The organism is Phenylobacterium sp., from assembly GCF_036495085.1.
GTDB lineage: Bacteria > Pseudomonadota > Alphaproteobacteria > Caulobacterales > Caulobacteraceae > Phenylobacterium.
Genome location: NZ_DASXNL010000147.1, coordinates 1 through 56367, shown reverse-complemented (window position 1 = coordinate 56367; position 56367 = coordinate 1). Strand labels below are relative to the sequence as shown.

The 56367-nt window shown below is 66.2% G+C and carries 52 protein-coding genes and 1 other RNA gene (1 of these 53 only partly in view); 14 read left to right on the top strand and 39 right to left on the bottom strand.

The genetic code is table 11. The features are described 5' to 3' along the window. The 8 genes from VGI62_RS16875 to VGI62_RS16840 form a co-directional block, all read right to left on the bottom strand. A protein-coding gene (locus VGI62_RS16875) for a phosphatidylinositol-specific phospholipase C1-like protein (protein ID WP_331505692.1) crosses the window boundary here: on the bottom strand, positions 1-1019 show its 5' portion. The gene continues 82 nt to the left of window position 1, outside the view; only the first 1019 of its 1101 coding nucleotides appear in the window; the start codon lies at positions 1017-1019; its stop codon lies off the left edge, out of view. A gap of 55 nt (positions 1020-1074) precedes the next feature. Further along, positions 1075-2223 (bottom strand): amidohydrolase family protein, encoded by a 1149-nt coding sequence (locus VGI62_RS16870; RefSeq protein ID WP_331505691.1) that lies wholly within the window; start codon positions 2221-2223, stop codon positions 1075-1077. Positions 2224-2530: 307 nt separating this feature from the next. Continuing rightward, entirely contained in the window at positions 2531-4624 is a 2094-nt protein-coding gene (gene ligA, locus VGI62_RS16865) for an NAD-dependent DNA ligase LigA (RefSeq protein ID WP_331505690.1), read from the bottom strand. A 72-nt stretch (positions 4625-4696) separates the two neighbouring features. Further along, on the bottom strand, positions 4697-6394 hold the full coding sequence (gene recN, locus VGI62_RS16860; RefSeq protein ID WP_331505689.1) for a DNA repair protein RecN: 1698 nt from the start codon (positions 6392-6394) through the stop codon (positions 4697-4699). Between the two features lie 111 nt (positions 6395-6505). After that, positions 6506-7555: an outer membrane protein assembly factor BamD gene (locus tag VGI62_RS16855; protein ID WP_414695699.1), complete on the bottom strand. Its 1050-nt coding sequence runs from the start codon at positions 7553-7555 to the stop codon at positions 6506-6508. Between the two features lie 143 nt (positions 7556-7698). Further along, positions 7699-8607, bottom strand: a complete 909-nt coding sequence (gene lpxC / locus VGI62_RS16850; protein WP_331505687.1) for a UDP-3-O-acyl-N-acetylglucosamine deacetylase — start codon at positions 8605-8607, stop codon at positions 7699-7701. A 205-nt stretch (positions 8608-8812) separates the two neighbouring features. Further along, positions 8813-10285 (bottom strand): cell division protein FtsZ, encoded by a 1473-nt coding sequence (gene ftsZ, locus VGI62_RS16845; protein ID WP_331505686.1) that lies wholly within the window; start codon positions 10283-10285, stop codon positions 8813-8815. Between the two features lie 263 nt (positions 10286-10548). Continuing rightward, positions 10549-11421, bottom strand: coding sequence for an enoyl-CoA hydratase-related protein (locus tag VGI62_RS16840; protein ID WP_331505685.1), 873 nt, complete (start codon positions 11419-11421; stop codon positions 10549-10551). Between the two features lie 661 nt (positions 11422-12082). Between VGI62_RS16840 and VGI62_RS16835 the strand changes: the two genes are divergently transcribed. Beyond that, positions 12083-13189 carry a hypothetical protein gene (locus tag VGI62_RS16835; protein WP_331505684.1) on the top strand — a complete coding sequence of 369 codons (1107 nt, stop codon included), beginning with the start codon at positions 12083-12085 and terminating at the stop codon, positions 13187-13189. 86 nt (positions 13190-13275) lie between these two features. Here VGI62_RS16835 and ftsA read toward each other — a convergent pair whose 3' ends face one another. From ftsA to VGI62_RS16820, 3 genes are all read right to left on the bottom strand, one after another. After that, the gene (gene ftsA / locus VGI62_RS16830) at positions 13276-14724 is read right to left on the bottom strand and encodes a cell division protein FtsA (RefSeq protein WP_331505683.1); all 1449 of its coding nucleotides are present in this window, start codon (positions 14722-14724) and stop codon (positions 13276-13278) included. Positions 14725-14742: 18 nt separating this feature from the next. Continuing rightward, positions 14743-15501, bottom strand: a complete 759-nt coding sequence (locus tag VGI62_RS16825) for a cell division protein FtsQ/DivIB (protein ID WP_331505682.1) — start codon at positions 15499-15501, stop codon at positions 14743-14745. Positions 15502-15580: 79 nt separating this feature from the next. Further along, positions 15581-16528: a D-alanine--D-alanine ligase gene (locus VGI62_RS16820; RefSeq protein ID WP_331505681.1), complete on the bottom strand. Its 948-nt coding sequence runs from the start codon at positions 16526-16528 to the stop codon at positions 15581-15583. A gap of 132 nt (positions 16529-16660) precedes the next feature. Here VGI62_RS16820 and VGI62_RS16815 point away from each other — a divergent pair, with 132 nt between their 5' ends. Together VGI62_RS16815 and VGI62_RS16810 are read left to right on the top strand one after the other, a co-directional pair. Beyond that, on the top strand, positions 16661-17089 hold the full coding sequence (locus VGI62_RS16815) for a PaaI family thioesterase (protein ID WP_331505680.1): 429 nt from the start codon (positions 16661-16663) through the stop codon (positions 17087-17089). 178 nt (positions 17090-17267) lie between these two features. Beyond that, positions 17268-17645, top strand: coding sequence for a UrcA family protein (locus VGI62_RS16810; protein WP_331505679.1), 378 nt, complete (start codon positions 17268-17270; stop codon positions 17643-17645). A gap of 24 nt (positions 17646-17669) precedes the next feature. Here VGI62_RS16810 and murB read toward each other — a convergent pair whose 3' ends face one another. Further along, positions 17670-18590 (bottom strand): UDP-N-acetylmuramate dehydrogenase, encoded by a 921-nt coding sequence (gene murB, locus VGI62_RS16805; RefSeq protein ID WP_331505678.1) that lies wholly within the window; start codon positions 18588-18590, stop codon positions 17670-17672. Further along, the gene (gene murC / locus VGI62_RS16800) at positions 18587-20017 is read right to left on the bottom strand and encodes a UDP-N-acetylmuramate--L-alanine ligase (RefSeq protein ID WP_331505677.1); all 1431 of its coding nucleotides are present in this window, start codon (positions 20015-20017) and stop codon (positions 18587-18589) included. Before murC ends, murB begins: the two co-directional genes overlap by 4 nt. A gap of 146 nt (positions 20018-20163) precedes the next feature. Between murC and VGI62_RS16795 the strand changes: the two genes are divergently transcribed. Then, positions 20164-21048: a hypothetical protein gene (locus tag VGI62_RS16795; RefSeq protein WP_331505676.1), complete on the top strand. Its 885-nt coding sequence runs from the start codon at positions 20164-20166 to the stop codon at positions 21046-21048. 8 nt (positions 21049-21056) lie between these two features. Here the strand turns inward: VGI62_RS16795 and murG are convergent, their stop codons facing one another. From murG to VGI62_RS16720, 15 genes are all read right to left on the bottom strand, one after another. Further along, positions 21057-22163, bottom strand: coding sequence for an undecaprenyldiphospho-muramoylpentapeptide beta-N-acetylglucosaminyltransferase (gene murG / locus VGI62_RS16790; RefSeq protein ID WP_331505675.1), 1107 nt, complete (start codon positions 22161-22163; stop codon positions 21057-21059). A 12-nt stretch (positions 22164-22175) separates the two neighbouring features. Next, on the bottom strand, positions 22176-23357 hold the full coding sequence (gene ftsW / locus VGI62_RS16785; RefSeq protein WP_331505674.1) for a putative lipid II flippase FtsW: 1182 nt from the start codon (positions 23355-23357) through the stop codon (positions 22176-22178). After that, the gene (murD, locus tag VGI62_RS16780; RefSeq protein WP_331505673.1) at positions 23354-24763 is read right to left on the bottom strand and encodes a UDP-N-acetylmuramoyl-L-alanine--D-glutamate ligase; all 1410 of its coding nucleotides are present in this window, start codon (positions 24761-24763) and stop codon (positions 23354-23356) included. Before murD ends, ftsW begins: the two co-directional genes overlap by 4 nt. Positions 24764-24781: 18 nt before the next feature. Then, entirely contained in the window at positions 24782-25897 is a 1116-nt protein-coding gene (gene mraY, locus VGI62_RS16775) for a phospho-N-acetylmuramoyl-pentapeptide-transferase (protein WP_331505672.1), read from the bottom strand. Beyond that, positions 25897-27306, bottom strand: coding sequence for a UDP-N-acetylmuramoyl-tripeptide--D-alanyl-D-alanine ligase (locus VGI62_RS16770; RefSeq protein ID WP_331505671.1), 1410 nt, complete (start codon positions 27304-27306; stop codon positions 25897-25899). The genes mraY and VGI62_RS16770 overlap by 1 nt, the downstream gene beginning before the upstream one ends. Beyond that, a complete protein-coding gene (locus VGI62_RS16765) occupies positions 27299-28747 on the bottom strand; it encodes a UDP-N-acetylmuramoyl-L-alanyl-D-glutamate--2,6-diaminopimelate ligase (protein ID WP_331505670.1) in 1449 nt (482 codons plus the stop codon). The genes VGI62_RS16770 and VGI62_RS16765 overlap by 8 nt, the downstream gene beginning before the upstream one ends. After that, positions 28744-30492 carry a penicillin-binding protein 2 gene (locus VGI62_RS16760; RefSeq protein ID WP_331505669.1) on the bottom strand — a complete coding sequence of 583 codons (1749 nt, stop codon included), beginning with the start codon at positions 30490-30492 and terminating at the stop codon, positions 28744-28746. Before VGI62_RS16760 ends, VGI62_RS16765 begins: the two co-directional genes overlap by 4 nt. Then, entirely contained in the window at positions 30489-30914 is a 426-nt protein-coding gene (gene ftsL / locus VGI62_RS16755; RefSeq protein ID WP_331505668.1) for a cell division protein FtsL, read from the bottom strand. Before ftsL ends, VGI62_RS16760 begins: the two co-directional genes overlap by 4 nt. Further along, a complete protein-coding gene (gene rsmH / locus VGI62_RS16750; RefSeq protein WP_331505667.1) occupies positions 30911-31843 on the bottom strand; it encodes a 16S rRNA (cytosine(1402)-N(4))-methyltransferase RsmH in 933 nt (310 codons plus the stop codon). Before rsmH ends, ftsL begins: the two co-directional genes overlap by 4 nt. Further along, the gene (locus tag VGI62_RS16745) at positions 31840-32322 is read right to left on the bottom strand and encodes a division/cell wall cluster transcriptional repressor MraZ (RefSeq protein ID WP_331505666.1); all 483 of its coding nucleotides are present in this window, start codon (positions 32320-32322) and stop codon (positions 31840-31842) included. Before VGI62_RS16745 ends, rsmH begins: the two co-directional genes overlap by 4 nt. 252 nt (positions 32323-32574) lie before the next feature. Continuing rightward, positions 32575-32963, bottom strand: an RNA gene (rnpB, locus tag VGI62_RS16740) — RNase P RNA component class A. A 128-nt stretch (positions 32964-33091) separates the two neighbouring features. Then, on the bottom strand, positions 33092-33601 hold the full coding sequence (locus VGI62_RS16735) for a GNAT family N-acetyltransferase (RefSeq protein ID WP_331505665.1): 510 nt from the start codon (positions 33599-33601) through the stop codon (positions 33092-33094). Further along, entirely contained in the window at positions 33598-34197 is a 600-nt protein-coding gene (locus tag VGI62_RS16730; protein WP_331505664.1) for an FMN-binding negative transcriptional regulator, read from the bottom strand. The genes VGI62_RS16735 and VGI62_RS16730 overlap by 4 nt, the downstream gene beginning before the upstream one ends. After that, a complete protein-coding gene (locus VGI62_RS16725; RefSeq protein ID WP_331505663.1) occupies positions 34197-34916 on the bottom strand; it encodes an N-acetylmuramoyl-L-alanine amidase in 720 nt (239 codons plus the stop codon). The genes VGI62_RS16730 and VGI62_RS16725 overlap by 1 nt, the downstream gene beginning before the upstream one ends. After that, the gene (locus VGI62_RS16720; protein WP_331505662.1) at positions 34913-35806 is read right to left on the bottom strand and encodes a DMT family transporter; all 894 of its coding nucleotides are present in this window, start codon (positions 35804-35806) and stop codon (positions 34913-34915) included. The genes VGI62_RS16725 and VGI62_RS16720 overlap by 4 nt, the downstream gene beginning before the upstream one ends. Positions 35807-35976: 170 nt before the next feature. On the opposite strand from VGI62_RS16720, the gene VGI62_RS16715 reads away from it, so the two are divergent. Continuing rightward, positions 35977-36372: a DUF883 family protein gene (locus VGI62_RS16715; RefSeq protein ID WP_331505661.1), complete on the top strand. Its 396-nt coding sequence runs from the start codon at positions 35977-35979 to the stop codon at positions 36370-36372. A 96-nt stretch (positions 36373-36468) separates the two neighbouring features. On the opposite strand, the gene VGI62_RS16710 is transcribed toward VGI62_RS16715, so the two are convergent. The 3 genes from VGI62_RS16710 to VGI62_RS16700 form a co-directional block, all read right to left on the bottom strand. After that, on the bottom strand, positions 36469-37266 hold the full coding sequence (locus tag VGI62_RS16710) for a PEPxxWA-CTERM sorting domain-containing protein (RefSeq protein ID WP_331505660.1): 798 nt from the start codon (positions 37264-37266) through the stop codon (positions 36469-36471). A 142-nt stretch (positions 37267-37408) separates the two neighbouring features. After that, positions 37409-38551 (bottom strand): acyl-CoA dehydrogenase family protein, encoded by a 1143-nt coding sequence (locus VGI62_RS16705; RefSeq protein ID WP_331505659.1) that lies wholly within the window; start codon positions 38549-38551, stop codon positions 37409-37411. Positions 38552-38600: 49 nt separating this feature from the next. Next, complete coding sequence (locus VGI62_RS16700; RefSeq protein WP_331505658.1) at positions 38601-39803, bottom strand: acyl-CoA dehydrogenase family protein; 1203 nt, start codon at positions 39801-39803, stop codon at positions 38601-38603. 196 nt (positions 39804-39999) lie between these two features. On the opposite strand from VGI62_RS16700, the gene VGI62_RS16695 reads away from it, so the two are divergent. Beyond that, entirely contained in the window at positions 40000-40734 is a 735-nt protein-coding gene (locus VGI62_RS16695; RefSeq protein ID WP_331505657.1) for an endonuclease/exonuclease/phosphatase family protein, read from the top strand. On the opposite strand, the gene VGI62_RS16690 is transcribed toward VGI62_RS16695, so the two are convergent. Further along, entirely contained in the window at positions 40731-42215 is a 1485-nt protein-coding gene (locus VGI62_RS16690) for a phospholipase D-like domain-containing protein (RefSeq protein WP_331505655.1), read from the bottom strand. The genes VGI62_RS16695 and VGI62_RS16690 overlap by 4 nt on opposite strands. Before the next feature lie 173 nt (positions 42216-42388). Beyond that, on the bottom strand, positions 42389-42727 hold the full coding sequence (locus VGI62_RS16685; RefSeq protein WP_331505654.1) for a hypothetical protein: 339 nt from the start codon (positions 42725-42727) through the stop codon (positions 42389-42391). Between the two features lie 177 nt (positions 42728-42904). On the opposite strand from VGI62_RS16685, the gene VGI62_RS16680 reads away from it, so the two are divergent. The 3 genes from VGI62_RS16680 (at position 42905) to VGI62_RS16670 (ending at position 44178) form a co-directional block, all read left to right on the top strand. Then, positions 42905-43336 (top strand): PaaI family thioesterase, encoded by a 432-nt coding sequence (locus VGI62_RS16680; protein WP_331505653.1) that lies wholly within the window; start codon positions 42905-42907, stop codon positions 43334-43336. Continuing rightward, positions 43333-43563, top strand: coding sequence for a DUF1289 domain-containing protein (locus VGI62_RS16675; protein ID WP_331505652.1), 231 nt, complete (start codon positions 43333-43335; stop codon positions 43561-43563). The genes VGI62_RS16680 and VGI62_RS16675 overlap by 4 nt, the downstream gene beginning before the upstream one ends. A gap of 84 nt (positions 43564-43647) precedes the next feature. After that, on the top strand, positions 43648-44178 hold the full coding sequence (locus tag VGI62_RS16670; protein ID WP_331505651.1) for a TIGR02281 family clan AA aspartic protease: 531 nt from the start codon (positions 43648-43650) through the stop codon (positions 44176-44178). Here the strand turns inward: VGI62_RS16670 and dusA are convergent. Next, complete coding sequence (dusA, locus tag VGI62_RS16665; protein ID WP_331505650.1) at positions 44122-45138, bottom strand: tRNA dihydrouridine(20/20a) synthase DusA; 1017 nt, start codon at positions 45136-45138, stop codon at positions 44122-44124. The genes VGI62_RS16670 and dusA overlap by 57 nt on opposite strands. 157 nt (positions 45139-45295) lie before the next feature. Between dusA and VGI62_RS16660 the strand changes: the two genes are divergently transcribed. Next, the gene (locus tag VGI62_RS16660; protein WP_331505649.1) at positions 45296-45523 is read left to right on the top strand and encodes a hypothetical protein; all 228 of its coding nucleotides are present in this window, start codon (positions 45296-45298) and stop codon (positions 45521-45523) included. Between the two features lie 28 nt (positions 45524-45551). Then, positions 45552-45731 (top strand): RMD1 family protein, encoded by a 180-nt coding sequence (locus VGI62_RS22480; protein ID WP_414695698.1) that lies wholly within the window; start codon positions 45552-45554, stop codon positions 45729-45731. 22 nt (positions 45732-45753) lie between these two features. Here the strand turns inward: VGI62_RS22480 and VGI62_RS16655 are convergent, their stop codons facing one another. The 3 genes from VGI62_RS16655 to VGI62_RS16645 form a co-directional block, all read right to left on the bottom strand. Beyond that, on the bottom strand, positions 45754-47637 hold the full coding sequence (locus VGI62_RS16655) for a hypothetical protein (RefSeq protein WP_331505647.1): 1884 nt from the start codon (positions 47635-47637) through the stop codon (positions 45754-45756). 198 nt (positions 47638-47835) lie between these two features. Beyond that, a complete protein-coding gene (locus VGI62_RS16650) occupies positions 47836-50307 on the bottom strand; it encodes a TonB-dependent receptor (RefSeq protein WP_331505646.1) in 2472 nt (823 codons plus the stop codon). 118 nt (positions 50308-50425) lie between these two features. Continuing rightward, entirely contained in the window at positions 50426-50815 is a 390-nt protein-coding gene (locus tag VGI62_RS16645) for a UxaA family hydrolase (RefSeq protein ID WP_331505711.1), read from the bottom strand. Positions 50816-51126: 311 nt separating this feature from the next. Between VGI62_RS16645 and VGI62_RS16640 the strand changes: the two genes are divergently transcribed. Next, the gene (locus VGI62_RS16640) at positions 51127-52188 is read left to right on the top strand and encodes a LacI family DNA-binding transcriptional regulator (RefSeq protein ID WP_331505710.1); all 1062 of its coding nucleotides are present in this window, start codon (positions 51127-51129) and stop codon (positions 52186-52188) included. Here VGI62_RS16640 and VGI62_RS16635 read toward each other — a convergent pair. Together VGI62_RS16635 and VGI62_RS16630 are read right to left on the bottom strand one after the other, a co-directional pair. Continuing rightward, positions 52185-53483, bottom strand: a complete 1299-nt coding sequence (locus VGI62_RS16635; RefSeq protein WP_331505645.1) for an MFS transporter — start codon at positions 53481-53483, stop codon at positions 52185-52187. The two genes, VGI62_RS16640 and VGI62_RS16635, sit on opposite strands and share 4 nt — an antisense overlap. Next, positions 53480-54343 carry a 2-keto-4-pentenoate hydratase gene (locus tag VGI62_RS16630; RefSeq protein ID WP_331505644.1) on the bottom strand — a complete coding sequence of 288 codons (864 nt, stop codon included), beginning with the start codon at positions 54341-54343 and terminating at the stop codon, positions 53480-53482. Before VGI62_RS16630 ends, VGI62_RS16635 begins: the two co-directional genes overlap by 4 nt. Before the next feature lie 224 nt (positions 54344-54567). Here VGI62_RS16630 and kduI point away from each other — a divergent pair, with 224 nt between their 5' ends. Both kduI and kduD read left to right on the top strand, forming a co-directional pair. Beyond that, the gene (kduI, locus tag VGI62_RS16625) at positions 54568-55404 is read left to right on the top strand and encodes a 5-dehydro-4-deoxy-D-glucuronate isomerase (protein ID WP_331505643.1); all 837 of its coding nucleotides are present in this window, start codon (positions 54568-54570) and stop codon (positions 55402-55404) included. After that, entirely contained in the window at positions 55401-56147 is a 747-nt protein-coding gene (kduD, locus tag VGI62_RS16620; RefSeq protein WP_331505642.1) for a 2-dehydro-3-deoxy-D-gluconate 5-dehydrogenase KduD, read from the top strand. The genes kduI and kduD overlap by 4 nt, the downstream gene beginning before the upstream one ends. Positions 56148-56367: the final 220 nt, after the last annotated feature.

Here is a 56367-nt window from a genome sequence, read left to right as displayed (position 1 = left end):
GGATGCATGTAGTCGGTCGACACGTATTGGGCGCCCGAGGCGAAGGCCGCGCGCTGCGGCGCTGTGTCGTTCCTGCGGGCCTCCCAGGTGTCGGTGTCGGCGCGTGTGCGAACGATCAGCCCAGCTTTCACTGCCGCCTGGATGCGGGCGTTCTCCTTTATTGGTTCATTCAGCGTGATGTAGCCGGCGGCCGGTGAGGTCTCATCGATGTTCACGAACATCATCCGGCCTTCCAGGCTCTTGCGAGCGCCGCGGTAGACCGAAACCACATCAGGGCTCTCGTCCATCGCCAGCATGATTTTGCCGCGAGCCGCCTTCAGTGTCGGCCAGGCCCCGGCCATCACGGCCTCGCGCAGCGTCTTGTGCTTGCCCTGCACCTGATCCGGCGTGATCAGTTCACCCGGCTTGAAGACCGAGCGGATTTCGGCGTCCACGGCATCCATCGCCGCGGCGTCGAAGGGCAAGAGTTGCACCGCCCCCGGCACCTTCAGCTGGTCCTGCTTGAGATTGAAGATGATCAGGATCGGCACGTGGTCCGGGTGGGCGTTCGACCAGGCGCGCACCTCCTTGAAGCAGTCGACCAACAGCGGGCAGACCGAGCGATAGTCGATGTCGGGGACATGCAGGACCTTCATGCCCGGCTTGGCCATCGAGGTGAGGTCGTAGGGCGTGGTCGCCGGCGCCATCTTGCGCCCGAGAGGCGTCGAATAGCGGCCGCCCTGCGGGTCGTAGACGAAGTCGAGTTCGAGCTCTCGCGCGCCGTCGTTCAGTTGGTCGGTCAGCGGGATATGGCTGTAGTCAAGTGTGTCGGCGGCCTTGGGGTTGCGGGCGCGGACGTTGGCCATTTCCAGGGGCGCAATGGCCATCTTGTAACTGTTGTGAGTGCCCATGGCCTGCAGCTGGTTCATTTTCAGGGCGTCAACAGCCACGCGTGTGCAGCCCGGCTTGTCCGAGGGATGCTCAAGATCACAGCCGGGAGAAAGCGCCACAGCGGCAGCGGCGGCGAGAGCAGCGAACATTCAGCATCTCCGGCACAGGCAAGTGACGCCAGTGTGAAGCTTCGCAACGTCCCGTCTAGGTGGCTAAGAACATGTCTTCGAAATTCCGCCGGTAGAACCGGTCCTTCACGTCTTCGCTGAAGCCCTCGAAGCCTGATTCGAACCGTTGGATCGGATTCTTCGTGCCTTCCGGGTGCGGGAAGTCGGAAGAGAACAGGAAGAGTTCCTCGCCGCCCTCGCGGATGATGGTTCCGGCGTTCTCAGTGGCGAAGGGCGTAAAGCGCACCGCGCGCCGGATGAACTCCGAGGGTGGAACCGATAGCCCCGCGATCACCGGATCGGTCTTGCGCCAGCCTTTCCACGCGCCATCGAGGCGGCGGAGGAAGTCAGGCACCCAGCCCGCGCCCAGCTCGATCACGCCGCCACGCAGGTGCGGGAAGCGATCGAAGACTCCGTCGAGCGCGAGCGAGCAAAGGAAGTTCTGGGGCGCGAAGGAGAGCGCGAAGAAGTCCTTGGCGCGCAGGTTCTCTCCCCCGCCCAGCCAATCCTTCGGCCGGGGATGGCCGTTCTTGTGATAGGCTGGCTGCAGCGAGGGGGCGGAGGCGCCCACGTGCAGCATGAAGGGCGTGCCGCTCTCGGCGAGCCGACGCCACACGGGATCGAGGGCGGGGTGGCCGGGAGAGCGCTCACCCGCCGGCGCAGCCGGGACCCAGATCGCGCCACAGCCGGCTTTGATCGCTTCATCGACCTCGGCGAGCGCGCGATCCGGATCATCCAGCGGGACGACCCCCACGCCGATCAGCCGCCGATCGCCCGCGCAGAATTCGGCGATCCCGCGGTTCAGGGCCCGCGCGCCACCGTATTTCACCTCCATGTCCTCGGAGGGCATGAACTGGGAGCCTGCGAAGGTTGTGAACACCAGCTGCCGGGAAAACCCGAGGTCATCCAACGCCTTGGTCCGCTCGCTCGGGTTCATCGCCCCGAAAGCTGCCCAACCCTTGGGGCCTTCCACGACATTGACCGCAATCTCGGCGGTGGCCTGGGCGTCGTTCTGCCGCGCGAGCGCCTTTTCGATGGCCTTTGCGGCGCCGGCGCCGCCGGCCTCCAGCCGCATGCTGATCAGGCGATCGCGGATCGACGGGTCCGCGTAGGACGGCAACCAGTCGAGGCTCTCCATGATATGGCTGTCGGCGTCGTTGATCACGCGGTCCTGGGCGTACGCCATCCTTGAACCTCCCGGATGTTTGGCGGGAGTTTGCGCCCGGCAAATGCCACCGCCAAGAGTTTGATCCTTAGCCCCAGGGGATCGCGAGTGGCTCGGGCGGATGACGACCGGCGATCACGTCGGGCAGACGCTGCGCCAGTCCCGCCGGATAGACGGTGTCTTCGCAAGCCACGAGCTCGTGCAAGGACCACCAGCGCAGGTCGATGACCAGCTGGCGGACCGACCGCCAAGCCTATGACCCGCAAAAACACCCCGGCGCAAAACGCTTCATCACTGCCGGCGCCGAGGCTGGCTGACACAGGAAGTCTCACGCCCCCACCAGCGCCAGCCACTCGTCCTCGGTGAGGACCTGGATACCCAGTTCGGCGGCGGTCTTCAGCTTGGAGCCCGCGCCTGGCCCTGCGACCACAAGGTCGGTCTTCTTCGAGACGGAGCCCGAGACCTTGGCGCCCAGCCGCTCCGCCTGGGCCTTGGCTTCGTCGCGGGTCAGTTTCTCCAGCGCGCCGGTGAAGACCACGGTCTTGCCGGCCACCGCAGTGTCCTGCTTGGGCTGCTCGGCGTCCTGAACAGTCAGTTGGTCGTAGAGATCCTGCACGAGGCGACGATTGTGGTCCTCGGCGAAATAGGCCGCTGCGGCCTCGATCACCGCCTCACCGATTTGGTCCAGCGCGTCCAGTTCGTCGATGGCGGAAGGGTCTCGGTCGGCGACCTTGTCCATGGCCGAAAGGAACTCGCGCGCGGTTCCATACCCGCGAGCCATGACGGTGGCGGTGGTCTCGCCGATGTGTCGGATGCCCAAGCCGTAGATGAACCGGTCGAGCGGTATGGTCCGCCTGGCCTCGATGTTGTCGAGCAGATTGCCGACGCTCGTTTCGCCGAAGCGATCTGTCTCGAGCAACTCGCCGCGTTTGTCCTTCAGGCGGAAGATGTCCGCCGGCGTCGCGATCCAGCCGCGTTCGGTGAAGAGGGTGAGCTGCTTTTCGCCAAGACCCTCAATGTCGAAGGCGCGGCGCGAGACGAAGTGCCGAAGATGCGCGAGCTTCTGGAACGGACAGGCGAACTCCCCCGAGCAGCGGCGAACTACGGTTTCGGCGCCGGACGCGGTGGTCTCGCGCATGATCTCGGTGTGAAGCGGACACGGGCAGTGGGTGGGGAACGCGTAGTGCTCGGGCCCCCGCGTCTCGTCGGTGACCACACTGACGATCTGCGGGATCACGTCGCCGGCGCGCTGCAGGATCACGGTGTCGCCGATGCGTATGTCCAGGCGGGCGATCTCGTCGGCGTTGTGCAAAGTGGCGTTGACGACAACCACGCCGCCGACGGTGACAGGCTTCAGGCGTGCGACCGGCGTGATCGCGCCTGTGCGACCGACCTGGACGTCGATGGCCTCCAGGACAGTGCGCGCCTGCTCCGCCGGGAACTTGCGCGCGACCCCCCAGCGTGGGGCGCGGGAGACAAAACCCAATCGTTGCTGCCAGTCCAGGCGGTCGACCTTGTAGACCACCCCGTCGATGTCGAACGCGAGTTTCGGTCTCTCCGTCTCCATGGCGCTGTAGGCTTCCAACAGGCCCCCAAGGCCTTCCACTCGGCGCGACTGGGGGGTGGTCTTGAACCCCCACGCCTTCAGCGCCTGCAGGGCATCCCACTGGGTCTGGGCGAACGGTCCGCTAAGCAGGCCCCAGGCATAGGCGAAGAAGCGCAAGGGGCGCGCGGCGGTGATCCTCGGGTCGATCTGGCGGAGCGATCCTGCCGCAGCGTTGCGGGGGTTTGCGTAGGTGCGCTGCCCGGCGATCTCCGCCGCTGCATTCATGGCCGTGAACTCGTCGTGGCCGAGGTAGACTTCGCCGCGCACCTCGATGACATCGGGCCAGCCCGAGCCGCCCAGCCGCTTGGGGATCTCCGAGAGAGTGCGCAGGTTTTCGGTGACGTCCTCCCCGACCCGCCCATCTCCGCGCGTGGCGCCTTGGACCAGCACCCCCTTTTCGTAGCGGAGCGAGGCCGAGAGGCCGTCGATCTTGGGCTCGACGGTATAGGCCACCGGCTCCTCGCCCAGCCGCAGGAAGCGGCGGACGCGGGCGTCGAACTCGGCGGCGTCCTCGTCCGAGAAAGCATTATCGAGGCTGAGCATCGGCACGCCATGCTCGACGGGGGCGAACTGTTCCGCGCGCGCGGCGCCCACCCGCTGGCTCGGGGAATTTTCCCGGACCAGGTGAGGGAAGCGAGTTTCGAGCTCGCTGTTGCGACGCTTGAGGGCGTCGTACTCGGCGTCCGAAATCGTCGGCGCATCCTGCTGGTGATATCGGATGTCGTGCGCGGCGATCTCGTCGGCGAGCGTCGTCAGTTCCTGCAGCGCCTGGGCTTCAGTGAGGTCATCGACGGGCTTGGGAGACGTTTCAGCCATGTATGAAGCTGTATCTAGGCCCATGGCGCGAAGGAAGACCCGCGGTTCCCGCCCGCTTGAGGGGCAGGATGGTCAGGCCGAGATCAGCGCTCGCGCTGCGGCGCGGGCGGCGTCGGTGATCTCGGCGCCGGCGAGCATGCGGGCGATTTCTTCCTCGCGGTCTGAGGCGGAGAGATCTTCGACGGCGGTGCGTAGGCGCTCGCCCTCGCCGGCCTTGGCGATGCGCCAGTGGGCCTCGGCGCGAGCGGCGACCTGCGGGCTGTGAGTGACCACCAGCACCTGGGCCTCGGTCGCAAGGCGCTTCAGACGCAGGCCGACGGCGTCGGCCACGGCGCCGCCGACGCCCTGATCGACTTCGTCGAAGATCATCAGCGGTTGAGGCCCGGCTCCACGGCCGGCGAGGGCCGCCTTGAGGGCCAACGCGAAGCGCGCCAACTCGCCGCCCGAGGCGATGGCGCCCAAATCGCCGAACGGCGCGCCGGGGTTGGTGGCGATTTCGAAGGCGATGCGATCGAGACCGGTGGGGCCGGCCTTGTCTTCCGCAACGTTGGCGACCGACACGCGGAAGCGGGCCTTGTCGAGCTTAAGGGGGCCGAGTTCAGCCATCACCGCGGTCGCCAGACTCTCACCGGCCGCGGCGCGCGCGGCGCTCAGCCGGCCGGCCTCGGCCAGATAGGACTGGCGCGCCGCGACTTGAGCGGCTTCGGCGGCCCTCAGAGCATCCTCGGATCGCTCCACCGCCCTGAGCCTCTCGGCGAAGCGGGCCCGCAGGCCGGGAAGTTCTTCGACGCTCACCTGCAGCTTTCGGGCGAGGCCCCTTAGATCAAACAGCCGTTCCTCGGCCTTCTCCAGACGATCTGGCTCGAAATCGAAGGCCTCGGCCGCGGCGTCGACCGCGGCTTCCGCCTCGGCCGCCTCGATCAGCACCCGGTCAAGCGCCGCCGAGGCCTCTGTCAGCCGCTTCACCGCGGTTCCCGCTTCGGCAGCCCCGGCCAGCAGCGCCCGTTCACGAGCGCGGTCCAGCGCGCGCACAGCGCCGGCGACGCGCGGCGAGAGACCGTCGAACACTTCGCGGGCGCCTCCGATATCCGCCAGCGCCTTTTCCGAAGCGCCCAGGATGGCGCGTTCCTCGGCTAGCTCGGTTTCCTCGCCCTCGCGCGGATCCAGCCTATCCAGTTCGGCGAGGCGGAGCGTCAACTCCTCGGTCTCGGCATCAGCGCGCGCCACTTCGGCCCGCAAGGCCTCGACTGTTTCGCCGGCCTCGCGCAGGGCCCGCCAGCGTTCGGCTACCGCGCGTCCCTGATCGTGCAGCGCGCCAAAGGCGTCGAGCATGTGGCGATGAGTACGGGCGTCCAGCAGACCCACGGTCTCGTGCTGGCCATGGACTTCCAGCAGCGCCTCGCCCACTTCCTTGAGGACGCCCACGCCAGTCGCCTGGTCGTTGACGAACGCGCGGCTGCGGCCATCGGCCGAGAGCGTGCGACGCAAGACGAGGTCCTCGTCGCGGGCGTAGGAAAGGCCCTTCTCCTCGAGGAGGTCCCAGACGGGATGGGCCGGCGCCGGGGCGAACACCGCTGAGGCGGCGGCCTGAGCTGCACCTCGCCGCACGAGGCCCGCCTCGGCCCGCGCGCCAATCGCCAGGCCGAGCGCATCGAGGATGATCGACTTGCCGGCTCCGGTCTCTCCGGTCAGCACCGTAAGGCCAGGCCCGATGGACAGGTCCAGGGCCTCGATCAATACGACGTCGCGGATCCACAATCCGATGAGCATGGCGCCAATGATCGCCCGGAATCAGCGGCCGGGAAAAGCGCCGCCATGGCGCAGTTGATCACTTTTTGTTCTCCCGCGCCAGGGGGCGCCTTCCGGGAGAACCTTTTCGACTCAGTTGCTCTTCGAGGCGCCCGCGGTGTCTTCGGACTTATCCTTGGTGAAGGGGATGTGGAAGATGCTGCGCTTCTTCTTCGGCGGATCGTCGGACGTATCCGACTCGGCCTGCGGCTGCGCGGCAGGCGTCGCCGAGGATTGCGCCGTCGACAGGGCTGAAGCGGTGGTCTGGCCACCACCCGATGGTGGTGCGATCGTGTGGGCCTTGTCCTTGGTCATGGGCGCGTGGAACAGGCTGCGTTTGGTGCTGACGGCCGGGATCACTGCCGGGCGTAGCCCCTTGGACGTCAGGAGCTCGTAGGCGTCGACGTACCAAGCGTCGCCTGGATAGTTGTAGCCCAGCACCGCGCCGTTCTTCTTCGCCTCATCAAGCAGGCCCAGCGTCAGATAGGCCTCCACAAGGCGGTAGAGCGCCTCGGGGGTATGACTGGTGGTCTGAAAGCGGTCGACCACGGTCTTGAAGCGGCCGATGGCCGCCAGAGTGTCGTTCTGGCGCAGGTACCAGCGGCCGATGGTCATTTCCTTACCGGCCAGCTGGTCGTTGACCATGTCGATCTTCAGCCGGGCGTCGAGGGCGTATTCGGTGTGTGGGTAGCGGGTCGTGACCTCGCGCAGGTTATCGAGCGCCTGGCCGGTAGCGGCCTGATCGCGACCCACGTCGACGATCTGCTCGAAGTAGCAAACGGCCTTCAGGTAGTGCGCGTAGGCCGAGGCCTGGTTGCCCGGATAGAGCGAGATGAAGCGGTCGGCGTCGGCGATCGCCTCGGAGTAATTGTTGCCTTGGTAGTGGGCGAACGCTTGCATCAAGATCGCGCGCCTGGACCACTCCGAATAGGGGTGCTGGCGTTCGACTTCCTGGAAGTAGTCAACGGCCTGGCCCCACAGATGCTTGTCCATCCGATCCGCGCCGGTGGAATAGAGCAGCTCGACCGGACGCTCCTCGTAGGCGAGCTTGGTCTTGGGCTTCTTGTTGCCTGAGCACCCGGCGACAGCGAGCGCGCAAAAGACCGCGACGAGCGCCGGGCGAGACCACGAATTGCGAAGCAAGGTCACCATCACCTCAAAGGATCGGACGCGCGCCCCCACGCGAGAAAATCGCTTCTACACCAGGGGACAGCCGGCGCAACCGAATGCCGCTCGGCTGCGACCACACTACACCTGATCCTGTGGTCGAAATCAGGCGACCGGGATCAGACTGCGATCGCCATCTCGTCGGCGAAGGTGCGGATCCGCCAGGCGTCGGGCCTAGCGGCCAGCGCGCGAACCAGCTGGTTGTTGATTCCGTGGCCGGCCAATTCGCCCTCGAAGCGGCCAATGATCGGGGCCCCCAGAACATAGAGATCGCCGATAGCGTCCAGGGCCTTGTGGCGCACGAATTCATCGGGGCGGCGCAACCCCTCGGGGTTTAGGACCCGATCGCCCTCGATCACCACGGCGTTGTCCATAGAGCCGCCGCGGGCCAGGCCCATGGCCCGCAGGGCCTCGACCTCGTGCAGGAAGCCGAAGGTGCGGCAGTCGGCGAGCTCGCGGCGGAAGGCGGCCTCGCCCATCGGAAGGTCGATTTCCTGGCGCCCGATCACCGCGGTCGGGAACTCGATGGCGAAGGCGACCTCGAACTGCATGGCCGGTTTCAGCGCCGCGCGCTTGTCGCCGTCGACCACTTCGACGGTGTCGAGAATTTCGATGAACTTTCGGGCGGCGGCCTGGGGCCTGCGGCCGGCGCGATCGAGAATCTTCAGAAACGGCCAGGAGGAGCCATCCATGATCGGCATCTCCGGCCCGTCCAGTTCGACGATCGCATTGTCGATGCCAGACATGACCAGCGCAGCCATGAGATGCTCGATGGTGGCGACGGTGACGCCGGCGCTGTTGGTGATGACGGTGCCGAGCTGCGTCTTGCAGACCGACTCCGGTGTGGCTGGAACCTGGTTGTCGCGGTCAGTGACGTCGATACGCACGAACACGATCCCGGCGTCGGGCCCGGCTGGACGCACCGCGACCTTGGTATATTCGCCGGTATGGACGCCCACGCCGGCGAACAGCGTCGGAGCTCTGACGGTGTGCTGGAATGCTCCGCTCTGGAAACCGTCTGCCGCCACTCTGGCACCTTTCTAGGTTGGAGCGCCGGCCGAAGTGACCGAAGAGCGCCCACCTCTGCGGTAAGCAAGTTGGTGCGGCGCAGCAAAACAATCCCTGTTTCGCAATGTTTCGGTATCCGGAAGGTTAACACCCGCGCGCCATGGCATAGCGCCGCAGGGGTATTGCGAACCCCTGCGGCTATACTAGGAATGCTTTTGAAAACAGCTAGTTGGCGAGACGCCGCAGGAACGAGGGGATTTCCAGATCCTCGCCCTGATGGGCCTCTTCCTCCGGCGCGGCAGCCTCCACGGGAAGTGCGCCGCCGCGGCTGGGCGCGGGTCGCGGCTGAGCGGCCTGCGGAACCGGGGCGTCATAGCGCGGCCGGCTGCCGAAGATGCTCAGGAAGCCACCCCGCGGACGGCGCTCTTCGTAGGTCGGCTGCGCGAACAGTGGCTCGTCCCCCGGCTCGGCGACCGCAGGATCAACGATCCGGACGACCGGTTGGACCACCACGGGCCCACCCTGGCCGGCGACCGGCGCGGAATACAGATCGGGCTGTTCTTCTTCCGCAGTGTCCGCGGCGAACACGGGTTCAGGCCGCGGCATGGGCTCCGGCCTGATCTGGACCGGCGTTTCGGCTGGTTCGTCCGCCACAATGCGGGTTTCGGGCATGCGCAGCGGGGGAGCGGTCAGCGGCCGGCGCTCGAGCTTGGGCTCTATGGCGGCGATCGATGCGCCGTCCATGCCGGTCGCCACGACCGAGACCCGGATCATGCCGTCGAGCGAAGGATCGAAGGCCGCGCCGAAGATGATGTTCGCCTCCGGATCGACCTGCTCGGAAATGGCGTTGGCCGCCTCATCGACTTCCAGCAGCGTCATATCGAGTCCGCCGGTCACGTTGACCAGCACGGCCTTGGCGCCCTTCAGCGACACCTCGTCGAGCAGAGGGTTCTGAATAGCGTTCTGGGCGGCCATCAGGGCGCGGTCGTCGCCAGCGGCCTCGCCGGTACCCATCATGGCCTTGCCCATCTCGGTCATCACCGTGCGAACGTCGGCGAAGTCGAGGTTGATCAGACCTGGGAGCACCATCAGGTCGGTGATGGAACGCACGCCGGAGTGCAGCACCTGGTCGGCCATGCCGAAGGCTTCGGCGAAGGTGGTCCGCTCGTTGGCGACGCGGAACAGGTTCTGGTTCGGGATTACGATCAAGGTGTCGACGTAGCGCTGCAGCTCAGCGATGCCGGCGTCGGCCAGGCGCATCCGGTGGCGGCCCTCGAAATGGAAGGGCTTGGTGACCACGCCGACCGTCAGGATGCCGCGCTCGCGCGCGCACTTGGCGATGATCGGGGCCGCGCCCGTACCGGTGCCGCCGCCCATCCCGGCGGTGATGAACACCATGTGAGCCCCGTCGAGGTGCTCGCCGATCTCCGGGATCGACTCCTCGGCCGCGCTCATGCCGATTTCGGGATGGGCCCCGGCGCCCAAGCCCTGGGTGGCCAGCACGCCTAGTTGCACCCGCCGGTCGGTCTTGGCGAACGCCAGCTGCTGAGCGTCGGTGTTGGCCACCACGAACTCAACTCCCAGCAGGCCCGCCTCGATCATATTATTGACCGCGTTGCCGCCAGCCCCCCCGACGCCGAAGACGACGATCCGCGGCTTCAGTTCTGTCGCGCGCGGAGCTGAAAGTGCGATTGTCATGGGACCCCTGCGTCCTTCCCGAAATACGGCCCGAGACGCATAAGCAGACCCGCCGCCAAAGCGCCCTCGTAAGGAAGCGTTAAGTACGCGCCGACACCCTTAATCGAGGGTTAACCGCATACCGTGAGTCGCGAGTCGGTCGAGGCCGGGTTTGGTCGAAAAAACCCCTTGCGTCACAAGGCGTAAGACGAATCAGGCATGCCTTGGCGGCAAGCCGCCTCGCCCGACGCCTGTGGACGGCCGCCCAGGTGACTGGGGACGGTTCAGCGATCCCACCAGGGATAGCCCTCAGGCATGCCCGACGAGACCTTGCCCGGAAAGGCGGGCTGCCGTTTCTCGAGAAAGGCCGAAACACCTTCGCGGACGTCGCCGGTGGAGCCTAGGGCCATGGCGAGCGCGCCGTCGACCCTCAGCGTCGGCCAGGGTGACGACTCCGGCGACAGGCGCCACAGCATCTGGCGCGTGATGGCCACAGAGATCGGAGAGGTGTTGTCAGCGATCGAGCGGGCGATGGCGCGGGCGCGGGGCATCAACTCGTCGACGGCCACGACCTCGCTGACGAGCCCGCCCTTCAGCGCCTCGGCCGCGGAGAACAGCGCCCCGTCGAGACACCAGCGAAGCGCCTGCGGTAGGCCGACGAGACGCGGCAGAAACCAGGCGCTGCCGGCCTCCGGCACCAGGCCCCTGCGCGCGAACACGAAGCCGAACTTTGCTGCGTCGGCAGCGATGCGGATGTCCATAGGCAGGGTCAGCGTCAGGCCAACGCCGACCGCCGAGCCGTTGAAGGCGGCGATCGAGGGCTTCCGGCACTCGAAGATCGCGCCGACCATGCCGGAACCGCCCGCGCGGCCCTGCCGGGCATTCGAAACATCGCCGAAGGACACCGAGCCTTGCGTCGAGGTGGTGTCGAAGGCGTCCGCGCCGGCGGAGATGTCGGCGCCGGCGCAGAATCCGCGGCCCGCGCCGGTGACCAGCACCACCCGCACCGCGTCGTCGGTGTCGGCTGCGTCGAAGGCGCGAGCAAGCTCGGCGCCCATGGTGGCGGTGTAGGCGTTGAGTTTTTCAGGTCGGTTGAGGGTGATCTGCATGATCCCGTCCTCGACCATACAGAGGATGTGCTCGTAAGCGTCGGACACGACGAAACCTCCCGTTGATCCGCCGTCTCACCGCGGCGCCATAGGCCCACGGTAGGCGCTTTACGCCGCGTCGGGACAGGAGAGAGTGAGCGCGCGGAGAAACGGACACACGAGGGAGTTCCGCGCTTCGCTCCCTGTGACCTGCGTTACGCCCTTGGGACAAGCGCCAGGGCATATTTGCACCGGCTTTGAACGTGAGGATGTGATGAGCAGGGGCCAGGAACGAGTTTCGATCGCAATTGTGTCGCTGAGGGTGGCCGCCACCCTGGTGTTCGCCGGGCTTGTCGTCACCGCCAGCCGAGCGGCGACCCCACCGCACGCCGCCGCTCTAAGGCCGAGCCCCGTGATTGACTCACCGTCCAAGGCCGCGCCAAAGTTACAATCCCTAGTGTAGAGGGCGTAAATCGCTCGCTGCGGCGGCAAGACCTTCTCGCCAGACACGCGCTTGGTCCCGCGAACTCACACCGAGCGCGGTCGAGTCCGCACCGTGACCTGCGTCACGTCCCCTGGATCGGTGGTGACGCACAACTGGCGTGGGGTTCGAGGGAGCGCGACATGACCAAAGGACACGGTTCGATCGCCGTAGGGTCGCTGAGGGTGGCCGCCAGCCTTTTGGTGTTCGTCGTACTCGCCACGGCGAGCCACGCGGGAGTGCCCCCGCATGCCCCCGGCACGGTCTGTTACACGCCAAAGTTCTGGTGCTGGGCGCGCCCCGCTGGGCCTGCCGGAACTCCATGCCACTGCCCTCAGGCGGGCCAGCCCCCTGTGGGCGGCACTCGAGGCTAACGCCACCTGCGGAGCGGTAAAACGCGGTCATCCAGCCAAGTTCGGAACCAGGGAGAGATCAGACATGCCGGCGAACAGCTCTTTTGGCGCGTCGATCTCGAGCGCCGCCACACATCTATTCCGGGCTTTAGCCTCAGCAGTCTCAACCATTATCCCGTTCATATACGCCACTTGTCTTGTCTTCAGTCTCGCCTATTTCACTTATGTATATAAAACTGCCTCTCTTGTGTATGATGACCTAGCTTCCATTCAGAAGGAAGATTTGCCGTCGAAAGCAGAACATCTATACAACGACTGGATGCGACTTAAGTCCAGCGCTCCGCTGCCAGTTTCACCATCTACCGCCGACTCATCTGAATATTATCATGAATTGTCGGTTACTAGAGGAATTGCCTATAACGTTTTTAACGATCAAACTCGTGCGGCAGACGTTATTGACGCGGCAACTTTTAGAAAACCCGTATCCTTCATCCTAGATAAGTTGGGAATTGGATCCTCATTGCTATTCATTCGAGATAGTGATTCCAATTACAACAATGTAACTCCAGATCTTACCGATGAAGACGGTGATTTTTCAACATATCTAAGATTCATCGATCTAACCGGTCCGAATAATTTGGCAGTAGAGGACGTCAACAACAATTTAAATATCTATATGAGTTGGATGCAAAATATAATGACGATATATGGACTTTGGGTCCTTCCGGCTATTTACGCAATGTTTGGCGCTCTGATATTTCAATTTAGGGCGAGAATAAATCCGCTACTAAAGAACCCAAAGCATCCCGTGACCCGGGCAATTCTCGCCGCGATGGCCGGAGTCAGCATCTCGTGGCTGTTCAATTCTCTGAATTCGAAGACCTTTGGCGGAATAACGATCTTCGGACTGGCATTCCTGTTCGGATTCAGCATCGACGTGTTCTTTGCAACCCTGGACAGGCTCGTGACCTCCCTTTCCAAGCCCACGGCCGCCGAGACGTAGGTCCTCGGCGCTGAGGCCGCAGTCCGCGGCCTCAAATCCAGCAGGGATGACCGGCCTGCCGCGGGAACGTCAGCGGCGCGTCGGGCCTAGAGGTTCTCGCGCAGCCAGGACGCCGCTTTTGCGACCGGATTGGCGCGGGGATCAAGAGGTTCGCGGCGCAGTTTGGCCGAGGCCAACGCCTTGGCGGAGACGGCCTCGCGGGGACCGAACGCGGCACGGTGCAGGATACCGGCGGCGGCGGTGAAGGCCGGACCTGACGCGGCGTCGGCCAGGTGCGGCACGCGACGGGGGCGGCCAAGTCGCACCGGACGGTCGAACACCCGCACGGCAACTTCGCGAACTCCTGCGAGCTGGCTGGCGCCGCCGGTAAGCACCAGGCCCGCACCCGGCTCGACCGGTGCGCCGGACGCCTTCAGCCGGTCCCGGAGCAGCTCCAGGGTCTCTTCCACGCGTGGAGCGATGATCCCCTTCAGTAGGCTGCGCGGCGCGATGACGGGGCCCGCACCGGGATCGTCGCCACGCGGGGGCGCTTCGATCATCTCGCGGTCTTCGTTGGCGGATGCGATGGCTGAGCCGTGCAGCGTCTTTATCCGCTCGGCGCCCGCGATCGAGGTGGAGAGCCCGCGAGCGATGTCCTGGGTGACGTGCTGACCGCCAACCGGCACGGTTTCTACGTGAACCAGCGAGCCGGAGTTGAACACCGCCGCCGAGGTCGAACCGCCGCCCATATCGATGCAGACCGATCCAAGGTCCATCTCGTCCTCCTCCAGCGCGGCGAGCGCGGAGACGAAGGGCGCGGCGACCACGCCTTCAAACTGCAGGTGCGCGCGCTCGACACAGGCGCCCAGCGTCTGGAACACGGTTTCCGAAACCGACACCACCAGAAGCTCGACACCTAACGTGCGCCCGAACATGGCGCGCGGGTCGCGCACGCCGCCCTGCCCGTCCACCGACCAGGCGATCGGCAGGATGTGCGCGGCCCGGCGTCCAGGCAGCTTGATCTGGGCCAGCGCGTGGCTGATGGCGCGGATCAGGTCGTTGTCGGAGATCGGGCGCGCGCCGATCGAGACCCGACCGGCCACGCGATGGGAGGTGAGCTGACCGCCGGCGGTCGCCACCGTAACGTGCTGGACATTGACGCCGGCGACGTTCTCGGCGCGCTCAACGGCCTGAGCGATGGCGTCGGACGCCTCGTCGAGATTGACGATCGCGCCACCGCGGATGCCACGCGACTGGACATATCCGACGCCGGCGGTCGTGAGCGTGCGGTCGCCTTTGTGCACGCCCTCGGGCTTCATGATGAAGCAGGTGACTTTCGAGGCGCCCAGGTCGACGGCAGCCACGACCGGCGTTCGCGCCAACGCGGCCTTCAGGCCCTCGCGGCCATCCCTACGGTCATTGACCTTGCGCTCGTTAGCGCCGCGTCCATTGGCGGAGCGCTCATGGCCGCTGCGCCCTGTGGCGCGGCGGTCCTGCGCAGCGCCTGTCGTCCGGTCGCCTGACTGCGCTTCGGAGCGGCTCGCAAGCTTCAGCATCTATAGGTCTTCCATCGTTCAGGCGCCCGCCGCGGGCGGCGGGTTCAGGTGCGGGATCTGGCGTGGGCGGACGGTCACCACATCGGGATTGCGCAGGTCGATACGATCAAAGCCCAGCTCGAGAATGCGCGAGCGTTGATCGAGGCGCTCAAGCTGCATCAATGCTTCCTCCTCGCCGGAGGCAGGCAGCTGAATCAGCGAGCCGTCCTTCAATCGAAGGTCCCAACGTCGGTCGTCGACGCGGACCAGGGCATCCATCCGGGTCATCAGCTTCGGGCGCTGGGCGATGATCGGAAGGATCTCCGGCGCATGTTGCGCGCCGCCCTCCCCCACCACCAGCGGAAGGCTGGTAAAGCGGCCCGGATCGGCTTCGGGAATCAGCTGACCGTGCTCGTCGATGACGTGCTGGCGCCCATCATGCTGCCAGACGGCGAGTTGGCGGCGCTCGACGACAGCGACGACGAGCGTGTCAGGCAGCAGGCGCACGATGCGTGCTTCCTTGACCCAGCCCACCTTTTCCACGCGACGGCGCAGATCGGCGAGGTCGAGGCCGAGCAGGGGCTCGTCCTTGTAGACACCCATCGCCCTGGCGATGTCTGCGGTCGCCATCGCCGAGGCGCCCTGCACCTCGACGTGGCGTACGCGGAACCCTGCGTCGGCCATACGGCTGTCGAGGAATCCGCCGATGCCGGCCAAAAGCCGTTCGCCGCGGTGACCGGTGCCAAGCGTGACGCCCAGCGCCAGGGCGAGGATCGCCGCCGCGCCGCTTAGCGCCAACCTCGGCGAGAGGCCGTGGGGTTCGGATCTTAACGTCCGGGGCGCTGCCTTCGAGGGCGCCTTGACCGGAGGTTTCGCCTTAACTCGCGAGCCCCCCCGAACCGCCCCCGGCATACGCGTCCTCCGTGATCCAAAGCACCAATCGGTCGAAATCCACACCCTGCAGCGCCGCCTGCTCCGGGATGAGCGATGTCGGCGTCATGCCTGGCTGTGTGTTCACCTCAAGGAGGACCAGAATGTCGTTAATGTCGTCATAACGCAGGTCCGATCGGGTAACGCCCCGGCAACCAAGTGCGGCATGGGCGGCCTCGCTCATTCTCAATGCTTTTTCAAAGGCATGGGGCGGAATTTCGGCCGGGACGATGTGGGTCGAACCGCCTTCCGCATACTTCGCCTCGTAGTCGTAGAAACCTGTGCGCGGAATTATGTCGGTGACGGTCATGGCCTTGCCGTCCATCACGCCCACGGCGAGTTCGCGGCCGCGGATGTAGGGCTCGATCATCACGTCCTCGCCGAAGGTCCAGCCCGGGGCGACGATCTCCTGAGGCGGGCGGTTCGCGCCCTCGAACACCAGGAACACCCCCACCGAGGACCCCTCCGCGTTCGGCTTGACCACATAGGGCGGCGCCATCACGTGGTCGGCGGCCGCTTTGAAGCGGTTGAAGAGCCCGCCACCCGGTACAGCGACTCCGGCGGCGGCGAACACCGCCTTGGCCTTGGCCTTGTCCATGGCCAGCGCCGAGGCCAGCACGCCGGAATGGGTGTAGCGCATGCCCAGCGTCTCCAGCACGCCTTGAACGCAGCCGTCCTCGCCCCAGGCGCCATGCAGGGCATTGAAGCAGACATCGGGCTTCAGTCTGGCCAGCACCTCAGCGACGTCGCGGCCGGCGTCGATACGGCTGACCCTGGCCCCCAGCCGCTCCAGGGCGGCGGCGCATTCACGGCCCGATACCAGGCTCACCTCGCGCTCGGAGGAAAGGCCGCCCAGGAGAACGGCGACGTGGTGTCCGGAGAGGGGCGCGACCATGGGCGACTCGAAAAAGGCGGCTGGAAAGGCCCAAGCGGGTGACTGAGCCGGGGAGCCGGGTCAAGGGCCGGTGCATGCTGACAGGGCGCTGTCAGCAGGGTGGCGGCAGGATGCGAACAAAGGGAGATCGCCATGATGACCGCCGACGCTTCAGTCCTCGATAACCTGCCGGCGCCGCCGTGCGCACGACTGCTGGGCTGGCGGATCCTCGCCGTGAAGCCGCAGGAGGGCTGGATCAAGGTCGCCTTCGACGCCCGCTGGGAGTTCACAAACCCCGCCGGCTACATCCAGGGAGGTTTCCTGGCGGCCATGCTGGACGACACCATGGGACCGGCGGTCTTCGCCATGAGCGATGGCAAGCTCTACTCGCCGACCATCGACATGCAGGTGAGCTTCCTCAGACCGGCCCGACCAGGGCCGCTCGTGGGCGAAGGGCGCGTGATCCACCTGGGCAAATCGATCGCCCATATGGAGGCCTCGCTGACTGACGCAAGGGGCGCGCTGATCGCTCGCGGCGCTTGCAGCGCGCGGCTGGTCGAGGCCGACAAGGCGCTCGCCTAGACGCATTACATAAACTTCATAAGAATTTGCTCAGCACGTTGCACGGCCTGTGCAACAATAGATTCGAGAATCTCGCCTATTTTCTTATGACGCGCAGCTATTCTCAAACAAGGTTTAGACAAAATTGCAGTCACATCAGACTAGGAGTTAGCCAAAACTCGGGACAGAGGAGGTTTCTATGCTCAAGGCAGCCTTGCTGGCGTCGTTGGTCATCGCGACCGGGTCGGCGCCGACCTTGGCACAAGCTCAGCGCGAGCCGAGCAAGACAGTGGTCGAAGCACGAGGGTTCGATTTTTCCAATCCCACCGACGTCAAGACCGTGCACGACATGCTCTGGCGCGCCGCGGTGTCGGTGTGCGACAGCCGCATCGAGCTGCAGCTTGGGGACGAGATGAGCGACCACAAGTGCGCCCGTGAAAGCATGGATCGCGCCGTGGCGGGGCTCCACCAGCCCACGCTCACCGCCTATCATCAGGGTCACTCGATCAAGTCCAACGAGACAAAGTTCGCCGGCCCAAGCGCCGAACCCGGCCGGCACTCACCGGGCGGCCGGTGACCTGACCGGGCGGCTGGGGTCACCCTACCGCGGCCGCCCGATCCGTTTGATCTCCCATTCAAGTTCGACCCCGGTCTTTGCCTTAACGTCGGCCCTGACGGCTTCCCCCAGGCCTTCGAGGTCGGCGGCGGTGGCCTCGCCGGTGTTGATCAGAAAATTGGCGTGAAGGGGCGAGAACATCGCGGCGCCAAAGGGTCGACCTCGCCAGCCTGCCTCGTCGACCAGCTTCCAGGAGGAATGGCCAGGCGGATTCTTGAACGTCGAGCCTCCGGTCTTCTCTCGAATTGGCTGGGTCTGTTCGCGCCGCGTGGTGATTTCGTCCATGCGCGCGGCGATGGCGGCAGGATCGTCCGCCAAGCCCTCAAAGAGCCCGCCGAGGAAGATCAGGGGCTCAGCGGCCGCGCGTGCCGATTTGCGGTAGCTATACCCCAGGTCGGCGTTCGAGAGCGTCAAGCGCTGGCCGGACCGGTTCAGGGCATAGGCCTCGACCAACACGTTTTGGGTCTCCGAACCATAGCAGCCGGCGTTCATCACCAGGGCGCCGCCGATGGCGCCCGGCACCCCCCGCAAGAACTCCAGGCCCGTGATTCCCGCGCTGGCCGCCTCACGCGCCACGGCGGCGTCCAGCGCCGCGGCGCCTGCAAAGATCCTGCGTCTCTCCTCCGTTTCGCCGGCCTGGGGCTCGATGGCGGCGAAAGCCTTTCCGAGGCGAATGACGACGCCTTCCACCCCGCCGTCGCGGACCAGGGTATTGGATCCGACGCCGAGCACCGTGACCGGAGTTGCCGGGTCGAGGCCCGCGAGAAAGCCGGCCAGGTCGGCCTCGTTCTGCGGCAGGAAAAGGACATCCGCCGGTCCCCCGACCCTGAACCAGGTAAAGGGGCCGAGCGGTTCGTCGCGGAGGAGCTTGCCGCGGACCTCCGGCAGCCGATCGCGCCAGCTCATTCGGCCGCCAAGGCCGACAGTTGCTCCGGCAGCGCATAGGCCCAGGCGGTGATATCGCCCGCACCCAACAGAACGACCACGTCGCCCGCCTTGGCTTCCTCCCCGACCAGGCGCGCCAGCTCCGATGGCCCCTCCAGCGCCAAGACCCGGCGGTGGCCGTACCGACGCAGACCCTCGACCAGCGCGTCGCGGTTGACGCCCTGGAGCGGCGCCTCGCCGGCCGCATAGACATCGGCCACGATCACCACGTCGGCGTCGCTGAAGCAGCTGCAGAATTCATCGAACAGGTCGGAGAGCCGCGAGAAGCGGTGCGGCTGAACGACGGCGATCACCCGGCCTTCGGTGACCGCGCGCGCGGCTTTCAACACCGAGGCGATCTCCACCGGGTGGTGTCCATAGTCGTCAACAATCCGCACGCCGTTGGCGACGCCGGTGGTCGTGAACCGCCGCTTGACTCCGCCGAAGCCCGCCAGACCCTTCCTGATGTCGTCGGCGCTGACGCCCAGTTCGCGCGCCACCGCGATGGCGGCCAACGCATTCAACGCATTGTGGAGCCCGGCCATAGGCAGGCGAAGGTCGTCGTAACGGACCGGTTCGCTGTCGCCTTCGCCAGGTGTGGGCGGCTGAATCACCACGTCGAAGCGGCAGCCCTCCGGACCCATTTGAAGCCCCTCGGCCCGGACCTCCGCCTGTGGGTTGAAGCCGTAGGTGACCAGACGCCGGTTTTCCACCCGCGCGGCCATGGCCTGTACTTCCGGGTGGTCGGCGCACACCGCGGCGAAACCGTAGAACGGGATGTTCTCGACGAAGTCCCGGAAGGCCTTCTTGACCGCCTCGAACTCGCCGTAGTGGTCGAGGTGCTCCGGGTCGATGTTGGTGACGATGGCCACGGTGGACTTGAGCTTCAGGAAGGTGCCATCGCTCTCATCGGCCTCGACCACGATCCAGTCGCCGGCCCCGACCTTCGCATTGGTTCCGTAGGCGTTGATGATCCCGCCATTGACCACTGTCGGGTCAAGGCCGCCTGCGTCGAGGATGGCGGCCACCATCGAGGTGGTGGTCGTCTTGCCGTGGGTGCCCCCCACGGCGATGGAGAACTGTAACCGCATGAGCTCGGCCAGCATCTCGGCCCGGCGGACCAGGGGCAGGCGTCGATCGCGGCCGGCGACCATCTCCGGATTGTCGGCCTTGACCGCCGTCGAATAGACGACCGCGCTGGCGCCCTCCACGTGCGCGGCGTCATGGCCGATAAATACGGTCGCCCCCAACTTTTGCAGCCGCTCGGTATTGGCCGAGGCCTTGGCGTCGGATCCCTGTACCTGGTAGCCGATACGAAGCATGATCTCGGCGATGCCACTCATGCCGATGCCGCCGATGCCGATAAAGTGCACGGGGCCGATGTCGAAAGGCACGGGGCGGCGGGTCATCGCAGTGTCCTAGGACGCTTCCTGACATTGCGGAAGAGGTGCGCGGCGCCGCGCCTGAACCGATGGGCGTATGGCACGTCATCGTCCCGTGGATTGTTAACCGCCGGTGTGCGGGCCACAATGTTTCGGAGGCAGGAGAATTGATCTTGGGTTTTGATCTACAGTGCTCGCGGTTCGTCTTTGCGGCAAAGCAGGCTGGCGTCGACTTCTCCGATACGCTCACCCTCGGACGTCAGAACATCCACATTTCAGAGCGGGCCTATCGGACAGAGGCGAAGCGCTTCGGCTTGCCCCTCGATGAGGGCGCGCTCAGCCGCGCCTTCAGCGGCTTCCCGTATGTCGATGGAATGCTCACCGAACTCGGAGCCAAGGCGCCGCTATCCATGGACGCATCGGACTACGAAGGCGCGAGCTATCTCGCCGACCTGAACAAGCCCGTTTCCACGGAGTTCACCGGCAAGTTCTCGGCGATCATCGACGCCGGGACGATCGAGCACATCTTCAACTTTCCGCAGGCGGTGCTGAATGTGGCCGCAATGCTGAAGGTCGGCGGTCACCTGATTTCGGTCAACGGAGCCAACAATTTCACCGGCCACGGCTTCTATCAATTCAGCCCCGAACTCTTCTACCGGGTGTTCGCGCCCGAGAACGGCTTCGTCGTGGAATCCATGGTGCTCAGTGAGTGTAACGATGACGCCGAGTGGTATGAGGTGGCAGATCCGGCCGAGGTCAGGCAGCGCGTCACCCTGATCAACAACGCCCGCACCTACCTGATGATGCGCGCGCGCAAGACCGAAAACGTCGAGATGTTCCGCAAGACGCCGCAGCAGAGCGACTACGAGGATCAGAACTGGGTGCAGCCGGAGAAAGCCGGCGACATGAGTTACCTTCGCCGACCGCTCAAGCAGCGGCTTGCCGAACAGTTTTTACCGCGGTCCGGGCGAACGGTGATGCGTCGACTGAGCCAAGCGACGCGCCGCCACTTTGCTTCGCCCCATCTTGTCCGATCGAGAATGCACTTCGACGACTAAGCGCTGCCTCAGCCTTGAGCGTAAGCGTGGGCCGTCTCTTCGACGACGTCGGCAAGGCGTTCAGCAGCGTCTGGCATAGCCACCGAGCGGGCGGCGGCAGCCATCCGCGCCAGACGGGCGGGGTTGGTCAGCAGCTTCTCCAGCGCACTGGAGAGACTCTCAACGGTAAGCTGACTTTCGCGGGCCACCTCGGCGCCGCCGGCCTCGGCCAGCAGCCTCGCGTTCTGGCCCTGGTCGTCGTCCAGCGCGATCGCCAGCGGCACCAGGATCGAGGGCTTGCCCGCCACGGCGAACTCGCAGACCGATCCCGCGCCGGAGCGGCCGATCACCAGGTGGGCCGCTCCCAGCCTGCTGGCCAAGTCGCGGAAGAAGGGCGCGATCTCGGCGTCGACGACGGCGTTTCGATAGGTGCGCCGCGCCGATTCCATTGATTCCGGCCTTGTCTGCTGCTGGACGACCAAGCGTTGGCGAAGGGCATCCGGTAGGGCGGCAATCGCCTCTGGCACAAGTTCGGAAAGCAATCGCGCGCCTTGGCTGCCACCGGTGACCAGCACGCGGATCGGGCCCTCCGCGGTCGGAGGGACATAGGGCTGATCGGCGAGGGCGCGGATCAGCGGGCGGACCGGATTGCCGACCACCACAGCATCTGCGACCACCTTTGCCGGCGCCTTGAGAAGGGTCGGGAAAGCGCAGGCCACTCGCGTGACGCGAGCGGCCAACATGCGATTGGCCCGGCCCATCACCGCGTTCTGCTCGTGGATCACCGTCGCTCGTTTATCGAAGATCGCGCCGACCAGGGCGGGCGCGGAGGGATAGCCGCCGAAGCCCACCACCACGCTGGGGCCGACCTCGCGGTAGACGGCGCGCGCCTGGTTGGCGCCGCGCAACACCGCCAGGCCCGCGCGAGCCATGCTGAGCGGGTTGCCCGACCGGTATGTGGCGGACGACAGACCGATGCGGCGTTCGGCGGGGAAGTCATGCGCCAGGCCCGCGACCCGTTCGTCGGACGCCAGCACCACTGACCAGCCACGCGCGATAAGGCTCTCCGCAAGCGCCTGGGCGGGAAACAGGTGGCCCCCGGTGCCTCCGGCGGCGAGAACGGCAATCTTACGCATGGCCTCTCGCCTCTAAGCGAACGCGCCGGCCTTGGCGATGGCCTCGCTGGGGGTGTAGGCGCCGGGCCGGCGGCGAGTGAGGGCCAGAGCCATGCCCAGCGTCAGGCCCATCGCCAACATCGACGAGCCGCCATAACTGATGAACGGCAGGGTCATACCCTTTGTCGGGATCAGGTCGAGGTTCACCGCGACGTTGATGAAGGCCTGTTGGCCGACCAGTACGAAAAGCCCTGCCGCCGCGACCTGTTCAAAGGGGTCATTGAGCTTCATCGACTTGTAGAGCCCGCGCACCACGATGAAGCCGAAAAGGCTGATCAGGAGCAGGGAAAAGATCAGTCCATATTCTTCGGCGGCCACCGAGTAGATGAAGTCGGTATGGGCGTCGGGAATGGCGCGCTTCAGGACGCCCTCCCCCGGCCCGCGGCCGATCAGCCTGCCGGCGGCGATGGCCTCGGCGGCGCGGTCCACCTGATGGGTGTCGGCCTTGTCCGGCGACAGGAAACGGTCGACGCGGCTGGCCACGTGCGGGAACAGGAAGTAGGTCGACGACAGGCCAGCGATGGCCGCGCCGCCTAACAACATCACCCATGAAAGCGGCACGCCAGCCATCCAGAACGCTGCCCCGAACGCGATCGTGATCAGGACCGTCTGGCCGATATCCGGCTGGATCAGCAGCAGCCCGACGGAAATGAAATAGAGCACGAAGGCAATGGAGACGCCGGGCACGCCCTGGCCCTTCTGCCCTTCGGAGAACATCCAGGCGACGAGGATGATCAGCGCCGGCTTCATGAACTCCGACGGCTGCAGCGTGAAGCCGCCGAACTCCAGCCAACGGGTCGCCCCCTTGGCGTTGTGGCCAAAGAACGGAAGGGCGACCATCACGGCGATGGCGATGAGCCAGATGAAGAAGGCGCTGCGCCGGACATTCTTCACGTCCAACATCGAAACGGCGATCAAAATCACCGCGGCTCCGGCCGCGAAGACGCATTGGCGCACGGCGAAGTGAAAGGGGTCGCCGACATTCATCCGCGACGCAGCCGCCGGGCTGGAGGCGAACGACATAGCCACGCCGATGGCGATCAACAGGCCGACGACGCCCAGTATCCAATGGTCGACGGTCCACCACCAGACCCCGATGCGTGAGCGGTCGGAACGGGCGAAGGCGTGGTGGGTCCCCGGCGTCGCGGCCTTCATGCAGCCCCTCTTGCAGCGTGGGCCAAACGCTGGACAGCGGCCCGGAACGCCTCGCCGCGGGCCTCGAAATCGCTGAACTGGTCAAACGAGGCGGCGGCCGGCGAGAGCAGGATCACGGCGTCCCGGCCGCTCTTGGCGGCATCGGCGTAGGCCTGGGCGACGGCGGTGTCGATGGTTCCGGCCTGGAAGGTTGGCGCGTAGCCTTTCAGCGTCTCGGCGAAGGCGGGCGCCGCCTCGCCGACCAGATAGGCCTTGGCAATCCGCGGGAAGAGATCCGCCAGGGCCTCGATCCCGCCGGTCTTCGGCTGGCCGCCGGCGATCCAGTAAGCCTTAGGATAGCTCGACAGCGCCTGGCGGGCTGCATCGGCGTTCGTGGCTTTCGAGTCGTTGATGAAGCGCACTCGTCCGAGAGTCGCCACCGTCTCCATGCGGTGGGCCAGGCCCGGGAAGGTAAGCAGGTGCTCGGCAGCTTCGTCCGCCGGGATGCCGAGGCCCTTGGCGGCGGCGTAGGCGGCTGCGGCGTTCTGCCAGTTGTGGCGGCCGGGCAGCGAGCGGGCGACATTGAGGTCGGCGACCTCCTGCGCGCGCTCGCCGGTCGCGTCGTATAGCATGCCCTGCAGGACGTAGACCCCACGCCCCATGGCCTTGGAGGCCGAGACCGGCACGATCGTGCGGCGATTGGCGGCGGTGATCTCGGTGCAGATCTGTTGACCCCAAGGGTCATCCACCCCGATCACGGCGGTGTCGCCCTTGCCCTGGTTGGCCAGGATACGGCGCTTGGCGGCGACATAGCCTTCCATGCTCCCGTGCCTCTCCAGGTGATCGGGCGAAAGATTGAGGATCACGGTGACATCGGCGTGAAGGCTCGATGTCAGGTCGAGCTGGTATGAGCTCATCTCCAGGACGTAGACCGCCCCGCCGTGCATGTCCGGCAGGTCCAGGACGCCGATCCCGATATTGCCGCCGATGCGCACGTCGCGGCCGGCCTGGGCGCAGAGATGGCCGATCAGCGCCGTCGTGGTCGATTTGCCATTGGTGCCCGTGATGGCGACGACCTTCGGCCGCCGGTGCTCGGGCGCAGCGTTCACGGCCCTGGCGAACAGTTCGATGTCGCCCACGATCTCGACGCCGGCCTCGCGGGCCCGCTCGACGGTCCAGTGCGGCGCCGGATGTGTGAACGGCACGCCCGGCGAGAGCACCAGCGCAGCGAACTTCGACCAATCGGCCTCTGAGAGATCGGTGAGCGTGAAGCCCTCGGCTTCAGCCGACGCGCGGGAGGCCGGCTTCTCGTCCCAGAGCGCCACCTCGGCGCCGCCGGCCACCAGCGCGCGCGCTGCTGCAAGGCCCGTGCGGGCCAGGCCGAAGACGGCGACCGTCCTTCCCTCAAAATCGCGGACCGGGATCATGGCGCTCGCTTGCCCTCCCTACCGCAGCTTAAGCGTGGCCAGCCCCAGAAGGGCCAGCATGATCGAGACGATCCAGAAGCGGATCACGACAGTCGATTCCGACCAGCCGACCTTCTCGAAATGGTGGTGGATCGGGGCCATCAGAAAGATCCTGCGCCCGGTGCGCCTGAACCAGGCGACTTGGATCACGACCGAAAGCAGCTCGGCCACGAAGAGGCCGCCCACGATCGAGAGCACGATCTCGTGGCGGGTCGAGACGGCCACGGCTCCGATGCCGCCGCCCAAAGCCAGGGAGCCGGTATCGCCCATGAAGATCCGCGCCGGCGGGGCGTTGTACCAAAGAAAGCCCAGCCCAGCCCCGATCATCGCCCCGCAGTAGACCGCGATTTCGCCCACCCCTGGCACGAAGTGAAGCTGCAGGTAGTTGGCGAAGACAAAGTTGCCGACCAGGTAGGCGATCAGGCCGTAAGCGGCCGCCGCTATCATCACCGGCACTGTGGCGAGGCCGTCGAGCCCGTCGGTGAAATTCACGGCGTTGGCTGCGCCGACGATCACGAAGGCCCCGAACAGCAGGTAGAACCAATGCAAATTCAGCAGCGCCTGCTTGACGACAGGAAAGGCGACCGACGTCAGCAGGTCTGGCGCCTCTGGCGGCTTGGCCGCGAACAGGATGATCATGCTGATCGCGACCATGGCGATGGCCGCCTCCAGCAGCAACCGTACGCGGCCGGAGATGCCGTCCGACGACTGTTTGGTGACCTTTGCGTAGTCGTCGAGGAAACCCAGCACGCCGTAGCCTGCGGTGACCAGCAGCACGGCCCAGACGTAGACATTGGAAAGGTCCGCCCAAAGCAAGGTGCCGACGATCAAGCCGGCCAGGATCATCACGCCGCCCATGGTCGGAGTGCCGGCTTTCTCGAGGACATGACGCTGAATGCCCTCGGCGCGGATCGGTTGGCCCTTCCCCTGCTTGGCCTGCATCCAGCGGATGAAGCGCGAGCCCATCGCGACCACGATGATCTGGGCGGTGAACACCGACATGCCCGTGCGGAAGGTCAGGTACTTCACCAGGTTGAGGACCGAGACGTGGCCGTGGCCGCCGGCGGAGAAATGCTCGTAGAGCCAGTAGAACATCAGCCGGCCTCTCCCGAGCGGGCGTCGAGCGGCGCATCGAGGCCGGCCAGCGCCACGGCGATTGCGCCGGCCTTCGAGCCGTTCGAGCCCTTCACCATCACAGCGTCTCCGGGCTCTGCGGCCCGGGCGACCAACGGCGCAAGTTCGGCCGCTGTCTCGGCGTAGCCTCCGCGCCGAGTCGGCGGAAGGGTGTCCCAGAGGGATTTCATCAAAGGTCCGGCGCAGAACACGAGGTCGACCTTGGCTTCAGCCAGCGGTTCGGCCAATGCGGCATGGAATGCGCGGGCCTGCGGGCCTAGCTCCAGCATGTCGGTCAAGGCCGCGATCCGGCGGCCTCTCACCGCCCGAGCGCCCAGTGTGGCGATGGCCGAGGCCATGGAGATCGGGTTGGCGTTGTAGCTCTCGTCGATCAAGGTGAAATCACCGGCCACAAGATGCACCGTCTGCTCGGCGCCGCGCCCCTCCAGCGGCTGGAAACTACCCAGCGCCGCGAGGCCGTCGCCCAGATCGACGTCGAGGGCCTCCAGCATAAGAAGCACGGCCATTGAATTCAGGCCCCAGTGGAAGCCTGTCTGCAGGAGCGGGAAGTCGAGACCTTTGCCGTGGAAGCGGGCCTGGATCACTGCGTGGCCGGCCGCGACCTGGAAGTCGATCAGCCGCGCATCGCAATGTTCGCCATGGCCGAAGGTGCGGATCTGCGCGCCGACCTTTTCCGCCTCACCCTTGAGCAGCGGGAACCAGCGGTCGTCGGCGTTCAGAACCGCGACGCCGCCGGACCATAATCCCTGGAAAATCTCCGCCTTGGCCCTGGCTACGCCGGCCTCGCCGTCCGGGAAGTTCTCTACGTGCACGGGACCGACGGTGGTCACCACTGCGGCGTGCGGCCGGACCATGCCGGCCAGCGGGGCGATCTCGTCGGCGTGGTTCATGCCGATCTCGAACACCGCGCGCTCAGCATCGCGTGGCATCCGCGCCAGGGTCAGCGGCACGCCGATGTGATTGTTGTAGGACTTCACCGAGGAGTGCGCTCGGCCGGCAAGCTTCAGACCGGCCATGATTGCCTGGGTCACACTGGTCTTGCCGACCGAACCGGTCACCGCGCCTCGGCGAACCTTCGGCGCCCTGTCGCGGGCCGCGACGCCCAGGCGCTCCAGAGCCGCCAGCACGTCGTCGACCATCACAGCCGAGCCGAACACCTGGCGCGAAGCCAGTACGCCCGCCGCGCCTTTGGACATTGCCTGCTCGACGAATTCGTGGCCGTCGCGCACGCCGGCCAGAGCCACGAAGAGGTCGCCGGGCTCGAGGGTACGGGTGTCGATGGAGACGCCGGTGGCCTCGAAGGGTCTGCCGGCCAGCTTGCCGCCGGTCGCCGCGGAAATCTCATCAGAGGTCCACAGCTGGTCAGCCATGGAGTGCGCTCGCAGTCTCCGCCACGTCGTCGAAGGGATGGACCACGTCACCGACGATCTGGCCTTGCTCGTGGCCCTTGCCCGCCACCACCAGGATATCACCCTCGTCCAATAACGCCGCGCCCGTTCGGATCGCCTCGCGCCGGTCGCCGACTTCCCTCGCCCCAGCCGCGGCAGCTAGGATTTCGGCGCGGATTGCGGCGGGGACTTCGCTGCGGGGATTGTCGTCCGTGACAATGGCCACGTCAGCAAGTTCGGCGGCGATCCTGCCCATCAGCGGGCGCTTGGTCCGGTCCCGATCGCCCCCGGCGCCGAACACCACGATCAGCTTGCCGCGCACGTGTGGCCGCAGGGCGCGCAGCACCGTCTCCAGCCCGTCCGGCGTGTGGGCGTAGTCCACGTAGGCCTCGCCGCCGCGGGGCCCGCGTCCGACGCGCTGCAGCCGCCCCGGTGCGCCCTCGATACGCTCCAAACCCGCCATCGCCTGCTCAATGGAGACGCCGGCGGCGATGCAGAGACCGGCGGCGACCAGGGCGTTCGAGGCCTGAAACGCGCCGGCCAGCGGCAGGCGGACCTCGTAGGCGCGGCCCTGATGGGTCAGCCGCAAGGCCTGACCGTTGGGCAGCGGGGTGCGCTCGATGAGGTGTAAGCCCTGCCCCGCCGCGCCGACGCTCATCACGCTTTGACCGGCGCTGACGGCTGCGCCGGCGAAGGCCGCATATGCGTCGGAATCGGCGTTCAGCACCGCGGTCTTGCCGCGGGTCAGCAGGGTCTCGAAGAGGCGCAGCTTGGCGGCGCGGTAAACCCCCATGGTGCCGTGGTAGTCGAGGTGGTCCTGGGTCAGGTTCAGGAATCCCGCGGCCGTGAGCTTTACCCCGTCGAGACGCCGCTGGTCGATGCCATGCGAGGAGGCTTCCAGCGCCAGATGGGTGACGCCGGACTGCGCGACGCGGGCCAGCAGCTCGGCCACATCGGATGCGTCGGGCGTGGTGAGGCCTGGCGGCGTGACCTGCTCATCCACCGAACCCGGCGCGCTGACACGGACGCCAAGCGTGCCCATGCTGGCGGCCCTGAAACCGGCGTGAGCGAACATCTGCCTGCAGAAAGCCGCCACCGAGGTCTTGCCGTTGGTGCCGGTGACAGCGACGCAGGTCGCCGGCTGCGCGCCCCAGAAGGAGGCCGCGGCCAGCGCGTAGGCGCGGCGCGGGTCTGCGGCGATCACCAGCGGAGCCGGCAGATCCTCGATCTCGCGGCCGGCGAGTACGGCGACCGCTCCCTGCTCGACAGCACGCGGAGCGAAGCTGCGGCCGTCGACCTTGGCGCCTGGCAGGGCGGCGAACAGGTAGCCGGGGCGCACCTTTCGGCTGTCGGCGGTGACGCCCTGGATCGGCGGATCCACACTAAGGTCGCGCTTCACCAATTCGGAAAGGCGCACGCTCAATGCTCTTCTCCGGCATTGGCGGCGGCTTCGGCCGGCGCAGCAAAGGGATTGGTCTCGGCCCGGCGCTGTACGCCGAGGAATGGCGCGATCCGCTCGATCACGTGGCCAACGGCGGGCGCAGCTACGATACCGCCGGTAGGGTCGAGACCTGTCTTGTCGCGTTGCGGCTCGTCCAGCAGCACGAGCACGACATAGCGCGGGGCGCTCAGCGGACCGTCCGTCGGGAATGCGGCCACGAACGAAGACACCTGCCTGGTCGTGGAGTAGCGCTTGGCGGCGGGGTCCCATTTGTCACCCGTGCCGGTCTTGCCGCCTACGTTCAGGCCCGCGACGTTTGCCGACTTGCCCGAGCCGCCGGTGACGTTGGAGCGCATGATCTGCAGCAGGGTGAGCGCGGTTTTCTCTGAAATCATCCGCGACCCGTGCACCACGGTCCCCGCCGGGAGCTTCCTGATGGTCAGCGGCAACAGTTGGCCGCCGTTCATAAGGCCCGAATAGGCCCGGGCGATCGCCAGCGGACTAACATTGATGCCGTGGCCGAAAGAGGTCGAGGCGATCGCGTCCTGATCCCAGACCCTGGGGGTAAGCGGCCGGGCGGTCTCGATGAGCTCGGTCTTTGCGGCCTGCGTCAGGCCGAAGCGGTTGAAATAGTCGTGCAGGCGCTCCGGCCCGATTTCCTCTCCGAGGCGGGCCGTCCCAATGTTCGAAGAGTGCTGGAACACCTCCACCAGGGTCAGAACCTTGTGGGTTGCATGGTAGTCGGTGATCGTGCGGTAGCCGAGCTGGAAGGGGTGCGTGGCGTCAAAAGTGGAAGATGGCGTGGCCACGCCCGCGTCGAGCCCGGCGGCTACGGTGAAGCCCTTGAACGTTGAACCCATCTCGTAGATCGCGCCGGCCGCACGGTTCTGGCGCGCGTCCAGGCTGGCGGCGCCCGGTTTGTTGGGGTCGAAGGTCGGATAGCTCGCGAGGCCGAGGATCTCACCGGTGTGGACGTTGGTGACGATGCCGACGGCTCCCTTCGGCCGGAACTGGGCGGCGGCCTTGTAGAGCTCGTCCTCGAGCGCCGCCTGGATGCGAAGGTCGATGGAGAGCGGGACCGCACCCTGACCGGCGGCGGCATTGCGGATGTCGTCGTTCAGCGCGGCCTCGGCGCCCGCCAGGCCCTCACCCCCGGTGTCCGCGAACCCCACCAGGTGGGCGGCGGTAAAGCCCAATGGATAGACCCGCTTCTGTTCGGGTTCGAAGCTGACGCCGGGAAGACCGAGGTCATGGACGTGGGCGCGGAGTTCCGGGGTCAGGCCACCGAGGACAAAGGTGCGCCGGCCGGCCCGCAGGGCCTTCTCCAGGCGCTCTGGCGTCAGTTCCGGCAGGTTGGCGAAGAGGGCCCGGCGTGTCTCGCCAGTATCCCAGATCTCACGGGGATCGATGTAGAGGCCATAGTGCAGGAGGTCGGCGGCCAGCATCTCGCCGTTTCGATCGACGAGGTCGGCCCGCGCCGCGCCGATCGCCGGCGCCGCATCACCGCGGATGGAACCGGAGAACAGGGCCGCGTGGGTCGCCCCGATGGCCAGCGTCAGGAATCCCGCTGAGAACAGCGCCAGGACGAAGAAGATGCGGATGCGCGTGTCGTCCTCGGCGCGCCCGGACGCGCGTGCGCGTTCGAAGGCGTGCTCGAAACGCCATATCCATCCTGTGAGGCGGTGGGACAGCCAAGAGGATCCAAAGGCCTGCTGCCCAAGGCTCATCGCGTGACCTCGGCGAGCTGGGTCGTTGTGGCGAGCGGAGCAGCCGGTTCGTGCGGAGCGGTCGCCATTGGGTCAGGGGTGACCTCGACGGACGCCTTGACCGCCGCTGGCGGCAAGGCCGCAAGCTGGGGCAGGGCGTCGGGGCCGGCCTCGTGCTTGATCGGTACGGGCGCCAGACCGAGGTAAGTCTCCGAGAGGCGCTCGATGCGGGCCGGCTGCTCCAGGTGGCTGACCTCGGCCTTCAGGAGGCGGATGCGGGCCTTTTCTGACTCGATCTGCCGCTCGACCGTCGCGATCTTGGCGCGCTCGCCGCCAGCGATGGTCTTGGCCAGATAGACGCCGAGGATCAGAGCGGTCAGCAGGCCGAGCGCCACCAGGTCCACCAACCTGAAGCCCCGAACCCTGCGATTGAGCCAGCTCATGCCGCCGCCCTCCAGACGGGAGCGTCGGTGCGCACCGCCGCCCTGAGTTTCGCCGAGCGGGCCCGGGGATTGGCCGCCAATTCCGTGTCAGTCGGCGTTTGCGCGCCGTTGAACAGGAGCTGGAAGCTCGGCGCAGCTGCAGTTTCCAGCGGCGGCGCGTGGCGCGACCCCCCCGGCGTTTTGCCCGCTCGCACCGAAAGGAAGGTCTTCACGATTCTGTCTTCCAGCGAATGGAACGTGACGACGCAGAGGCGCCCGCCGGACTTCAGCGCCCGCTCCGCGGCGGCGAGGCCGGCCTCCAGCTCCGACAGCTCCTCGTTCACAGCGATGCGGATCGCCTGGAAAGAGCGGGTCGCGGGATGGACCTTGGCGCCTCGGCGGCCGCCAAGCGCCTTCTCGATGAACTCGGCCAGCTCCAGCGTACGCGTGAAAGGTTGCTCCTCGCGGCGCTTGGCGATGGCTCTGGCGATGCGCCGGCTTTCGCGCTCCTCACCGTAGACGAATAGGATGCGGGCCAGCTCCGAGAGTTCGGTCTCGTTCACAAGGTCGGCGGCGGTGGGACCGTCGGCGGCCATACGCATGTCGAGCGGCCCGTCGCGCATGAACGAAAAGCCGCGCTCTGCCTCGTCGAGCTGCATGGACGAGACGCCGATGTCGAGGACAACGCCATCGACGGCCGCAGGGCCGGTCTCGACGTCCAGCTCGGAAAAGCGGCCCTGTACGAGGCGGAAGCGCTCGGCAGGGAGGCCTTCGGCGAAGCGGCGCGCGGAGGGGTCGCGATCGAAGGCGATCACGACGGAGCCGGCGCCCAGCAAGGCGCGGCTGTAGCCCCCTGCGCCGAAAGTGCCATCGACCAGGGTCTTGCCGGCGCGGGGCTGCAGCGCGTCCACGACCTCATCGAGCAGGACCGGGACATGCGGCCCGTTCATCCGGCCCCTCCCACATTGGGCGAGGAGAGCCGCGCGAGGCGCTGCTGGGCGCGCAGGGACGCCAAGCCCTCGCGGGCCAGGTCGCGCTGGGCGGCGCGGTGAGCCTGGAAGGCTTCGCGCTGCCAGATCTGAAAGCGGTCGCCCAGGCCCACGACCACCACCCAGTCGGTGAGACCGAATTGCTGGCAGAGCAGCTCCGGAAGAGTAATGCGCCCGGCGGTGTCGAAGCTGAGGCGGGCCATGCCGCCCAGCACCGAGGTTTCCAGCGCGCTGCGGATCGGGTCGCCGAATTCGAGTTCCTCGATCACGCCAAGGTAGCGGTCGAACAGCGCCTTGCCACCACCCTCAATGCAGTCGGCCTCTATGGAGGGGAAGCAGAAGACGCCGTCGAAGGGGCCAGCTGTAAGGGCGCGGTAATCCTGCGGCACGACGATCCGCCGTTTGCCGTCCAGTTGTTTCTCGAACGTCGAGAGAAACACCGCCAAAGCCCCTGCCACCTAGGCCGCCCCACCAGCCGCCCTAACCTTCGCTACCGACCCGTCAAAATTGGTTAGCGAAGTACGAATGGGCTATCATGGGACGGAATGGGAGTAAATGACTCTGAACCACTATTTCCTAGAGAAACCAAGGCGAGCGGGCTGCTTATGGTTAATCGAAAGTTGTTATCCACAGAACATACCGTGAACTACAGCAAAGCTTGTTAACGAATTGGCGGATATGACTGAAGCAAGGAGACCAGACGGCCTGTAAGCCGGGTTCTGTGCCGCCCGAAGCAAGCTTCGGACGCGGCGATCATTCCTCTGGACCACCCCTCGCGGGGCGGTTCTCGCGACCTACCCGGACCGCCCAGGCCTACGACAGCCCTGCCCTCATCGCTGAGGGCCCGCGGTCCCTATTCGGTCTTGCTCCTGGCGGGGCTTGCCATGCCGTCCCTGTTGCCAGCGACGCGGTGGGCTCTTACCCCACCCTTTCACCCTTACCTCTCAGATGAGAGGCGGTTTGCTTTCTGTGGCGCTATCCCTGGGGTCGCCCCCGGCGGGCGTTACCCGCCGCCATGTCGTCGTGGAGCCCGGACTTTCCTCGACCCCCTTGCGGGAGCCGCGATCGCCCGGCCGTCTGGTCCGCGCGGAAAGTGGTCGTTCGGGCTTGAGAGGTCAAGTTTCGCCCCAAGCGCCCTTCGCGGATAGGCCCGCAACGCCCGCCTCGTTCGGCCCCGGGCCTTGCCCCCCGCGGAAACCAGGACGACAGCTAGAGCAGCACCTTGGCCATGGCGAGGTCGTCTTCGACCGTACCGTCGCTGAGGCGCACGCGGCGCCGGAAGCGACCTTCGATGGCGAAACCCAGGCGTTGGTAAAGGCGCAGGGCGCCAAGGTTGCCCTCTCGGCACATCAGCTCGATGCGCTCGACCTTGGGCGTGAGCGTCGCGGCGGCCGCGAACAGCGCTTCGAACAGCGCCGCGCCGATGCCCCGGCCCTGGAAGTCTGGATGCACCGCGACGGTCAGATCGGTAAGGTTGTGGCAGAATTGCCGCGGGCCCATGCGTGAGGCGTGGATTTCGCCGGCCATGGTCGCGCCAGCCCAGGCCCCTAGCGCAACGCCTGAGGCGAGCGACTTGATGATGGCGGCCTCGATGTAGTCGAGCGCCATCTCGTTCGGCTCGCGCGCAAGGCCGCCGCCCGCCGAGGCGGCGGCCGTGTGTAAGGCGAGGATCGCCGGCGCCTCGGCGAGAGCTAAGGCGCGGACGGCCACCCCGCTCATTCGCCGCGCATCCGTCGCGCGATGGGATGGTCCCCCAGCGCGGTGATCACGCCCGCCCGATCGGCTTCGGCCTTGTTCTGCGAAAGCTTGACGGTTCCTTCAAGCCGGCGAACGGCCATGCGTGCGCCTATGATCGCTCGGGCCATCGCCTCGAAGCGGCCCGTCGACATCTTGGCCCGCGTCCAGGGCGGTTTGGGCGCCAGCCGGCTCTCCTCCTGCGCCGAGAGGTCGTCGAGCAGGGTCACGAGCCCCGTCGCGTCCAATGCTGCCACGGGCCCCTCCGCCTCGACGCTGACATAGTTCCAGGTCGGCACCTGGTCGGCGCTCACGTACCAGTCAGGACTGACATAGGCGTCGGCGGCGAGGCTCACCGCAACGGCGGTGAAGCCCTCGCCAAGCCCGGCGGCGAGCGCATTGCTGCGAGACAGGTGAAAGTCGAGCGCGAGGCCCGTCTCCAGGCGGCGGACGACGACGGGCGCATGAGCTACGCGCAAGCCGCCCTGCACATTTGCGGCCAGCGTCACAAACGGATGGCGGGCCATGTGGCTGAGCAGCAGCGCTTCATCGGCCACCTGGAATGCCGTCGACGGATGCATCAGCCCGCCACTCTCAGCAGACCGATCAGCCGGGCCCGCGTCTCGCCGTCGGCGATCCCGTCGACTTGTTCCGGGCGCCAGTGCCGCTGGAATGCGGTGACCACTGCCTTCGTGGCGGCGTCGAACTTGCCGGAGGGCGGCAGGTCGTAGCCCAGGCGGGTGAACCCTGCCTGGAGGGCGAAGACGCCGGTGCTCTCCTCACCCTCGGCCAGCGGCGCGCCGGGCGCCGGCGAGGGTTCGACCCACAAGCCATGGCCGGCTTGCGCCAGCCGCTTCCAGGGGAAGAGCTCGCCCGGATCGTCCTTGCGCTCCGGCGCCACGTCGGAGTGACCGACGATCCGGCCGTCATCAATCTGCCAGCGCGTGCGGATGTCGCCGACCAGTGCGATCACCGCCGTCATCTGCGCGTCGGGAAACGGCTGGTAGCCAAACTCGTGGCCCGGATTGACGATTTCGACGCCGATCGAGACGCCGTTGATGTTGCGCTCGCCCTTCCAGAACGAGACGCCGGCATGCCATGCGCGCCGCTCCTCGGGCACCAGACGGAAGATTCGGCCATCCTCCTCGACCATGTAGTGCGAGCTGACCCTGGCTTCGGGGTCGCGCAGCCGGGCCAGCGCCGCCTCCCCTGTTGGCATGCCGGTGTAGTGCAGGACGAGGATGTCCGGGACCGTCGTCCGTGCGTCGAAGTTGGGACTGGGCGCCTCGATGAAGTTCATTGGGCACGGTTCCGGATAGCGAGCAGCAGCGGCATGACATGGTTCCTTCGCGCTGCGACGACCAGAACGCCAGTAAGAGCGATCGTCGTACCGATCGCCATCCGGGGCCCGAATGGATCGTGGAAGATCGCAACCCCCAGGACAATCGTCGCGAGCGGCGTCATCAGCGTCAATGGAGAGATCAGATTCGCCTCATAGCGGCGGATCAGGAAGTAGTAGGCGGTGTGGGCGCCCACCGACACCACGAGGCCCGAATAGAGCGCGGCCAGCGCGAACGGCCAGCCCGCGGCGAGCCCCATATGGACTTGCCCAGGTTCGAGCCAGGCCGAAAGCGCCGCAAGCGGCCAGAACGATGCAAAGCCCACCCAGGCCTGGAACTGTAGCGGCTTCACCCCCTCGATCTGTTTCATCATGACGGCTCCCAGGGAACCGGCGAAGGCCGAGGCCACCACATAGAGCAGGCCGGCCGACACCTTGAAACCGTGCGGGTCCCACATCACCGCCAGCGACCCTGCAACCGTCATCGCAATCCCCAGCGCGCGGCGCCAGTGGATCGTTTCGCCTAGCATCAGCACCGACAGGAGGGTGGTGATCGGCACGCCCAGCTGGCTCACCACGGCGACCGCCGACGGCGTCGAGGTCTGCAGGCCGATGAACAACAAGGCGAAATTGCCGCCGCCCATCAGCATCGCCACGGCGATCAGCCGCCAGCGCGGCCGGGGCATCGGAAGCAGCCACGGCGCGGTCGCCACCGCCACGAGCGCAAACCGAACCGCGGCGAAGAAGAGCGGCGGCAGGCCAAGGTGGCTCACCACGTATTTCGAGACGATGTTGTTGGACGCCCAGACCACGCATACCAGCGCCAGGAGCCCGAAATCGCCGAAGGACATGGCCCGGCATAGGGCGCGTCGGGCGGCCGGGGCAACGCCAAGGCTTCAGATACATCGCGTTAAACCGCCCGGCTGAGGGAACAATGCGCGCCCTGCGGGCTTCCAAGAAGCAGAAGGCGCATCGCTGGGCGGGCACGGCGTCTTGTCGGCCAGTGGAAGTGAGGGATGCCATGAGTGAGAAAGAAGTTATGGGGGGCCTGCAGCAAGGTTTCGGGCGCGCCGAACGTCGCGCAGGCGAAGCGTTAGACGACCCGGGCCTGCAAGCGCGCGGCGGTGTGAACCAGCTGAAGGGCGGCGCCCGGAAAGCGGTCGGGAAGGCGCAGACCAAATTGGACGACTTCGCCGGCCAGGTTGCAGACCGAGTGTCGAAGGTCGGGGAGCAGACCCGCGCGGTCTACGACCGGACATCGAAACAGGCCCGCGAGGTCGCTCAGCGCGTTGAGCCCCTCGTTCATGAACGGCCCTATTCGTCGCTTGGTGTCGCCCTTGCAGCGGGGGTGCTGATCGGTCTGCTGCTGAATTCGCGTGGACCGAAGGTCATCTACGTCAAGCCGCCGCCGACCTAGGGTTCGCGGGCCGAGTTGCCGCTTCGGAACAGGTCCTTCCGGACCCAGAAACGCCGCGCGCCCAATTGTGGGGGGATGGACGCGCGGCGCTCGCGCCTAGGCCATCTGGATGGGACGCCGGCGGCGCAAGGTCAGGCCGATCCCACCGAAACCGATGATCATCAATGACCATGCGCCGGGCTCAGGGACGGCCGAGGAAAGGAACAGCGCGCGCCTCGGGAGGCCCTCAGCCGGAAGCGGGGACTCGTTTGGCGCGAAATCGGACACCTGGTTGTTGTTCGAAATGCCGGTGATGCGCGGCCAGATGTTGAAGCCGTACTGGGTGAGATTGAAACCCTGGCCCGGCAACATCGCATCGGGGACGACCACGCTGATCGTGTCGCCGTTAATCGTCACGGCGCCGGCCGCCAGGCTTTGCATGCTCACGACCTGAGCAGCTGGATTGAGCAGGAACACCGCGCCATTCCCATTTCCACCCCCGGTCGGGGTGAGCGCGATGAAAGCGTCAAAGAACACCCCCACGCCGACGTCGCGCTGATTGAGCGGATCGGCGACGTGCAGGTTGTGCAGGAACTGGGTGCCTGCCCCGCGATCGACGCCCCAGACATAGAGGCTGTTTGGGGTCGTCCCGACAGCGCCCGCCATGGTGGCGTCGAGGTGAAAGCTCAGCCCATCGAACCCCGCGCTGGCTGACGTAACGTCGAGGTCGGCGCCATGCGGACCGACGAAGCTGCTGAGGAAATCGCCCGTTGGGTCGGCGATCGTGGTGGTCGCCCACGCCGCCGGGGCGACGAGCGCCAGCATGCAGGCGGCAGCGATCGCCAGGGCGACATGCCCAGCGCGCGAAGGTGAGTGATGGCCGGGCGCGTCCCGGCGGTATCGATGCGTCTTCATGGAAAGCCCTTGGTCAACGACCCCGAACGGTTGCGGGGAACCCAACCTGACCAGCTGAGGGCCAGGGCGGAAGGCGATGATCAGGACAATTCGAAGGGTCGATCGTGCGCCGATCGACCCTTCGATTTCGCCGCTCGAGCGGCTAGGCCGCCTGCCCGAGGCTGAGGAATTCGTAGCGCGCCAGGTGGTGGTCAGTGGAGCCGAAGGCGCTCTCGATCATGGTGGCGCGCTTGAAGTAGTGGCCGATGGCCAACTCGTCGGTCATGCCCATGCCGCCGTGGAGCTGGATGGCGTTCTGGCCGACGAACCTGCAGGCCTTGCCGATCTGCACCTTGGCGGCCGCCGCCGCCTTGGTCCGCTCGCTCTCGTCGGACAACTTGATGGTGGCCATGTAAGTCATCGAAATCGACTGCTCGACCTGGATGAACATGTCGACCATGCGGTGCTGCAGAACCTGGAATGAGGAAATCGGCTGGCCGAATTGCTTGCGCTGCTTGGTATATTCCAGCGTCCCCTGGTGCAGCGTGGTCAGGACTCCGCAAGCCTCGGCGCAGGTCGCCGCGATCGCTTCATCAACGATTTTTTCGACCAGCGGCAGGGCCTGACCTTCCGGTCCCACGAGCGCCTCGCCGCCCAGCTTCACGTTCTCGAATGTGACCTCCGAGGCCCGGAAGCCGTCAACGGTGGGATAGTCGCGAGTGGTGATGCCCGGGGCGTTCTTTTCGACAATGAATACGCTGACGCCCTGCGCGTCGCGCTGGCCGCCACCGGTGCGTGCGGTGACGATCAGGTGGGTGGCGTAGGGCGCCCCAACGACAACCGCCTTCATGCCGTTCAGCACGTAGCCCGCTCCGTCCTTCTTCGCCGTGGTCTTCAGGTCGGCGAGGTTGTAGCGCCCCTGCGGCTCGGCGTAGGCGAACGCGAAGATCGCCTCACCGGCGATGACCTGGCCGATCAACGCCTCGGCGTTCGGATGGCCCGAGTGCTTCAAGAAACCACCACCGATCACCACCGTGCCGAGGTAGGGCTCGACGACCAGCGCCTTCCCGAATTCCTCCATGACGATCATGTTCTCGATGGGGCCGCCGCCCAGGCCGCCCAGCTCCTCTGAGAACGGCGCGCCCAGGATTCCGAGTTCCTCGGCGAACGCCTTCCATATCGCAGGACTCCAGCCGGGCTCCTTGGCCAGCGCCGTACGCCGCTGGTCGAACGAATAGTGGTCCGACAGGTAGCTTGCGACCGTGTCGCGCAGCATCGACTGTTCTTCGGTGAAACTGAAATCCATCGGGCGGCCTATTGAGGGAGGGCTGAGGTCTAGTTTGTCTGCTGCGAGGTCAGAGGCCCAGCACCATCTTGGCGATGATGTTGCGCTGGATCTCATTGGATCCGCCATAAATCGAGGTCTTGCGGCCGTTGAACATCTCGCCGGCCAGGCCCACGGCGTAGTCCGGCCCGATCTGGGCGTTATGACCCAGGTCGTGCAGGAAGGGGGCGCCGTAGTGGCCGACAGCCTCCAACGCCAACTCCTGCAGCCGTTGCTGGATCTCGGTGCCCTTGATCTTGAGGATCGAACTCTCGGGGCCAGGACCCTTGCCGCTGGATTCGCCGGCGAGCGTGCGAAGTTCTGTGAACTCCAGCGCCGTCAGGTCGATCTCCAGTTCCGCCACCTTGCGACGGAAGAACGCGTCGCTGAGCAACGAGCCGCCGGCGTCGGAACGTTCCGTGGTGGCGATCTGGCGCAGCTTCTCGAGATTGCGCTTGGAACGAGCCACTCCGGCTATGCCTGAGCGTTCATGGGCCAGGAGGGCCTTGGCCAGTGTCCAGCCCTGGTTCTCGTGGAAAACGCGGTTTTCGACCGGCACCTTCACATTGTCGAGGAAGACGTCGTTGACCTCGTGGCCGCCCTCCAGCGTGATGATCGGCCGGACGCTGATGCCCGGACTTTTCATGTCGATCAGCAGGAAGGAGATACCGGCCTGCGGCTTGGCGTTGGGGTCGGTGCGGACCAGGAAAAAGCCCCAGTCCGCAAACTGGCCAAGCGTGGTCCAGGTCTTCTGGCCGTTGACGATGTAATACTCTTTACCGTCGTCGGCGGTGATCCGCTCGGCCTTGGTTTTGAGGCTCGCCAGGTCGGACCCGGCGCCCGGCTCGGAGTAGCCCTGGCACCACCAGACGTCGCCGTTGTAGATGCCCGGTAGGAACGTCTTCTTCTGCTCCTCGGAGCCGAACGTGTAGAGCACCGGCGCCAGCATCGCGACGCCGAACGGCAGCACCGGCAGGGCGTCGGCCTCGGCAAGTTCCTCGGACCAAATGTATTTTTGCGTGGGCGTCCAGCCCGTGCCGCCGAACTCCTTCGGCCAGGACGGCGCAACCCAGCCCTTCTGGGCCAGCACCTTGTGCCAGGAAAGGTACTCGTCCTTGGTCAGCGTTCGCCCCGCGTCCTGCGCCGCGCGAAGGCTGGCCGGATAGTTTTCTTTGATGAAGGCCCGAACCTCTCGGCGGAAGGCATTCTCTTCAGGCGTGAAATCGAGGTTCATGGGGGCTTCCTGGCGGTCTCGTAGAGGCGCCATCTGGCCGGCGCGCTCACTTGCCCGAGACCATAGGCTGAGGCCTACAGAATGGGAAGATGACGTTAACGTAAGCGTGAGGCTTGAACCCTGCGAACCTCAGCCCGCTCCGGCCGTTGTTGGAGCCTTGCGTCCGCCCCGGAAACCGGTCACGCCTCAACTCCAGATGCCCAGGATCGTCACCTACAACGTTCACCGCTGCGTCGGCATGGACCGGCGGCTGGACGTGGGGCGGGTGGCGGACGTGCTCGCGGCCCTGCAGCCCGATATCGTAGCCCTTCAGGAGTTGGACGTCGGCCGGGCGCGAACCGGCGGTGTCGACCAGGCGCACGAGATCGCGCGCCGTCTGGACATGGCCTGCCATTTTCATGCGGCGCTGACAGTCGAAGAGGAGCGCTACGGCGACGCGATCCTCACCTGCTTTCCGGAACGCATGGTGCAGGCAGCGCCCCTTCCCGGCCATCCGATGATCCGGCAGCTCGAACCGCGCGGTGCGCTCTGGGTGGAGGTCGAGATCGAAGGCCGGCCGGTCCAAGTGATCAACACCCACCTGGGCCTGGTGCCGAAAGAACAACAAATCCAGGCCGCTTCGCTTGCCGGCCCCGGCTGGCTGCGGCACCCGCGCTGCCGGGACGCCACGATCCTGCTCGGCGACTTCAACGCCACGGCGACGTCCGTCGTCTACAGGACCCTCCTGGCCGGGCTGGCGGCGGCGCGCGGGCTCTCGCCGAGGAAGTCGCCGACGGCCACATTTCCTTCGGCCCTGCCCGTGCTGCGCATCGACCACCTGTTCGTGAGCCCCGAGATCCAGGTCGAGGACGTCTTCGTCCCCTTCTCGCCGTTGGTGCGCGCGGCTTCGGACCACCTCCCCCTGGTGATGGATTTCAACCTGATCGCCTAGGTATCGAGCGAGGCGGCGCCCGCCGGGCCGCCGAGCAGCTGCATGTCGCGAACCGCCTCGTAGAGCCGTTCGCGCCGGCGGATCGGATTCCAGGAATCCTTAGGGTCCTGGGGATCGCCGATATGATATTTGGCGACGAACTCGCCGAAGCCGGTGACGTGCGGCGGCTCGATGGTCTGCAGCCGGCCATCGCGATTGAGCGCGTCGATGGCCCCGACAAGGCCGCCAAAATCCGCACGCGCCTTGGCCACGGCATCGCCTGTGAGCCCCATGAAATGTCCGACTAACCGGTCCCGGAATGCGGCTATTGCGCGCCTCGCCTCTTCGTCGCTCGTGTCGATGACCAGTTCGCATTCTGTGTCGAACCCGCCGGACCGGTTGTTGAGGTTGGCGGAGCCCACTCGCGCGATGCGATCATCGAAGACACTGGTCTTGGAGTGGACAATCACGGTGTGGCCTTTGGCGGTGGCCGGCCAGAAAGCGCGAAACCGCCCGAAGATATCCGCCGAACGCAGCCGCCAGATCATGGCGCCGCGCGCTCGATCCATGGTCAGGTGATCGAACCAGCTGGGCGCGTGGCCGGTCGAGATGAGCACCACCTCCGGCCCGTCCGGCTCGCTAAGCCGCGCGGCCAAGGCCTCGGTGACCAGGGGCGAGGTAAAGTACTGATTCTCCAGATAGATGGATTCCTTGGCTTCGGCGATCGAGGCGAGCGTCAGCCTGCGGATCTCATCGACCTCGGGCTGGCGTTTCCAGCGAGGCACCGTGCGGGCGATGCCGACGTCGAGCTCGGTCAGCGCCGGCGGAACATGGTCAGGCCAAGGGTCGCCCCCTGCATCTTCCGCTCGCTCCAGCGTCTCGCCAGTCGAGATGCGCCAGCGCTCACGCGCGAGGTCGCCCAGGGCGGCGGCCGCCTCGCCGTCGACCATCATCATCACCTCGTGGCGGGGCGCGTGGTATTCCTGATCGGGCATGATGCGCCGCGGGTCGTCATCGCGATGGCCGGGCGTATCCCAGCGGTCGACGGAGATGTCGCCGCCGCCGCAGAAGGCCAGCCGGTCGTCGACGACCAGCACCTTTTGGTGATGGCAGGCCCCGAAGGGCACCTGGTCGTCGAGCCGGAACTTCACATGCGTGCCCTTGAACCACTGGCGCGCCTTGTGAGGGAAGAATTCCTGCTGGGCGGCGATCGGCAGGGCGGAGCGCCAGATCAGCAGACGCACATCGAGTTCAGGTCGAGCACGGGCCAATTCCACCAGGATGCGGCCCACTTCGTCGGGATCATCGGGCCCATCGTAGCCATCGGGAAACAACCGCGTCCGCGGATCGAACCCCCAGCCAAGCAGCAGTACCGACCGCCGCGCGTTCTGCAGGGCGGCGAAGACGGCGGCGAAGTAGGCCTCGTTGTCCACAAGAAAGGCTGCCCGATCCGCCCGGGCGGTGCGCCAGCAGGTGTCGCCGGGTCTCAGAACCGAGGTCAAGCTGGCATGGATCCTTCCACTCGCCCCAGTGCGCAGCGCGACAGCGCCCGCCCAGGAACTCTCTCCCGCTACCAAAAGCTGGGCAGCGAAGGTTGGCTTCCCGAGCGCAAAACCACAAGCAGAAGCGCGCCGGTCCGGATCGGCGCACTGGCTTTTGTTAGGCAGCCACAGGGCTAGCGGGCTGAGGCCGCGTCCTTGTCGCCACTGACCAAGGCCATGCAGGGGCCATTCAGTTCGGCGCTCAAGCGGTCCTTGGAGTCGCCCTTACTGGCCTCGCGCTTTGCGCGCGCGAATTCATCCTGCGCCCGCTCAACGATCAGCTCGGGGCGCGTGCGCCCCTCGGTCTTGAGCAAGGCATCGAGGCTGGCGGTGTCACTCACTCCCAGTCCGGCGGCGATACCCCGGCAGCGGTTGGCTTTCAGGTAGTCAACGTCGCTGAGCCGACTGGACGCCATGGCGCCATCGGCAGCAGCAAGACTTAAGGTGGCGAGAACGATAACGGCGACTTTCATCTTGGCGTCTCCCTTGGTTCAACCCCTGGGGGATAATTGAAACCGCCGCCGCAAAACCTCAAATGAATTACTGTAAATGAACTGTATTTAATGTTTGCCGTATCAATTCGATACGTTGTTGTTACTTGTGACTACAATTTACTTGTCGCGCCGCGACGTGTTCTGGCATTAGGCGGCATGGCTCCTCCGATACCGATCCTCGACGAAACGGGCGTCAACGCCCTCCTGCGAAAGGCCTTTCCGGACGCGACGCCCGAGGCGTTCCCGACCGTGCTCGAGGTGGCGCCGGGACGGGTAAAAGTCACGGCGCCATACCGCGATGGGCTCCTCAGGCCCGGCGGAGTGATCTCCGGCCCAACCTTGATGTCGCTCGCCGACACCGCCGCTTACGCCCTTGTGCTCGCCCACATCGGCGACCAGTTGATGGCGGTGACCTCCTCCCTGACCATGAATTTTCTGCGCGGAGCCGCCCCCGGGGATCTCCATGCCGAGGCCGAAATGCTGAGGCTCGGCCGCCGAAATGCGGTCTGCGACGTTCGCCTTTGGACCGAAGGCCCGGACCGGCTGGCCGCGCAGGCGGTGGTCACTTACGCTCTGCCTCAGCCATGAGCGAACCTCTTACCCCGCCCCCCGGCCCGCCCCGCGCAATCAAGACGCCTTGCGTTCAGGTCTGCGTGGTGGACGGCGAGAGTGGCCTTTGCATGGGCTGCTATCGCCAGCTCTCCGAGGTCGCCGGCTGGGCGCGGCTGAGCGACGACGAGCGTGCGCGCATCATGGCCGAGCTACCGTCCCGCCGCAGCCGCATCCGACCCGAGAAGTTGGCCATGTTTGGTTAAGCCTGCCTGTTCACGGCTTCTCAAACCGCCGGGACCTAATCTCGCGGCAGTCAGCAGCCATGCGGTTGCGCAGGGTCCGGGCTTGTGTCGAACCTCTCGAAGTACCTATTTGTGGCGGCGGTCAGCGGCATCTCGGCGCTGAGCTGCGGCCAGGCGGTGAACACGGTTTCGGACCGCATTCAGGGCCATCAGGTCGCCCGGGCCGATACCGCACTCCAGGTCTCGGTGAGCGCGCCTGCCGCTCCCGCGCCCCTAGCCACGGTGCGCAAGTCGGCCGACGGGCAATACTGGGCCCACGGCGAGGTCAACGGAGCCGACGTACGGTTTCTGGTCGATACGGGAGCCAGCGCCGTGGCCCTGACACCAGAGGACGCCCGCAAGCTGGGCTTCGACCTCTCCTCCCTGAACTTCGGCTACCGCGTCGTGACCGCCGGCGGCTCGACTCGGGCCGCGGCCGTGAAGCTCGCCAGCGTGACGGTGGCTGGCGCTCGCCTCGACGACGTCGACGCCCTCGTCATCGAAAAGGGCCTCGACACTTCGCTGCTCGGCATGAGCTATCTAGGCCGCCTCGCCAGCTTCCAGGCGACGCGTCAGGCGCTGATCCTGCGTCCCTGACACCGCAGCCAGGGCTGCATCCACGACCTCCAGGCCCGCACCGGGCTTCACGCTTTCCACGGTGAGGATCCGCCGCCATGCCCGAGCCCCAGGCGCACCGTGGAACAGGCCCAGCATGTGCCGGGTCATAGCCGCCAGATGGGTCCCCGCTGCAAGTTCGCGGGCGATGTAGGGCCGGTAGCGCGCAACCGCCTGCGCCGGCGTGACGACCTCGCCCTCGCCGAACACCCGGGTGTCGACTTCGCCGAGCAGGCCCGGCGTGTGGTAGGCGGACCGGCCCAGCATGACCCCGTCGACGCGCCGGAGGTGCGCCTCAGCCTCCTCCAGCGAGCCGATCCCGCCGTTGATTACGATGGTCAGGTCGGGCCGTTCGGCCTTCAGCCGGTAGACGAGCGGGTAGTTCAGCGGGGGAACGTCGCGGTTCTCCTTGGGCGATAGGCCTTGCAGGAGCGCCTTTCGGGCGTGGACGACGAAATGGCCGACTCCGGCCTGGGCGCAAAGGTCGACCAGTCGAAACAGGCTCTCCTCGGGATCCTGGTCGTCGACGCCGATCCGGCACTTCACCGTCACCGGGACCTTTACCGCGGCGGCCATGGCCGCCATGCATTCGGCGACCAGTTCCGGCTCGCGCATCAGGCAGGCGCCGAAGCGGCCCGACTGCACCCGGTCGGAAGGGCAGCCGACGTTGAGATTGATCTCGTCGTAGCCTTCCGCCTCGCCGATCTGCGCAGCCTGCGCCAGATCCGCGGGCTCCGACCCACCGAGTTGCAACGCCACCGGATGTTCGCACCGGTCGAAGCCCAGCAGCCGCGCGCGATCGCCATGCAGGATTGCGCCCGTCGTCAACATCTCCGTGTAGAGCATCGCTCGCGAAGTCAGCGTGCGGTGTAGGACCCGGCAATGCCGGTCCGTCCAATCCATCATAGGCGCTACACTTAGTAAATGATATTGTTTTTTCAATGACTTGCGCTTATTGTTCAACCCGTGGAGCGACCCGAGAGCTACGCCGTTTTACGACGTTTTTCGATCGCTTTCGCCAAGTTTCGATTTCTCACTGCACAGGATTTGCCCGCGGAAAATAGCCTCGATCCTGAAAGAAAAAAGCGGCGCCTGGCGGGTGCAGGTCCGTCGCAAGGGACGCTACATAAGCGAGACCGTCGTCGCGCACGAGAACGCCAAGCATTGGGCCTTAGACACCGTGTTCCGCTGTGGCGTCGTCGTGCTCATCGGCCTGGCCCCCTCCACCCAGGACGAGGTCTTGCGCAATGTCCTTCCGCACGTCCAAGGCGCGATGACCGAGCGCGAGGAGCAGATCATTCAGCTCGCCGCGCGACGACGAGGATGAGGGGGTCGGTGCTGACGGCAAAGTCCGGATCGGGGCGCTGGCGCCTGACAAGCTGCTGGTGGTCGCCGACGCCCTTGCGAAGAGCGCCGCCCTAGCCCAGGACGAACGCCAGGTTGCCAAGGTATTTGATACGGTTGAGCCATGGGCGCGGCGGCTGGCGGAGACTGGCCGCAGCCCTGGAGGGCGGGATTTCGGAGCCAGCGCCTGAGCACTGGGATGGCCTTTCGAACTCAGGAGGCCGGCGCGGTGGGCGCGTAGTCGAGCGACCAACTCAGGCTCCAGGGCTTTGTCAGGCTGAAAGCGCCGCGGTGGCAAGTCACGGCCGTCGTCAAGGCGCCCACCGGCGTGTGGTAGTCCTTGTCGGCGACGACATCCCGCGTCCGACAGTCGTCCAGGCCCGTGGCCTTGAAGCTGCGGACCGCGCCCTCGCTGAAGCGGGTAGTCAGGCCCACTGCATGCGGAGCCCCTGAAAAGGTTCCGAACTCCAGATCCGCGCCCTTCACCGCCACCGCCACCTTGGGCGTGAAGGTGTCGGTCCGGGTGATCCGCCCGGGTTCGAAGACATAGGTGGTGTCGACCGCGATACGGTCGTCGGCGACGGGCGCGTCCTTGCCCGTCCGGTCCATCTCGTCCTGGCGGTAGGTGACTGTCGTACGCCCGCCCGCCCGGGCCACCTTGATGTCGCGGAAGAACGCCAGGGGCATAAGAGCCGCCCCATCGGCCAGCGTCAGGCGCGGCGTCAGAAAGGGAGACGTTCCGTTCGGCACGCCCATCAACATCCCTGGGGAAAAGGGGATCGGGAAATAGGGACTGGTCATGTGCAGGCCGGCTGCACCACTGATCAAGGGGAGGCCGATGACCCTGTCACCGTCGCGCAGGGTGAGTAGCATCCGGTCATAGGTCCCCTTGGCAAACCAGGTGACGGTGTATGTCGGCAGCGTCTTCAGCCAGGCGCCATAGCCCGGCTCGGGCGTAGCGCCCTTGAAACCCAGGTCGTTCCAGATCGCGTCGGTGTAGATGTACTGGCGGGCCAGGCTGAGGTTTTCCCCGAGGATCCGGTGTTTGCCCCGGTAGTCGTCGGTCCGGCGACCATGCTCCCACAGATTCACCGAGCGCATCTGCGGGTCGTACCAGAAGTCGGCGTAGCGGGCAGCGATGCGCGACGAGAAGGCATAAGCCATCGTTCGCTCCTTTGGTGTCAGCAGCCCGAACTTCGCCGCCGCGGTCATCACCTCCAGGAAGCAGGTTTCGCCATAGGCGCCGATGCTGCGGCCATATTCGACACCTTCGCCGCGAGTGTTGAACCGAGGCAGCATAAGATCCACCGACTTGCGCAGCCAAACCTTCACCTCCGGTGGGGGCGCAACGCCGGTCTCGATCAGCCGCTGGGAGATCTCGCCGATCAGCAGAATACTGTAACGGTCGAACCGGCCGTCGCCATCGGTTTCGTCGGCGAAGCCATAGACCCCAGAGTAGCGCCGGTAGTGGTCCAGCGTCTTGGCCATCAGCGCCTTGCTGCCGGTCTCGTCCTCCCAACCCATCAGCATACGCAGACGCGCGATGCTGAAGGCCACGCCGTAGTAGTTGTTGGGCAGATCGATGAGCGTCAGATCAGGCCGCACGAAGGTGCGCCAGTCCAGCTGGGTCCGCAGCTTGGCCAGCGTTTCCGGCGAGACCGCCTGATCCAGCAGGCCGGCCTTCTTCAGCATCCACAGGGCTTCCATGTAGTAGTAGATGCCCCAGGTGTCGTTGGGCTGGTCGACCGTCAGATCGGCCAGCGCACGGTAGCCGGCCAGGCGGGTCTTGAAGGCCGGATCGGTGCGCGGAGTCGCCAACAGCGGGTAGGTCAGACCGACGGCGATCTTCCCGGGCAGGAACTTGTCGTTGCTCTGGAACACCTTGACCCCATCGACCGTCATGGCCGCCTTGTCGGCGATCAGCTGGTCCATCAGACCGTCGAGCTGCGGCAGAATGCGGCCGCTCACGGTTTGGTCCATCGGCGGAGCCGTGCGGTAGACGCGCCCGCGCGGACTGAGCCCAGCCGCGCCCGCGGGCGCGACCGTTGCCAGCGCGATCGCGGCGGCGAGGACAAGGCGGGTCAGGCGGCCCTTCATCAGTATCCCCTTACTGGCTCCACCATGGGGCGTAGCTGTAGTGGCCCATGGCCTTGATGCTAGGCTGCCCGGTCGCTGGCGTGGGGCAGCCCGCGGCCAGGACCACCGGACCGACGGTGAGCGACGCCAATGCGATTGATGCGGCGAAGACAAGCTGCGCATGGCGTCCTGCACCGGGCCCGGGGAGGTTCGCCGGCCTCAGTAATTGTAGTTCAGGCGAATCCCAAAGTAGCGCTGGCTGTCGCGCCCTGGCGTCCACTTCATCGCGTCGCTGATCGGCGCGCCGGCGGTGGCTCCGTAGGGATTGATGTTCCAGTTGCCGTCGCGGCCCAGATTGGTCGCATAGCTTTGGTTGAAGACGTTGTTGCAGAAGATTTGAAACCTCCAGCTGTCCTTCTTCAAGCCGACGCCGATGTTCATGATGCCGTAGCTGTTCTGATAGGAATCCGGGTCGTTGAGCAGGCTGAAGTGAACCTTGGTCTGCCACCGGTAGGACGCGACCAGCTGTCCGGTCAGACCGTTGCTGAAGGGATGGTCATACTGGCCGGTGACGCTCCCGGACCACAGCGGCGCATTGAACAGAAGGGTGTTGGACAGGTCTTGCTGGCCCCCGACACAGCCCAAGGCCGCCGTCTGACCCGAGAAGCAGGACGCGCCCTTGAAGCTGTTGATCTTGGCTTCGTCATAGGCCCCGGCGGCATCGACGGTAAGGTCTCCGAAATTGGCGATAATTTCGGTCTCAACGCCCCGCGTCGTCACCTGGCCGATGCTGTTCAGTTCGTTCTGTTGGGTGGTGTCATCCCGGCTTTGAGCCTGGAAATTGTGATAGATTTCGTCGAAGGCGGTGACGTTCCAGACCAAGCGGTGATCGAAGAACGAGGACTTGAAGCCAAGGCTATAGGCATCGACGGTTTCCGGCGCCACGGGCTGTACCGAGGCGATGGCGTCGGCCGTGGGGAAGCCTGCCAAGGGCGCGCCGGCGGCGATCAGAGTACGCGTCGTCAAGGTGCTGGTCAGATCGTAGGCCGGCCCCTTGTTGCCACGATCATAGCCACCGAACACCATCAGCGTGTCGCTCACGTGATACTGCAGCGCCACCCGGCCGGACACCGAGTCATAGGTGTTGCACGTCGAGATCTTCAGGCCGCTCGGTGAGGCGGTGGAGCACTCCGGCGACCCGTAGGTGACATTGTTCTGGTAGTCGTGGAACGAGTAGCGGAGATCATCGCGATTCAGGCGCAGACCCGTCACCAGGCTGAGCTGTTGCGTCACGTCGAAGGTGGACTGGCCGAAGAGGGCGTAGTTGCTGTCGGAGGACCGCGAGAGATAGGCGGCATAAGCCGAGGTTGTAGGTGGCACCGTGAGCAGGGTCCCGTCCTGGGTCAAGGTGTTGGAGCCGCGGACGAAAGAGGCCTCGCCTTTGGAATTGCTGAAGAAGAAGCCCGCAACGTAGCGGAAGCGCCCGGCGCTGGGGGACACCAGTCGGAACTCCTGGGTGACCGTCTCGATCTTGAACACGCCGCCGTTGGCCGAACCGCCAGCGATGGCGCCGGGCACCGGATTGGGACCGCCAGGCCCCCAGTTGTAGGACGTCAGGTCGGTGTCCTGCACGTCGTGCAGCCGATATTGGTCATAGGAGGTGATCGAGAGCAGCGAGAAACCGCCCATGTCGTGCTCGATCTTCAGCCCGGAACCCACGTCAACTGAATTGCCGACCGGATTCACATCTTGCGAAATCTGGCGGTTACTCGAACTCGGAATCATGCCGTTGAGAATTAGCGCCTGGGGCGCGGCAAATTTCAGCCCGCCGAACTTGCCGTAGGTCAGGCCGCCCGGCGCCGACGTGAGGAAGAAGGGCGTCGTCGTGCAGCAGGAAGCGTGGGTGTTGGACCAGTACGGCAGCAGCGACACGCTCCAGTCGACTACCGGCGTCCAGACGAGCTTGCCGCGCAGATTAACGTCGTCACGCCCATCGACCCAGGTGCGATTGAAGACGTTGTAGAGATTGCCGCGATAGTCGTTTGCGCCAGCGGCGAGCCGGAACTGAACCTCATCGCCGATCGGACCCGAAATGAAGGCGTTCAACAGTCTCTCGTGGTCGTTGGTGACCATACCCCGCGCGCCCCCGGTGAGGGTGCTCGTCGGCGCTTGGGTGGTGATGCTGATCACGCCGGCCGAGGCCGAACGGCCGAACAGCGAATTCTGCGGCCCGCGCAGCACTTCGACCTGGGAGGCGTCGGTCAAGGCGGTGAAAGCCTGGGCCTGGTAGGCCTGTGGAATGTCGTCGACGACCACTGCCGTGCTCGCCTCGGTAGCGATAGAGAAGGCGTAGGTGCCGACGCCGCGGATGTTGATGCTGTTGTTAAACGGCTGGGTGGTCTTGGTGATCGTCAGATTGGGGGTGATCGAGGCGATGTCGTCGAAACTGTGTACCTGGGCGCGGTCCAGCATCGCTGCGGTGGCGACAAAGACCGACTGGGAAACGTCCTGGACGTTTTCGGGGCGTTTGCCGACTGTGACTACGATCTCCGAGACCGTCGGGGCTGAAGCCTCGGCGGCAGATGCCGGTGCAATCTGAGCCGCCGCCGCTCCGGCGGAAGCGGCAAGGGTCAGCGCGGCCAATGACGCGCCGCCCAGCCAAAGCGCATTGCGAGTGTTGGTCGCCTTCATTTCCGTCCCCCATTGAACTTTTCTATCCGCCCCGAGGGCGTCGAAAAGCGCTTAGTCCCTAGCCCAGATAGATCTGGTAACCGGTGTCATTGGTTGTGGCCGCAAATAGACACCGGTGTCAAGGCTGCCTGCCACGGATCGCGTTGCCACCGGTTACCTTCCAAAAAGCACTCTTGAGACTGGCGGCGCGATCGCGCCGACTGCGATCCCCAATCGGCTCCCTTACGCGTGGCCACGGGGGGCGCCACCCAGCTGCGAGCAGCCGATGGGGTGCGTCAGCGCACAGAGCCCACCACGCGGCCCTTGAACCGCCGATCGGCCTCGGCGACGATCTTCGGGCGGTGCGGGCGACGCAGCCTAGGGTGCAGAGAATCCTGATTTCGTTGCGCGTGCCGACCCGGCCGTTCCGGCGGCGATAGCCCCCGAAGGTCGCGCCTGCCGGCGCCGCTAGCGGCTTCGGCGCGGCGGGCTGATAGGCGTCGTCTTCGAGCCCCGAGAGGCTGGTCACCGGGTTGTGGCTCTGGACCTGCTCTGCGGGCGCGATGTCGGCGAGCGCAGGCCGATCGGCTAGCCGTACTTTCGGACCGCCTCCCCCCTTGGCGATCGCCCGAAGCGCCACCTTGTGGCCGACCGGGATCTCGTCCGACGCCCCCCCGCCCGCCAGTGAGGCCAGGGCGACTACGACGTCGTCGCGCGGGCGATGGTCAGAACCGATGACATTCCGCTAAAGTAACCGGTGTCATGCTTTCGGCCTATGCCCCGCGGGCCAGCCAAGGCTATGAAACGAGACTTACCGACGAGCGGGACGGACGCAAGCTGATGGCCAAGCGCGGGGCGCCGGAAACCGAGGAGCATGGGCCTGGCGAGGCCCCTCGCCGGCGCCCGACGATCAACGACATCGCGCGCCTGGCCAGCGTCTCGAAGAAGACCGTCAGCCGGGTCATCAATGCAAGCCCCAACGTCCATAAGGAGACGCGGGAGCGCATCGAGGCGGTGATCGCCGAGCACGGCTATGCGCCCGATCCCCAGGCCCGTGGCCTCGCCTTCCGTCGCTCGTTCCTGATCGGCCTGGTCTATGACAACCCCAACCCGCAATACGTCGTGAACATGCAGCTCGGCCTGCTGGATGGCATGAAGGGCTCGGGCTACGAACTGGTGGTCCATCCGTGTAACCGAGCCAGCCCAACCTTCCTGGCCGACCTGCGCAGCTTCGTGGAGCGCCAGAAACTGTTCGGCGTGGTGCTGACGCCGTCGGTGGCGGAGGACGAGGGCGCTGCGGCGTTGCTGGCCGACATCGGCTGCGCCTACGTGCGGGTGGCCTCGGTGTCAGTGGACCGGCCCGAGCGCATGATCGAGACCCGCGACCGGCTAGGCGGCGAGGCGGCGGCCCAGCATCTGGCCGATCTTGGCCACAAGCGGGTTGCGTTCATTTCCGGCCCGCCAAGCTTCCGCTCGTCGCGCGAGCGGCGCGAGGGGTTCGAGGCCGGCCTCGCCTCGCGCGGCCTGACCCTGACGTCTCAGTGCACGAAGGAGGGCGCCTATACCTTCGAGTCTGGCATCGACTGCGCAAAGGCCCTTCTGATGCTCACTCCACGGCCGACGGCGATTTTCGCTGGCAACGACGAGATGGCCGCAGGCGTGCTGCAGGCGGCCCGGCAGATGGGCGTGCGCGTGCCAGAAGACCTGTCGGTCATCGGCTTCGACGATTTCGAGATCGCCCGGCGGCTGTGGCCGAGCCTCACCACCATCCGCACCCCGACCCGCGAGATCGGCCGGCTGGCGGTGCAGCAGCTCATGGGGCGCGCCGATGAGAGCCGCGAGCCCAAGGACCGGCTGCCGTCGCTGGTGGTGCGGGAGTCGACGGGGCCAGCTGCCGCCTAGATCTTCACCGGCTCCATCTTCGGCGCGAGCAGATGTACGGCGCCGAGCGCGAGCAGATAGACCGAGGCGGCCACCACGAAGATCGGCGTGTAGACACCGATCTTGTCCAGCACGTAGCCGGCGTACTTGGCCATGACCATGCCGCCAATGGCGCCGATCATCCCACCGATGCCCACCACCGAGCCGACCGCCGACCGCGGGAAGACGTCGCCTGGCAGGGTGTAGAGGTTGGCGGAGAAGCCCTGATGCGCGGCGGTCGCCACGCCGATGATGCCCACAGCGAGCCACAGGTTCGTGGCGTGCGCGGCGAAGGCCACTGGCAAGGCCATGAGGGCGCAGATCAGCATGGTAGTCTTGCGCGCGCGGTTGATCGTCCAGCCTATCTTGATTAGGCGTGAAGATAGCCAGCCGCCACCGACGCTGCCCACATCGCTGAGCAGATAGACGGCCACCACCGGCGGGCCGAAGGTCTTGAGGTCGAGGCCGTAGCGCTTCCCGAAAAAGTCCGGCAGCCAGAACAGCCACATCCACCAGACCGGATCGATCAGGAACTTGCCGATCGCGTACGCCCAGGTTTCCCGCTTCTTCAGCAGCACCGACCAGGGGACGTTCTCCACCGGATCGGCGGGGTCGCTTTCGATGTGCGCCAGTTCAGCAGCGTTGAGCCGCTTCTGGTCCCGCGGCGCGCGGTAGACCAGCAGCCAGACCGGCAGCCAGAGCAGGCCGACCACGCCGGTGACCAGGAAAGCTGCACGCCAGCCCCAGGCCAAGGTGACTACGGGGATCACCAGGGGCGTGACGATGGCGCCGATGTTGGTGCCGGCGTTGAACAGGCCCGTAGCGAGGGCGCGCTCTTTCTTGGGGAACCACTGGGCCATGGCCTTGATGCCGCCCGGGAAAGCCCCGCCCTCCCCGATGCCCAGCGCCAGCCGCGCGCCGATGAAGCCGCCCAGCGATCGGGCGAGAGCGTGGGAGAGGTGCGCGGCCTGCCAGATCAGGTAGGCGATACCGAAACCCCAGCGCGCGCCGATCTTGTCGACGATCCGGCCGAACGCCAGGTAGGAGAGCGCGTAGGTCGCCTGGAACCAGAACACCAGGTCGGCATAATTGGTCTCGTCCCAGCCGAATTCCTTGGAAAGGTCGCCCTTCAGGAAGCTGATTGTCTGGCGATCGACGTAGTTGAACACCATGGCGGTGAACAACAGGCCCACTATGACCCAGCGGTAGCGGCCCACTGCGGCAGCCTCGCCGGCCTTGGCGGCGGCTTCCCGAGCCTGGGAGGCGGCGGTGCTCATGGTCGGATCCTCCGTTGCCCTCCAGCGGACCTGTCTTGGACGGGTTGGGCCGACTGCGCGATGCAGTGGATCTCGTCCATGTCGCCGAAGGTGATGCGGGCCGTTTGTCCGGCCTCGATGTCATGGATGCCGCTGGCCGCGCCCGTGGTCACCAGCTGGCCACGCTTCAGGGGCCGACCGCGCGCCGCGGTAGCGTTCAGCAGGAAGGCCAATGACGCCGCCGGTCCGCCCGGCAGGGACGACGGGGCGCCCCGGCCGACCAGCTTGCCGTCGACGAAGACCTCGCAGGGCGGCCAGTCGTCGGTGCGGCTGCGCCAGTCGGGAATGGCGCGGCCGAGGATCAGCCCGGCGTTGTTGCCGAAATCGGCGGCCACAACGCGGGGACCCAGGATATTGATGGTGGCGAGCGGGCTGCCGGCGAACTCCACGCCGACCAGTTCGGCCTCGACCAGGGACAGGGCCGTCTCAGGCGCCCAGTCCGTCTTCCCCCCAGGTGCGTCCTCGCCCATACGGTAGACGTACTCTGCTTCGACCGCCGCGAACCCTCCGGCGATGGCGAACACCGGCGTCGGGGCCTTGCCGGCTTGCCAGACGTTGGCGCGGAACACCGGGCCCATCACCCGGTCGGCGGAAAGCTCGGCCTGCAGTTCGCCCGGGATGCGGCCCACCTTCCAACCGGCGATTTCGTCGGGCCACAGCCCGATCGCCGCCTCCTGGATCGCATAGCCGGCCGCCATGTCTGCGGGCAGGTCTCCGGGGAAATTGGGTAGGGCGACGGCGGCTCGGCGGGCGCTCACGAAGCGTTGGGCCGCGTCGGCGGGCGCGAGAGCGCCCGTGGTCTTCGGCGGGATTTTGGTCACGCGGTCGCGGCCTCGCGGTAGGTGCGCGCCGTCGCTCGGAGCTTGGTCGGGGGCGAAATCAGGGTCACGATGGCCGGACATTGGGCGAATAGGTAACCGGTGTCAATTTGCGGGGCCGTCGCGTTCTGGGGGCTTGCCAGCTCCCGATGACACCGGTTACCTGCAGCCAGCTCCAAATCGCAAAAAAGCGAAGGGGCGAGTGCCTGACTGCGGGAGGACGAGCCTTGTTCAAGAAGACTTATCACGCCACCCACCCCGACATGATGGCCGGCGCCACCAACGACCAGCTGCGCGAACGCTACCTGGTGAGCGATCTCTTCGTGCCCGGCGAGATCGTGCTGCACTACGCCCACTACGAGCGGTTCGTGATCGGCGGCGCTGCGCCCGGCAAGGGCGCCTTGCGCTTGCCCGACCAGACCGAGCCCGCGTCCGCCGCCGGCCACCCGTTCCTTGAGCGGCGCGAACTGGGCGTGGTCAATGTCTCCGATGGCCCCGGCAACGTCACCGTCGACGGGCAGGCCTACACAATGGCCTCGCGCGACTGCCTCTATGTGCCGATGGGCTCCAAGGATGTGACCTTCGAGGGCGAGGGCGCCAACTTCTACCTGGTCTCAACGCCCGCCCACGCCCGTTTCGAGGCCAAGCAGATCTCTATCGCCGATGCGGTCCCGCTGGAGCGCGGCTCGCTGGAGAAGTCCAACGAGCGGACCATCTACCAGCTCGTGGTGCCGGCGACCTGCAAGTCGGCGCAATTGCTCCTTGGACTGACGATCCTCAATACAGGCAGTGTCTGGAATACCATGCCGCCCCACCTGCACGACCGCAGGAGCGAGGTCTATTTCTACTTCGGCCTGAATGAGGACGAGCGGGTGTTCCACTTCATGGGCGAGCCGGACGCCCAGCGCCATATCGTGATGGCCAACAACGAGGCGGTGATGAGCCCGCCGTGGTCGATCCACATGGGCTCAGGCACCTCGAACTACGCCTTCATCTGGGCCATGGGCGGTGAGAACCTCGATTACACCGACATGCACGTCCTCGACATCTGCCAGCTGAAATGAGCGGCCTCTTCGATCTGACCGGAAAAGTCGCCCTGGTCACCGGCGCCAATACGGGGCTGGGCCAGGCCATCGCCGTAGGTCTCGCCCAGGCCGGCGCGGACATTGTCGCGGTTGGCCGCAGTGCGCCCGACGAGACTCGCAAGATGGTCGTCGACGCCGGGCGCAAGCTCACCGCGATCACCGCCGACCTCGGCTCCACCGAGCCGATCGCCCGCGTGGTCGCCGACGCCGGACCGATCGAGATCCTCGTCAACAACGCCGGCATCATCCGCCGTGCGGACTCCACCGAATTCACCGAGGCCGATTGGGACGCGGTGATGGACACCAACCTGAAGGTGGCCTTCTTCCTCAGTCAGGCCTTCGCCAAGGGTTGGATAGCGGCGGGGCGCGGCGGAAAGATCATCCAGGTCGCCTCGATGTTGTCCTTCCAGGGCGGCGTGCGGGTGCCCTCGTACACAGCCTCCAAGAGTGGCCTCGCCGGCCTGACGAAGGCGCTGGCCAACGAGTGGGCGGGCAAGGGCGTCAACGTCAACGCCATCGCGCCCGGCTACTTCACCACCAACAACACCGAGGCCCTGCGCGCCGACGAGACGCGCAGCCGCCAGATCTTGGCGCGTATCCCCGCCGGCCGCTGGGGCCTGCCCGAGGACTTGGCTGGCGTGGCCGTGTTCCTGGCCAGCCGAGCTTCCGACTACATGCATGGCGCCGTGGTGCCGGTCGATGGGGGCTGGCTGGCGCGGTGAGGCGGGCGGTCAGAACGCCGATCTGGCCCATCGGGCCAACATTCCGCCGGCCCGTAGCTTGCAGCCGTTGGTGGGGCGCCGCTCAGATAGGGGGGCCGCCCCCTTTGAGGGCGAAGACATCCTCTTCGGCGACGAGCGGCAACACGCGCATCAGCAGCGTGATTGGAATTCGTCGCGCGCGGAACGGTCTGGCTGCATCGTTCAGCGCCCCTCCTACAGC

Coding starts and splice junctions, on each gene's coding strand:
- VGI62_RS16700 (WP_331505658.1), bottom strand. CDS start 39,803: ATGAACCTCGATTTCACGCCTGAAGAGAATGCCTTCCGCCGAGAGGTT.
- murB (WP_331505678.1), bottom strand. CDS start 18,590: ATGAGCTGGCGCGATCGGCTGCCGGAGGTCCGCGGCAAGCTCCTCCGC.
- VGI62_RS16720 (WP_331505662.1), bottom strand. CDS start 35,806: ATGTCCTTCGGCGATTTCGGGCTCCTGGCGCTGGTATGCGTGGTCTGG.
- VGI62_RS16815 (WP_331505680.1), top strand. CDS start 16,661: ATGATGACCGCCGACGCTTCAGTCCTCGATAACCTGCCGGCGCCGCCG.
- murD (WP_331505673.1), bottom strand. CDS start 24,763: ATGATCCCGGTCCGCGATTTTGAGGGAAGGACGGTCGCCGTCTTCGGC.
- VGI62_RS16655 (WP_331505647.1), bottom strand. CDS start 47,637: ATGAAGGGCCGCCTGACCCGCCTTGTCCTCGCCGCCGCGATCGCGCTG.
- murG (WP_331505675.1), bottom strand. CDS start 22,163: ATGCGTAAGATTGCCGTTCTCGCCGCCGGAGGCACCGGGGGCCACCTG.
- VGI62_RS16735 (WP_331505665.1), bottom strand. CDS start 33,601: ATGAGCGGGGTGGCCGTCCGCGCCTTAGCTCTCGCCGAGGCGCCGGCG.
- ftsW (WP_331505674.1), bottom strand. CDS start 23,357: ATGAAGGCCGCGACGCCGGGGACCCACCACGCCTTCGCCCGTTCCGAC.
- VGI62_RS16635 (WP_331505645.1), bottom strand. CDS start 53,483: ATGAGCACCGCCGCCTCCCAGGCTCGGGAAGCCGCCGCCAAGGCCGGC.
- VGI62_RS16640 (WP_331505710.1), top strand. CDS start 51,127: ATGGCCAAGCGCGGGGCGCCGGAAACCGAGGAGCATGGGCCTGGCGAG.
- VGI62_RS16675 (WP_331505652.1), top strand. CDS start 43,333: ATGAGCGAACCTCTTACCCCGCCCCCCGGCCCGCCCCGCGCAATCAAG.
- kduD (WP_331505642.1), top strand. CDS start 55,401: ATGAGCGGCCTCTTCGATCTGACCGGAAAAGTCGCCCTGGTCACCGGC.
- VGI62_RS16760 (WP_331505669.1), bottom strand. CDS start 30,492: ATGAGCCTTGGGCAGCAGGCCTTTGGATCCTCTTGGCTGTCCCACCGC.
- ftsZ (WP_331505686.1), bottom strand. CDS start 10,285: ATGACAATCGCACTTTCAGCTCCGCGCGCGACAGAACTGAAGCCGCGG.
- VGI62_RS16820 (WP_331505681.1), bottom strand. CDS start 16,528: ATGGTCGCGCCCCTCTCCGGACACCACGTCGCCGTTCTCCTGGGCGGC.
- VGI62_RS16835 (WP_331505684.1), top strand. CDS start 12,083: ATGCCCCCGGCACGGTCTGTTACACGCCAAAGTTCTGGTGCTGGGCGC.
- ligA (WP_331505690.1), bottom strand. CDS start 4,624: ATGGCTGAAACGTCTCCCAAGCCCGTCGATGACCTCACTGAAGCCCAG.
- VGI62_RS16650 (WP_331505646.1), bottom strand. CDS start 50,307: ATGAAGGCGACCAACACTCGCAATGCGCTTTGGCTGGGCGGCGCGTCA.
- VGI62_RS16705 (WP_331505659.1), bottom strand. CDS start 38,551: ATGGATTTCAGTTTCACCGAAGAACAGTCGATGCTGCGCGACACGGTC.
- ftsA (WP_331505683.1), bottom strand. CDS start 14,724: ATGCTGAAGCTTGCGAGCCGCTCCGAAGCGCAGTCAGGCGACCGGACG.
- rsmH (WP_331505667.1), bottom strand. CDS start 31,843: ATGAACGGGCCGCATGTCCCGGTCCTGCTCGATGAGGTCGTGGACGCG.
- ftsL (WP_331505668.1), bottom strand. CDS start 30,914: ATGAGCTGGCTCAATCGCAGGGTTCGGGGCTTCAGGTTGGTGGACCTG.
- VGI62_RS16695 (WP_331505657.1), top strand. CDS start 40,000: ATGCCCAGGATCGTCACCTACAACGTTCACCGCTGCGTCGGCATGGAC.
- VGI62_RS16715 (WP_331505661.1), top strand. CDS start 35,977: ATGAGTGAGAAAGAAGTTATGGGGGGCCTGCAGCAAGGTTTCGGGCGC.
- VGI62_RS16680 (WP_331505653.1), top strand. CDS start 42,905: ATGGCTCCTCCGATACCGATCCTCGACGAAACGGGCGTCAACGCCCTC.
- recN (WP_331505689.1), bottom strand. CDS start 6,394: ATGCTCATCGGATTGTGGATCCGCGACGTCGTATTGATCGAGGCCCTG.
- VGI62_RS16685 (WP_331505654.1), bottom strand. CDS start 42,727: ATGAAAGTCGCCGTTATCGTTCTCGCCACCTTAAGTCTTGCTGCTGCC.
- VGI62_RS16725 (WP_331505663.1), bottom strand. CDS start 34,916: ATGAACTTCATCGAGGCGCCCAGTCCCAACTTCGACGCACGGACGACG.
- VGI62_RS16810 (WP_331505679.1), top strand. CDS start 17,268: ATGCTCAAGGCAGCCTTGCTGGCGTCGTTGGTCATCGCGACCGGGTCG.
- murC (WP_331505677.1), bottom strand. CDS start 20,017: ATGACCCGCCGCCCCGTGCCTTTCGACATCGGCCCCGTGCACTTTATC.
- VGI62_RS16730 (WP_331505664.1), bottom strand. CDS start 34,197: ATGCATCCGTCGACGGCATTCCAGGTGGCCGATGAAGCGCTGCTGCTC.
- VGI62_RS16870 (WP_331505691.1), bottom strand. CDS start 2,223: ATGGCGTACGCCCAGGACCGCGTGATCAACGACGCCGACAGCCATATC.
- VGI62_RS16770 (WP_331505671.1), bottom strand. CDS start 27,306: ATGGCTGACCAGCTGTGGACCTCTGATGAGATTTCCGCGGCGACCGGC.
- mraY (WP_331505672.1), bottom strand. CDS start 25,897: ATGTTCTACTGGCTCTACGAGCATTTCTCCGCCGGCGGCCACGGCCAC.
- VGI62_RS16710 (WP_331505660.1), bottom strand. CDS start 37,266: ATGAAGACGCATCGATACCGCCGGGACGCGCCCGGCCATCACTCACCT.